A 42,941-nucleotide genomic window follows, 5' to 3' on the forward strand; every position below is an offset into this window, starting at 1 on the left:
GAGTTTCGCTGCCGCGCCCGCGAGGCCCAGTATCAGCGACGCGGCAAGCGACAGCACCGCGAGCTTCACGGTCTCGACCGTGCCGGCCCACAACAGCGGGCCAAATCCTTGGAAGATCATATAAGGGATCCAGAACGATGTGGCTGGATTGTCAATAGCCATTAACCGCGCATCAAACGAGTTCTGCGCACTACCTGATGCCGTCTGCTCATCAAGCCAGCGGCATCACGCGAAGCGGGCGGCGCGCGCCACGGCCGGTGCGCGCCGCGAAGGCGTCAGCCGCCGTACACGTCGAATGCGAAGTACTTCTTCTCGAGCTTCTTGTAGGTGCCGTCCTTGATCATGTCGGCGATCGCATGGTCGATCTTCGCCTTCAGGTCGGCGTCGTCCTTGCGCAGGCCGATGCCGGCGCCGTTGCCGAGCGTCTTCGGATCGTCGATGTCCTTGCCGGCGAATTCGAAGCTCGCGCCGCGCGGTGTCTTCAGGAAGCCGATATCGGCCTGCACCGCGTCCTGCAGCGCGGCGTCGAGGCGGCCGGACATCAGGTCCTGGTACACGCCGTCCTGGTTCTGGTAAGGCACGACCTGCACGCCCTTCGGCGCCCAGTAGGCCTTCGCGTAGGTTTCCTGGATCGTGCCCTGCTCGACGCCGACCGACTTGCCCTTCAGCGATTCGGCCGTCGGCTGCAGGTTCGCGCCCTTCTTCGCGACGAGGCGCGTCGGCGTGTTGAACAGCTTGTCGGAGAACGCGATCTGCTCGGCACGCGCCGACGTCATCGACATCGACGACAGCACGCCGTCGAACTTCTTCGCCTTCAGCGCCGGGATCATCCCGTCGAAGTCGTTCTCGATCCACACGCACTTCGCCTTCAGGCGCGCGCAGATCTCGTTGCCGAGATCGACGTCGAAGCCGACGACCTTGCCGCTTGCATCCTTCGATTCGAACGGCGGATAGCTGGCGTCGACGCCGAACCGGATCGTCGACCAATCCTTGGCGTGGGCACCGACCGCGAGGCAGGCAAGGGCAATACTGAGCGCGAGTTTCTTCATGGCGTTCCTGTCATAGGCGAACTGGGCACGGGTCCCGTCGGGCGTCGCCGCCGCGAACCCTTCCAACCGGGAGGTCATCCGTCAGACGACTCTCCAAGTTGTACATACAACTTTGCCTTTTTCAGGTCACTGCCAGCAATCCGTGTTTATCTCTAATTGTCGGCGGATTGTTTACCTGAGCGAATTTTCCTTATATTTCAATTCGCTACACCTTACATGAAGCTGAACCCCTGGTTTCGGTGCGGATTCGGCCCATCGTCGCCGCCCATGCATTTGTCTATACTTTTCGTTTGCCGGCTCGCCGGCGCGGCGGCCGCGGCCCGTACGGGCCCCGCGGGTCCTTGGCCGGCGCGCCGGACGCGGGCCGGAATAACCCGAATCCCGGGCCCACAGTCGGGCCCGCGCGGCGTCGAACCCGGTACACTCCGCCCGGACACCGCACGAAGGCCCGCGCGCGACGGCACGCGGCCGCCGTCTCTCGAACAGCAATGCAATGACCACACCGATCTATCAGGAAATCAAGGACTTCATCCTCGCGCGCATTCATGCGGGCGAGTGGGCGGAAGGCGACCAGGTGCCGTCGGAAAACGAGCTCGCGCGCGAATTCAACGTCGCGCGGATGACGGTCAACCGCGCGCTGCGCGAACTGACGGCCGAGCAGGTGCTCACGCGCACGCGCGGCTCGGGCACGTATGTCGCGTCGCCGAAATACGAATCGACGCTGGTGGCGATCCGCAGCATCTCGGACGAAGTCGCCGCGCGCGGCCATGGGTATCGCGCGCAGGTGCTGGAGGTCGGCGCGGCCATCGCCGACGCGAAGCTCGCCGACGAGCTGCGGCTCGACGCCGGCAGCCCGATCTTCCATTCACGCGTGCTGCACTTCGAGAACGACACGCCGGTGCAGCTCGAGGAACGCTGGGTCAATCCGTCCTGCGCGCCCGAATACGCACTGCAGGACTTCACGACGACGACGCCGAACCAGTACCTCACGCGCGTCGCGCCGCTGCAGCGGGTCGAATACCGGATCGAGGCCGCGATGCCCGATGCGCAAACGCGCCGCCACCTGACGATGGACGAACGCGAGCCCTGCCTGCTGCTGCATCGGCGCACGTGGTCGCAGGGGATGGTCGCGTCGGTGGCCAATCTGTGGCACCCGGGCAGCCGCTACCGGTTCACCGGGCATTTCTGAAGCGGCGCCGGCGCGTTCACCGCATGCCGGGCCGCCCCCAGCGCTCGATCGCGCCGACCGCCCGCCGCACCCCGTCCTCCCGTGCGATCCGCACACCGAGTTCGGCGGCGCGCGCCTGCGTGTCGGCATGCGCCGCGAACGCGATCGCGCGTGCGAGCGCGGCGGCGTCCATGCGCCGGCCCGACACCGGCGCACCGGCCACACCGAGCCGTTGCAGCCGGTTCGCCCAGAAGAACTGATCGCCCGCGAACGGCACGACGACCGACGGAATGCCCGCCCGCGCGGCCGAATGCGTGGTACCCGATCCGCCGTGGTGGATCGCCATCGATACATGCGGAAACAACCGGTCGTGCGGCGTCTCGCCGATCACGCACACGTGCGCCGGCAGCATCGACGCATCGATGCCGCTCCAGCCCGGATGGAACAGCGCGCGCCGGCCGTCGAGCGCCTGCAGCAGCGCGCCGACCATCGCGGCGCGATCGAACCCGGCCATGCTGCCGAAGCCGATGTACACGGGCGGATCGCCCGCGCCGAGAAAGGTCGCCAGCGCGGGCGGCGGCGTCCACGCCGGCGCGTCGGCGTGCCACTGACCGCAGGCCTGCACGTGCGACGGCCAGTCGGCCGGATCGGACAGCAGCACGGGCGACACGCCGTACAGCATCGGATGATCGGTCCAGACGTGCCGGCGCGCCGGCAGGCCGCACACGCTGGCGCGCGCTGCATTGGTCGCGTTCCTGAACGCGTGCCACAGCAGCGCGTTCACGAGCCGATGGCTCGCGCGATTCAGCCAGCGCGGCACCTTGCCGGGCGGCAGGAACGGCGACGCGAACGCCGCGGTCGGCGTGATCGGAATCATCCCCGTGCCGATCGCCGGCACGCCGCGATACTCGGCGACCGACAGCCCGACGAACGACGCCAGCCCCGACACCAGGATCGCATCGCAACCGGCCGACGCGGCCGCGACTTCGCGCATCCATGCCGCCGTGTTCGCATTCGCGATCGCCGCGAGCGCCTTCGACGTGTCGTTGAAGCCGCCGCGCCCGCGCACCGCGTCCGACAACGCGCCATCCGGCGCGATCGCCGCGCGGATATCGCCGGACAACGGCGCGCACGGCACCCCGAGCGCGGCGGCCGAACCGAGCGTCGCGGCGTCGGCCAGCAACCGGACCTCGTGGCCCGCATCCAGCAGCGCACGGCCGAGCGCCGCGAGCGGACGCGTGTCGCCTTCGGTGCCGTAAGTGACGATGACGAGCTTCATGCGTGGACTCCCCCTGCACGATGCAGGCGAGTGGATTCATAAAAATGCACGTCGTATACTAATGCAATTCGTGCACTTTCATTCGATACCGAACCATGCCGACGACGACCGACGATCCGGGCCGCCGCGCACGCAAGCGCATCCAGATGCTCGCGCATCTCGCCGACACCGGCGCCCGCCTGTTCGATGTGCATGGCTACGATGCCGTGACGATGGAGCAGATCGCCGCGCAGGCCGATGTCGCGAAACGAACGCTGTACAACCACTTTCCGACGAAGGAAGCCGTGCTCGCGCACTGGCTCGAAGGCAAACTCGCGCGCGACCTCGCGCACCTGCAGCGCGACGTCGCACGGCGGAAGACCTTCGCGTCGCGGATCGCCTGCGTGCTCGACGCGTCGGCCGCGTGGTGCGAGCAGCACCCGGTGTACCTGCTCGCGTACCTGCGGCATCGGTTCCTGAGCATCGGCGTGACGGAAGCGGAAAGCGGGAAGGACGGCGGCAGCGGCATCGCGCTCGTGTGGCAGCAGCTGATCGCGGCCGGACAGCAGGCGGGCGAACTGAGCCCGGCGCTGGCGGCCGACCAGCTCGCCACGTGGTTCCATCATCTGTATCTCGCGGCGATGCTGCGCTGGCTGACCGTGCCGGGGTTGTCGCTTAAGCGGGAATTCCGGTCGGTCGCGAAGCTGTTCGTCGAAGGCGCGCAAGCGAAAGGCTGAGCGGCCGCCGAGGCGACGCTCGGGCAGGAAGGTGCGTGCGCATCGAACGTTCACGGCGCTCACGCAATTCACGCGCACGCCGGGCGCGCTGCGCGCTGGCCTGCGATCTGGAACACCATCCGGAATCGCTGCTGCCCGGCAACGCGGGCGACACGCAACCGGCCGACGCGTCGCGCTCCGCGAGCGAAGACCGCTGCACGCTTCGCGCGATGCGCCGGGATTTTTACAACGCATGCACGCACGGGATGCCAAATCTTCCGCGCAGCAGTATGCTGATGTCGTACGGCCCCGCACGATGCCTCGGGCAATCCCTTAGTCCGCACGTCGTCGCGCCGCCGTCGCGACCGCAATCATGCGTTTGCAAGGAGGGCTTCGTGATGGCTACCATGCATCAGCACTTCCACCTCGAACTACGGCACGCCACGGCGCCGACGTATTTCATCAGCTACCTGTTTCCCGCCTTGCTGTTCGTCTACGAACTGCTGCGCGTCGGCCAATGGATCCGCGATCACGGGATGCAATTCGCCGCGTTCAAGCAGATGGGTTACGAGTACCTGCTGATGCTGCTGTTCGTCGGGCTGCAGATCGTCGTCGAGGCGATCTTCCTGCTCGGCGCCGCGATGCGCCGCGACAATCGCGACTTCGAACACCGGTTGCCGAACGTGGTCCTCGGCATCGGCTGCTCGATCGCGATTCTCGCGCTCGATCTCGCGATCCAGCTGTCGTTCTGAGCGCCGGCGGGCTCGGCCCGCCGGTCGCATTGCGCGCCTGCGCCCGGCCGTTCAGGCGAGCGCGCCGCGCAGGAACGTCGCCACGGCCGCGAGCACGTCGCCGCTCCGCTCGCGATGCGGCATGTGTCCGCATCCGTCGAGCAGCAGGAACGACGACGGCCCCGCGACGCGCGCGGCGATCCGCTTCGGATGCACGTCCGACCCGTATTCGTCCTGCTCGCCGTGAATCGCGAGCGTCGCGCAGCGCACGCGCGGCAGCGCGTCGTCGAGGCTCCAGCCGCGAAACGCCGGCGACAGCCACGTGCCGACCCACGCACGCAACACCCATTCGGCCTTGTCGCCGTGATAGCGCACGAGCCGCTCGAGCTGGCCGGGCGCGTCGAACTGCTGCCCCGCCTCGCGAATGCCGTCGAGCGTGCGATCCTCGACGAACGCCTGCGCGGCGACCGTCACCAGCGCGCGGCAACGCGCGGGATACGCAGCCGCGCAGCCGACCGCCATGCCGCCGCCGACGCTGTGCCCGAACGCCACGAACGCATCGATGCCGAACCGTTCGAGCAGCGCGCGGAAGCCCTGATCGGCCTCGTCGCGCACGAACGTCGTGCCGAGCTGTCCCGGATGGCGGTCGGACCGGCCAAAGCCCAGCCGGTCGTATGCAATCACGTCGCGTTGCGTGGCGCGCGCGAGTTGCGCGGGGAAGTCGCGCCAAAGTTCGACACAGCCGAGCGAATCGTGCAGCAGCACGATCGGCGCGGCCGGCATAGGCGCGGCCGGCATAGGTGCGGCCTGCACAGGCGCGGCCGGCCCGGTCGCGGCCGTCGCCTGCGCAGGCACACCGCGCCAGCGCTTCGCGAAGAGACGCCCTTGCGGCGTCTCGACCCAGGTCTCCTCGGTCACGATTTCAGTCATGTGCATGTCATCGTCTGCATGAAGGCTGCATGAAGGCGGCCGCACGCGGGCGGACCGCAGAATGCCGACTGGTGGCCCGCCGACGCGCGCGGCGTCAAGCAAGCCCCCACCGCCCGCGCGCTCATTCGGGCTGCGGCGGCAGATACTCCATCTGCGACTCGTCGTACAGCCGGTAGATCAGCGCCTGCATCGCGCGGATGTCCTCCGATTCGTCGAGCATCCGCATGCTCATGATGATCGGCGACACGAGTTTCGGATCGTCGAGCGGCTTGTAGCTGATGTCGTCGCGCTTCAGCCCGTACACGCTGTGCGGCACGACCGACACGCCTTCGCCCATCGCGACGAGCCCGAGCGCGATCTGCAGTTCGCGCGTCTCGTAGATCTTGCGCGGCTGCAGCGCGCGATCGTGGAATGCCGCGAGCACCTGGTCCGCATAGCTCGGCCGCGGCGCCTTCGGGAAGATGATCAGCGTGTCGTTCACGAGATCGTGCAGCGACAGCACGGGTTTCGCGCCGTCGAGCACGTGACCGACCGGCAGCGCGACGATCATCCGCTCCTCGCGCAGCACGACGCGCCGCACGCTCGGATCCTCGTGACGGATGCGCCCGAAGCCCACGTCGATGCGCCCTTCCTTCAGCGCCTTGATCTGGTCCATCGTCGACATCTCGTGCAGGCTCAGCTCGACGGCCGGATACTCGCTGCGAAAGCGCCGGATGATCTTCGGCAGCATCCCGTACAGCGTCGAGCCGACGAAGCCGACCGACATGCTGCGCTCGATCTTGCCGACCCGCTTCGTCATCGATTCGAGCTCGGTGGTCTGCGCGAGCAGCTGCACCGCGTGCGAATAGAAGAACCGCCCCGCGTCGGTCAGCTTCAGCGGCCGCGCGTTGCGCTCGAACAGCGGCACGCCGAGTGCGTCCTCGAGCTGCTGGATCTGCCGGCTGAGCGGCGGCTGCGCGATGTGCAGGCGCTCGGCCGCGCGCGTGAAATTCCGCTCCTCGGCAACCGCGACGAAGTAGCGGAGGTGTCTCAACTCCATGTTCGAACCCTCCCGGACAGGCCACGGACGTTCATTCGGCCCCGCGCACACACGTGCCGCGCCGGTCGTCCCGCGAGCGCCTGCTCCCGATGCCATGACGATACCTCAGCCCGCGCCGATACCGGCGCGAGCCGCGCCGCGCCCGCCCTCGCGGGCGGCGCACCGCGCAAAGCCGCAAAGCCTCAAAGCAAAACGGGAAGCCGCCAGGCTTCCCGTTGCTTCATCGACGCCGCGTCGCGGCAGCGTCCCGACCGCGCGTCATGCCTCGGTCGCGTACAGCGCATCGCGCTGCGCGTCGCTCAGCGAGTCGAGCGGCACGTCCGGCAGCCGATAGCAGATCATCGTGCCGTACAGCTCGGCCAGGCAGTTGCTGCCGGCGTCGAGCGCGTAGCCGTCCTCGCCGTCCGGCGCCGGCGGATACACTTCGCGCCACGCATTGATCGCGGCTTCGATTCGCACGATGGAAACGGGTCCGGCCTTCCGCTCGGCGGGTGATGCGCTCATGGATTCCTCTGGATTGCGCGCTCCGCGGGCCGGGCCGGCCGCGGCGGAACGATGGAAACGCCGGGCGCCGCCGGCCGCCGCAACGGGCGCGCGCCGGATGCCCGATCCGCGCCGCGCTCGTCGCGCCGACCGGGCCGTGGCCCGGTAGGGTCGGGAAATATAACCGGCTTTGACCCCGTGCAGCGCAAAGCCGACAAAAAAAGCGGGTTCGGCGCCGGCTGGAACGGCATCGGGGACCGACGCACGCGTCGGCTACCGACGTCGGCGGCACACCGCGTCGCCCCGGACGCCCCAACGAAAAACGGGAAGCCCGCGGGCTTCCCGTTTTCGTCGCGCACCACGCGGCCGGTGGCCGCACCGGCATCAGCCGACGGTTTCGCGGTTCTCCACGCGCTGCAGCTGCGCGCTGCGGTTCGCGGCCGCCCACGGCGCGATCTCCATGTCCTCGTAGCGCACGAAGCGGCTCTTGTTCAGGAGCCGGTAGCCGAGCCACACGACGAGGAACAGCGGAATGCCGACGTAGGTCGCGGCCACGCCCGCCCAGTCGATCCGGTTCGCGAGAAACGCCTGGTAGTCCTGGCCGAGCGCGATCACGAGACACAGCACGAACGCGAACAGCGGGCCGAACGGAAACCACTTCGACTGGTACGGCAGCTGGTCGACCGCGTAGCCCTGCTTCACGTAGCCCTTGCGGAACCGGTAGTGGCTGATCGCGATGCCGAGCCACGCAATGAAACCCGTCATCCCCGACGTGTTCAGCAGCCACAGGTACACCGTCTTGTCGCCGTACAGCGACGTGAAGAAGCACAGCGCGCCGACGGCGGTCGTCGCGTACAGCGCGTTGCGCGGCACGCCGCCCGGCGACAGCTTCGCGAACAGCCTCGGCGCACGGCCTTCCGTCGCGAGGTTGTAGAGCATCCGGGTCGACGCGTACATGCCCGAGTTGCCGGCCGACAGCACGGCCGTCAGGATCACCGCGTTCATCACGCCGGCCGCGAACGCGAGGCCCGCGTGGCGGAACACGAGCGTAAACGGGCTCACGCCGATGTCGGTCACGTCGCTCTTCAGCAGGTTCGGGTCGGTGTAGGGAATCAGCACGCCGATCACGAAGATCGCCAGCACGTAGAACAGCAGGATCCGCCAGAACACCTGACGCACCGCGCGCGGGATCGTCGTGCGCGGGTTCTCCGATTCGCCGGCCGCGACGCCGATCAACTCGGTGCCCTGGAACGAGAAGCCCGCGATCATCGCGACGCCCATCAGCGCCGGCAGGCCGCCCGCGAACGGCGCATCGCCGATCGTCAGGTTGCCCCAGCCGTTGCCCGGCGCACCCTTCAGAATGCCGAAGATCATCAGCAGGCCGACGCCGATGAACGCGACCACGGTGACGACCTTGATCAGCGCGAACCAGTATTCGGCTTCCCCGAAGCCGCGCACGGTCAGCGCGTTGAGCAGGAACATCACGCCGAGGAACGCGGCGCTCCACCAGACGCCCGGCACGTCCGGGAACCAGTAGTGCATCACGAGCTGCGCGGCGACCAGCTCGACCGCGATCGTCACGGCCCAGTTGTACCAGTAGTTCCAGCCGAGCGCGAAGCCGAAGCCTTCGTCGACGTATTTCGCGCCGTAGGTCGCGAACGAGCCCGACACCGGCATGAACGCCGCCATTTCGCCGAGGCTCGTCATCAGGAAATAGACCATCAGGCCGATCAGCATGTACGCGACCATCGCGCCGCCGGGGCCGGCCTGCGAGATCGACGCGCCGGACGCGACGAACAGGCCCGTGCCGATCGAGCCGCCGATGGCGATCATCGTCAGATGGCGCGCCTTCAGCGCGCGATGAAGCTTGGGTGGGTTCGCGGACGAACCGGGTTGGTCGGAATTCGGAATTGCGGACATAAACGAGACGAACGTTGAGCGGGCCGGCATCCGGGGCCGGCGCATGCGGGGTCGGGGCGCGTCGCGCCGCCTGCTGCGATGCATTCGATGCGGCCCCGATACGCGTTGCGCGCCGGGCGCCAGCGGCGAAGCGCGGATTCTACCTGATTCGCCGTCGGAACCGCTCGGGTCCGGACGCCCCGGCGCCGCATGCCGACGCGGGGTGAGCCGCGACGGTGCACCTCCCCGCCCAATACGCAATCGCGCCGGCGCAATAGCCCGATCCTGTATTAAAACGACAAAATCGCTCGATATACCCTAATAATCAGACAAAATACCGGCCACCCATAATCGCGATTCAAATCGACACGAACACCGCCGCTCACGGTAATGATGCGTAATCGTTCCGAATCGGATTGGCGCATGCATGTTTTGCATCGAGCGGCGAATTTCGGGAATTCGCGAGATAATGCCGACTAATGCGAATTAATCAGAGCGCGGAATCGTCGACGACGCACATATCCGCCGCCTGCCCCGAGGATGATGCCACCCACGCCGCTCGCTACGCTGCGCCGTCATACCGCGACGGCCGTGGCACGCATACTGTCGCCCCGCGGCGTGCTCGTCGCCGGCGTCGTGCTGCTGCTGTTCAGCTGGGGACTCTCGACGTCGCTTTTAATCGAGGCACGCCACGACGCGTATGACCATGCGGTCGAAAATGCGCGCAACCTGATGCTGCTGATCGAGCGCGATATTTCCCGCAATATCGAACTGTATGATCTTTCGCTGCAAAACGTCGTCGACGGGCTCGCCGATCCGGAACTGACGGCATTGCCGCCGCGCCAGCGTCACCGGCTGCTGTTCGACCGCGCCGCGACCGGCGCGTATCTCGGCGCCATTTTCGTGATGGATCCGCACGGCAATATCGTGATCGATTCGGCCGCATCGCCGCCGCGACAAGGCAATTTCGCCGACCGCGAGTATTTCACCGTGCATCGCGACCGGCTCGTGCAGGGCCTCTATATCAGCCGGCCCTATGCGTCCCGGCTGCGCGGCGGCGCGCTGACGATCGCGCTCAGCCGCCGGATCACGCTGGCCGACGGCCGCTTCGGCGGAATCGTCGTCGGCACGCTCAACATCGGCTACTTCCGCGCGCTGCTCGACGGGCTCGCGGTCGGCCAGCACGGCAGCGCGGCGATCGTCGAGGACAACGGCGCGCTCGTCTCGCGCCTGCCGTACGATCCGCGCGTGGTCGGCCTCGACCTCCACCACTCCCCGCTCTTCATCAAGGCGCAGCGCAGCAGCGAAGGCGTGCTGACGGGCGTGGGCGCGATCGACGACGTGCGGCGCATCTACGTCTACAAGCATCTCGCGCATCTGCCGCTGATCGTCGACGTCGCGCCCGCCGAGATCGACATCTACGCGCCGTGGCGCCATCGCGCGATCTGGACCGCCGTGCTGATGGGCCTGTTTACCGTGTTCATCCTGGGAGGCTCGCTCGCGCTGTCGCGCGAACTCGAGCGCCGGCAGGTCACCAAGTTGAATCTGTACCGGCTCGCGCATACCGATTCGCTGACCGGGCTCGACAACCGCGGCACGTTCGATGCCGTGCTCGCGAAGGAGGCGCAGCGCGCGTCGCGCAGCGGCCGGCCGCTGTCGGTGCTGTTCGTCGACGTCGATCATTTCAAGGCGTTCAACGACTACTACGGCCACCTCGCCGGCGACGACGTGCTGCGCCGCGTCGCGCAATCCGCGTCGCGCTGCCTGCGCCGCGACAGCGACCACGTCGCGCGCTACGGCGGCGAGGAATTCGTCGTCACGCTGCCCGACACCGACGCGCAGGGCGCGGCGACCGTCGCCGAAGCGATCCGCCGTGCGATCGCCGGGCTCGATATCGCGCACGTCCGCAGCCCGTACGGGCACGTGACGGCGAGCATCGGCGCCGCGACCAGCGCCGGCGGGCGCGTCAACGCCGCGACGCTGCTGCGGCAGGCCGACGCGGCGCTGTACCACGCGAAGTCAGGCGGCCGCAATCGCGTGTCGAACGCCGAGGTGAATACGGCCGACGCGTGACGCGGCAGCCGGCGGCACCCGCGCCGCGCCGCCGTGGACAGCCCGCGCACGTTCGGCTAGCGTTACGTCAGCTGCGCGTGCGCCGCCGCGCCGGCCCGCCCGCGCAGGCTGCCCGCGCATTCCGGCCACCCGCCGGCCACCCCCGCTCCGTCATGACCGCCCAGCTCCCTGCCCGATTCCCGCCGCTCCTGCGCCACGCGCTCCGTCCCCTGCTGGACCCGTACCGCCGCTACCGGCACGCGAAGCTGATCCATGCGGCGCGCGTCGCGCTCGCGATTCTCGTGTCGATCGCCTTGTCCACCGGGCTGCGCGTGCCGCACGGCGAATGGTCGACGATCACCGTGCTGATCGTCGTCGGCGGGCTGCAGCACCACGGCAACATCCGCAAGAAGGCGGCCGAGCGCGCGCTCGGCACGTCGATCGGCGCGCTCGCGGGGCTCGGGCTGATCCTGCTCTACTCCGTCCTGCACGCGCCGCTCGCGATCTACCTGCTGATGGCGATCGCGTGCGGGCTCTGCGCGTATCACGCGATCGGCAAGGCCGGCTACATCGCGCTGCTGTCGGCGATCACGATGGTGATCGTGGCCGGCCACGGCGACAACGAGATCGTCGACGGCCTGTGGCGCGCGGTGAACGTGCTGACCGGCATCGCGATCGCGCTGGCGTTCTCGTTCGCGCTGCCGCTCTATGCGACCTACTCGTGGCGCTACAAGCTCGCCGACGCGCTGCGCGCGTGCGCGGCCGTGCATGCGCGGCTCGCGGGCGACCGCCACGTGAGCGACGACGCGCACCTGAAGGAAATGGCCGCGCTGAGCACGCTGCTGGTGCAGCTGCGCTCGCTGATGCCGTCGGTGTCGAAGGAATGCGACATCCCGGTCACGCAGCTCGAGGCGATCCAGCGCGGCCTGCGCCTGTGCATCGGCTACCTGGAGATCCTGTCGAGCACGGTGCCGGCCCGCGACGACCTCGCCGCACGCGAATACATGCGCATCGAGATGAAGGCGATGAACCGGCGCATCCGCGACACGCTCGTCGGCGCGAGCCGCGCGCTCAAGTTCGGCACGCCGAGCCGGCTCGCACCGCGCCGCCGGCCGGCCGAGCCGCCGCACGACGCCCCGCCGGCGCAGTTGTCGGGCTACGTGTCGATCACGGCCAAGCTGGCCGGCGAAGTGGATCAGTTGCGCGAGAAACTGCTCGATACCGCGCAGGCGTGGAATATCTGAACCTGGAGCTTTGACGATTCGAAGGCCGGCGGACGCCGGGGTGCCTCAGGGCATCTTTCATTAGCCTTTCATAAAGGTGGCCCGGCATCCTGAGCGCGGATGCCGCACCGGCCGACCGATCTGGCCCCGGCAATCGGGCGTGCGCGCCGGCGCGCCTTCGCCAGTTTCGACCGCCGTCCGAGGCCGTTTCGCGCCGGATTCTCCGGCCGGTTAACCGCCCGTCAGGCCCGTCGCGACAGGCCCGAAGACGTATTGGCGCGAAAATCAGGTCTTGCCCCAACTTCCCGGACAGCCGATACTCGCATATTCCGCGAAATACGATCCCACCGGCTTCAATCCACGGTAATTCCTATGAGCACGATTCTCGAAAGCCTCCCGACCGGCCAGAAGGTCGGTATCGCCTTCTCCGGCGGCCTGGACACCAGCGCCGCGCTGCACTGGATGAAACTGAAGGGCGCCGTCCCGTACGCATACACGGCGAACCTCGGCCAGCCCGACGAAGACGATTACGACGCGATCCCGAAACGCGCGATCGAATACGGCGCAGCCGGCGCCCGCCTGATCGACTGCCGCGCGCAGCTCGTCGCCGAAGGCATCGCCGCGCTGCAAAGCGGCGCGTTCCACATCACGACCGCGGGCGTCACGTACTTCAACACGACGCCGATCGGCCGCGCCGTGACGGGCACGATGCTCGTCGCCGCGATGAAGGAAGACGGCGTCAACATCTGGGGCGACGGCAGCACGTACAAGGGCAACGACATCGAGCGTTTCTACCGCTACGGCCTGCTCGTGAACCCGGATCTGAAGATCTACAAGCCGTGGCTCGACCAGACGTTCATCGACGAACTCGGCGGCCGTGCCGAAATGTCCGAATTCATGAACCAGGCCGGCTTCGCATACAAGATGTCGGCCGAGAAGGCGTATTCGACCGACTCGAACCTGCTCGGCGCGACGCACGAAGCGAAGGACCTCGAAAGCCTCGAAAGCGGCATCAAGATCGTGAACCCGATCATGGGCGTCGCGTTCTGGCGTGACGACGTGAAGATCGCCGCCGAGGAAGTGACGGTGCGCTTCGAAGCCGGCCAGCCGGTCGCGCTGAACGGCGTCGAGTTCAAGGACCAGGTCGAGCTGCTGCTGGAAGCGAACCGCATCGGCGGCCGCCACGGCCTCGGCATGAGCGACCAGATCGAGAACCGCATCATCGAGGCGAAGAGCCGCGGCATCTACGAAGCCCCGGGCCTCGCGCTGCTGTACATCGCATACGAGCGTCTCGTCACCGGCATCCACAACGAAGACACGATCGAGCAGTACCGCGAGAACGGCCGCCGTCTCGGCCGCCTGCTGTACCAGGGCCGCTGGTTCGACCCGCAAGCGATCATGCTGCGCGAAACGGCGCAGCGCTGGGTCGCGCGCGCGATCACCGGCGAAGTGAAGATCGAACTGCGCCGCGGCAACGACTACTCGATCCTGAGCACGAAGTCGCCGAACCTCACGTATCAGCCGGAACGCCTGTCGATGGAAAAGGTGGCGTCGACGTTCTCGCCGCGCGACCGGATCGGCCAGCTGACGATGCGCAACCTCGACATCACCGATACGCGCGACAAGCTGCGCGTGTATTCGCAAGTCGGCCTGCTGACGCCGGGTGAAGCGTCGGCGCTGCCGCAGATCAAGGGCGACGACAAGTAAGTCGCTTCGTTCGACGCCGGGGCGCGTAGCCGATACGCGCTCCGGCCGGGCAGGCCGCATGTGCATCGGTGCATGCGCGGCCTGCTGCTTCTTTCTCCGCTTCTCCCCCTTCCTGCCCTACTCGCGCCACCGCGTCACGCGCGAACGGCGCTGCAACGCCGCCGCAATCGTGGCAAGCTGCCAGTCGTCCGATTTCCGGCCCGGCTCATGACTTCCCTCACCGTCATCCACCTGAACGGCCCGATCAACAGCGGCAAGACGACGATCGGTCGCGCACTCGCGCACCGGCTGCCCGATGCGCGCTTCGTCGACGGCGACGATCACGACGCGCCCGACGACGCCCCGTTCGACGTGCAGTGGGCGATCGCGCTGGCGCGCCTCGTCAAAGAGATCGCGCAGGCACGCGAACGTCATCTGGTGATCGCCTATCCGATCGGCGACGCGGAATTCGACCGGCTGCGCGCAGCCTGCGACGCACGCGACGCGCGCCTGTTCGTTGTGACACTCGCGCCACCGGAAGCGATCGCGGCGTCGGATCGCGGCACGCGCGCGCTGACGGACTGGGAGCGGCAACGTATCGCCGAGATGTATCGAGAAGGGTATGCGGCGCGCGCGTTCAGCGATTGCTTCGTCGACACGTCGAAAGCGTCGGCCGATGCGTGTGCGCAGGAGATCGCACGAAGCGTGCAGTCGCCGAACGTGTAGCGGGGAAACCGACGCGCGCGACGGGCGGAAGTCGCGTCACACCGCGTCGTGGGCAAAGGCCTCGCGCACGCGAGCGCCGGCCCCCTCCACACAGTCGCCACGTCCGGCAACACGCGCTGCCTGCAATTCAATGATGATGCCGCACGCCCGACACGACCTGTTCGCGTGCGCCCTTGCGGCTCAGCATCAGCGTGACGACCGCCGACACCGCGAGCGTGCCCGCCACCACGTACAGCCCGGCCGCGTAGCCGCCCGTCACGTTCTTCAGCCAGCCGATCGCGAACGGCCCGACGAAGCCGCCGAGGTTGCCGATCGAGTTGATCATCGCGATCCCCGCGGCCGCGCCGGCGCCTGACAGGAACGCGCTCGGCATCGCCCACAGCGGCGCCTTCGCGGCGCTGATCCCGATGTTGACGACGACCAGCGCGAGCACGGTCAGGAGCGCGGTGCTCGCCTGCCCCGCGAACACGAAGCCGATGCACGCGAGCACGCACGGAATCACGACATGCCACGTGCGTTCGCCGGTGCGATCCGAATGCCGTGCCCAGCCGATCATCGCGACGACCGCGGCGATGCTCGGGATGCCGGTCAGCAGGCCCGTCTGCCACGCGGTGAAGCCGAACTGCCTGACCATCAGCGGCGCCCACAGGCCGAGCGTATAGAGCCCCGCCGACGTGCCGAAGTAGATCAGCGCGAGCGCCAGCACGCGCGGGTCGCGCAGCGCCTGCCACGCGCCGGCCGTGTGGCCGGCATGCGCGTGCCGCGCGTCGGCCTCGGACTTCAGCTTCGCGACCAGCCAGTCGCGCTCGTCCGGCCGCAGCCACGCGGCCTTCGACGGCGCATCGGTCAGGCACTTCAGCACGACGAAGCCGAGCAGCACCGCGGGCAACGCCTCGACGATGTACAGCATCTGCCAGTCGGCAAGCCCGAACATCGGCGGCATCTGCATGATCGCGCCCGACAGCGGCGAGCCGATCGCGGTCGAGATCGGCGCGGCCGCCATGAACCACGCGGCGGCCACCGCGCGCTGCTTCGCGGGAAACCACAGGCTCAGGTACAGGATGATGCCGGGGAAGAAGCCGGCTTCCGCGATGCCGAGCAGGAAGCGCAGCACGTAGAAGCTCGTCGGCCCGGCTGCGAACGCGGACACCGCCGACACGATGCCCCACGTGATCATCACGCGCGCGATCCAGATGCGTGCGCCGACGCGATGGAGAATCAGGTTGCTCGGCACTTCGAACAGAAAGTAGCCGATGAAGAACAGTCCGCCGCCGAGTCCGAACGCGGTCGGCGACAGGCCGATCGCCTTGTTCATCGTCATCGCCGCGAAGCCGACGTTGACGCGATCGAGAAAGCTGACGAAGTAAAGCAGCATCACGAACGGAATGATGCGCCACATCAGTTTCCGCGCGACGCGGGTTTCCAGATCCGCTTGCATGTGTCTCCTCCTTCGAGGTCGAGCCGCGCGCTGTCCGCGCGGGCTCGGTGGGTACCGCCGGCATTACGACGAAGCGTGCGCGCCGGCACCCGGCTCGCGTCGAATGCGCGAGTCGCGGGCAAAAAATCCGGGGGGCGGCGAATGGAAGGCGACCGGCTGCGCTTGCGGCCGTCGCCGTTCTCGTTACTGTCAGGCGGCGACCGCCGCGTGCGCGACGCGCTCGCAGACGGCGGCCGTCACCTGCGCGGTCGTCGCGCTGCCGCCGAGGTCGCGCGTATGCAGCGACGGATCGGCCGTCACGGCCTCGATCGCCTGCATCACGCGCGCGGCCGCTGCCGTCTCGCCGAGATGCTCGAGCAGCATCACGGCCGACCAGAACGTGCCGACCGGATTCGCGAGGCCCCGGCCCATGATGTCGAACGCGGAGCCGTGGATCGGCTCGAACATCGACGGATAGCGGCGCTCGGGATCGATGTTGCCGGTCGGCGCGATGCCGAGGCTGCCCGCCAGCGCGGCCGCGAGATCGCTGAGGATGTCCGCGTGCAGGTTGGTCGCGACGATCGTGTCGAGCGACGCCGGGCGGTTGACCATGCGCGCGGTCGCGGCGTCGACGAGTTCCTTGTCCCACGTGACGTCGGGGAATTCCTGCGCGACCTGCTTCGCGATCTCGTCCCACATCACCATCGCGTGACGCTGCGCGTTGCTCTTCGTGATGACGGTCAGCAGCTTGCGCGGACGCGACTGCGCGAGCCGGAACGCGAAGCGCATGATGCGTTCGACGCCGGCACGCGTGAGGATCGACACGTCGGTCGCCGCCTCGATCGGATGCCCCTGGTGCACGCGGCCGCCGACGCCCGCGTATTCGCCCTCCGAGTTCTCGCGCACGATCACCCAGTTCAGGTCGGCCGGCCCGCAGCGCTTCAGCGGCGCGTCGATGCCGGGCAGGATGCGCGTCGGCCGCACGTTCGCGTACTGGTCGAAGCCCTGGCAGATCTTCAGGCGCAGGCCCCACAGCGTCACGTGGTCGGGCACGTCGGGGTCGCCCGCCGAGCCGAACAGGATCGCGTCCTTGCCGCGCAGCGCGTCGAGACCGTCGGCCGGCATCATCGCGCCGTGCAGGCGGTAGTAATCGGCGCCCCAGTCGAAATCCTCGAACTCGAACGCAAAGCGGTCGCTGCCGCGGGCCAGCGCTTCCAGCACCTGCTTGGCCGCAGGCACCACTTCCTTGCCGATGCCGTCGCCGGGAATGGTCGCGATACGGTAGGTCTTCATGCTGACATCCTCGATTGATCGTGAGCGTGAACGCACTTTACCGAACCGGAAGTGCAGAAACCGGGGCTATACTCAAAGCATCTTTAACTTCAATTCACGAATCACGTCATGGCGGATACCGTCCAGCCGGCCGATCTCGGCTTCTTCTCGACGCTGGCCGCGGCGGGCAGCCTGAGCGCGGCCGCGCGCGAGCTCGGGCTGACCGCGGCGGCCGTCAGCAAGCGGCTCACGCAGATGGAGCGGCGCGCGGGCGTGACGCTCGTCAACCGCACGACGCGGCGCATGATGCTGACGCCCGAGGGCGACGTGTATCTCGACTACGCGCGCCGGATCCTCGATCAGATGGACGAACTGGGCGAACTGCTCGGCAGCGCGCGGCAGCGGCCGAAGGGGCTGCTGCGCGTGAACGCGACGCTCGGTTTCGGGCGCAGCCACGTCGGCCCGGCGATCTCGCGCTTCGTCGCGCGTTTTCCGGAGGTGTCGGTGCAGTTGCAACTGTCGGTGATGCCGCCGCCGCTCACCGACGACGCGTTCGACGTGTGCATCCGCTTCGGCGAGCCGCCCGATACGCGCGTCGTCGCGAGACGGCTCGCGCCGAACCGCCGGCTGCTGTGCGCGGCGCCCGCGTATCTCGCGCGGCACGGCACGCCGGGCACGCCGCACGAGCTGACGCGGCACAACTGCATCGGCATCCGGCAAGGCGACGAAGGCTACGGGATCTGGCGGCTGGCGAGCGGACGCGGCGCGGCGCGCAACACGGAAGCCGTGCGGATCAACGGCAACCTGACGACGAACGACGGCGAGATCGCGGTGAAATGGGCGCTCGACGGGCACGGCATCCTGATGCGCGCCGAGTGGGATATCCGCGACTATCTGGCCGACGGGCGCCTCGTCGTCGTGCTGCCCGACTACGAAACGCCGAGCGCGGATATCTACGCGGTGTATGCGCAGCGGCATCAGATGTCGGCGCGGATACGGGCGTTCGTGGATTTTCTGGCGGGGGAGCTGGGTGGGTGACGGGAGGCGGGCGCCAATGCACGCGAACGTATCAGGATCGCGGCGCGACCGGTTCGACTGATTGAGTCTGACGATGCACCGGCTGGCGGAATGCCAGTATTTTGGCGAACCGGCCCACAAATCGCCAGAATATTGGCACATCCGGACGCGCGCCCCGCCGTCACGCCGCGGCCGCCAGCCTCCCGTCGGGCTCGCACGCGGCGATCGCCGTCGCTGCCATCTGCCGCAGCGCTGCCCCAGGCACGCTCACACCGGCCCGCTCCTGCGCGGCATCCTCGAAGCGCTCCGCGATCCAGTCGACGAACGCGCGCACGCCCGGCGACACGTGCCGGCGCTTCGCGTAGACGGCCGACACCGAAACCGCGCCCGGCCGCCACCGCGGCAGCACTTCCTGCAAATGTCCCGCGTCGATCAGCGGCTGCGCGACGACGCGCGGCGGCTGGATCAACCCGAGGCCATGCACGCCGCAAGCCAGGTACGCCTGCTCGTCGTCGACGCTGACGATGCCGTCGAGCCGGATCTTGCGCACCGCGCCATCGATCGCGAATTCGAGTTCGGCCGTGCGCTGGGCCGACGCGAACGCGCCGCTGACCGCGCGATGCCCGGCAAGCGCATCGAGCGAACGCGGCACGCCGCAGCGCTCGAGATACGCGGGGCTCGCGCAGGTCACGCGCTCGAGTGCACCGAGCGGGCGCGCAACCAGCGACGAATCGGGCAGCGCGCCCAGCCGGATGCTGCAGTCGACCGCATCGCCGATCAGGTCGGCCGCGCGTCCGGACACGCCCAGCATCAGCACGAGTTCCGGATGGCGCGCATGGAACGCGCCAAGCGCCGGCAGCACGATCGCGTCCGCCACCGCTCCCGGCAACTCGACGCGCAGCGGCCCGCTCGGATGCCGCGCCGCGTTGCGCAGGCTCGCTTCGAGTTCGTCGACGTCCGCGGTGATGCGCTGGCACCGCCGGTAATACGCGTCGCCTTCCGGCGTCGCCCGCAGCGCGCGCGTCGTGCGCACCAGCAACGGCATGCCGAGCGCCGCCTCGAGTTCCTGCACGGTGCGCGTCGCGGTCGCGCGCGAAATGCCGAGCGAGTGCGCCGCGCGCGTAAAGCTGTTCATCTCGACGATGCGCGTGAAGATGCGCATCGCGCGAATCGGATTGTCCACCGGAAACTCCCGCGGAATACGGCATCACGCATCGTGCGCGAACGCGACGCGGCGCATGCCTGTCAGTGAGCGAGCCGCGCCGCCGGCGCGGCGACCGGTTCAGTCGCGCGTGGCCGCGGCCGCGCGGGCCGGCGCGGCGAGCAGCTGCCGTGCCAGCGCGAGCGCCTCGTCACGATTCGCCGCCGCGTTCAACGGATAACCCCAGACCTTCTCGAACGCAGCCGAGAACGCATCGAGCGCAGCGCGCCGCTGCGCGTCGGGCTCGACCGCGATCATCGCGGGAATCCATTCGCGCGATTGCGCGCGATTCGCCTTGCTCCATTTCGCGAGCTGCTTGCGCATCTCGTGATCCTGCGCATCGCGATCGTCGCCGGACGGTGCATCGTCGGTCAGGAACACGAAACGTTCGCGGCGCGCGAGCAGCGCGTCGAGCTCGGCCAGCAAGTGCGCGGGATCGCTCGATGGCGAACGCGCGTAACGCAACCACACCAACGGGAATTCAGTCGTGACGATCTGCATGTCGGCCTCCAGATGAGAATGATTCTCATGTTAGAGATCGACGCCCGTCCCGTCATTTCTCGTGCCGGCCAACCGCTTGTTCGATCCGGCCAAGCGCGAGCGTGTGACGACCTGGCACGGCACGGCTCAGCACGGCACGGTCAACGCTGCCGGTCGGTCAGGTATTGGGTCGGCGACTTGCCGGTCGCCTTGCGGAACATCGTCACGAAGCTGCTCGCGCTCTCGTAGCCGAGGTCGATCGCGATCTGGTGCACGCGGCGGCCCGCCGTCAGCATCCGCAGCGACAGCGCGACGTGCAGCCGCCGGCGCCAGTCGCCGAGGCTCATGCCGAGTTCCTTCGCGGCGAGTCGCGTGAGGCTGCGCTCGCTGACGCCGGCGCGGCGCGCGAGTTCGGGCAGCGGCGACTTGTCGGCCGGATCGTCGAGCAGGTGATCGATCAGCCTGCGCAGCCGGCGGTCGGTCGGCATCGGCAGATACAGGTCCTCGACCGGCGCCGCGACGAGTTCGTCGAGCAGCGTCGCCATCAGCCGCCCCTGCGGACCGTCGACGTCGTACAGGCTCGGGAAGCTCGCGGCCTTCAGCAGCAGTTCGCGCAACAGCGGCGACATGCCCAGCGTGCAGCAGCGCGCCGGCAGGCCGGGCGCCGCATCGGGCTCGACCAGCACCGCGTAGAACGTCGCGCCGGCCGAACCGCGCGCCGAATGCGTGACGCCGCCCGGAATCCACACCGTGCATTGCGGCGGCGCGCTCCACACGCCGCCGTCGATCTCGCAATAGATGACGCCGCTCAGCGTGTACAGCAGTTGCGCCTGCGGATGGCTGTGCCGTTCGAGCCGCCATTCGGGCTCGACGACCGAGCCGCCGAACACGACGAGCGGACGCGGCACGTGATAGACGTCGGCGTCGGCAGCGGGGTCGGTAACGGGTGGCAGGTCGCGCATGGAGCGATGGTGTCGAAAGCGGCCGGACGGCGTGCCCGCGCGGCCTTTCGTGCTTATACCAGAAAGGCGCCGGCGCGGCTGCGCGGTTCCGGGCCGGCGTCGGCAGACGCGCGCCGATCCGAATACAATGCGTCGATCCCCCGCCGCCTCGCCAACCTTGCCGGAGCCGCCATGTTCGACCTGACCACGCTGGCCACCTTTACCGCCGTCGTCCTGGGCCTGTTCCTGATCCCGGGCCCCGCCGTGCTGCTCGTGCTGAGCCGCACCGTGCAGGGCGGCCGCAAGACCGGCATCCTGACCGGCCTCGGCGTCGCGAGCGGCGACTTCGTGCATACGCTGTTTGCCGCCGTCGGGCTGTCGGCGCTGCTGATGACGTCGGCGCTCGCGTTCAACGTCGTGAAGCTGGTCGGCGCGGCTTACCTCATCTACCTCGGCGTGCGCGCGCTGCTCGACGGGCCGTCCGATCCGTCGCTGCCGAAGGTGCCGCCCGTCACGCCGCTGACGGCGTACCTGCAGGCGATTCCCGCCGAAGTGCTGAACCCGAAGACCGCGCTGTTCTTCCTCGCGTTCATGCCGCAGTTCGTGCATCCGGAACGCGGCTCGACGTTCGTGCAGTTCGCGGTGCTCGGGCTGATCTTCGTCGTGCTCAGCTCGCTCTATACGACGCTGATCGCATGCTCGATCCGCCCGCTCGGCCGCGTCGTGAAGCGGCTTGCGTGGCTCACGCGCTGGCAGGGAAAGATCATCGGCTCGATCTTCATCGCGCTCGGGCTGCGCGTCGCGGTGCAGCAGCGCTGACGCGGGTTTCGCATGACGTCCGACGCGGCGGCTGCCGGCGAAATCCTCTATACCGATCCGCGTCTCGTCGCGGTCTACGACCGGTTCAACGCGGGGGACCGCGACTTCGCGTTCTACGCATCGCGCCTCGGCACCGCGCGGCAACGGATTCTCGATCTCGGCTGCGGCACCGGCACGTTCGCGCGCCGGCTTGCGGCGACCGGACACGACGTCGTCGCGATCGACCCCGCACCCGCGATGATCGACCATGCGCGACGCCAGCCGGGCGCCGGCGCGGTGCGCTGGCTCGCGTGCGATCTCGGCGGCCTGCCGCCCGGCGCGCCGTTCGATGCCGTCGTGATGACCGGGCACGCGTTCCAGTGCCTGCTGACCGACGCGGAGATCGATGCGACGCTGTGCGGCGCGCGGCGCGTGCTGGCCGACGGCGGGCGCTTCCTGTTCGAGACCCGCAATCCGCGTGTCGAGCCGTGGCTCGGCTGGACTCCGGCGGCGTCGGCCACCCGCATCGATTCACCCGAATTCGGCAGCGTCGAACTCCACCATGCGGTGACCGCGGTCGACGGTCCGATCGTGTCGTTCGACACGGTCTACCGGTTTCATCGCGACGATACGCAAGTGAAGAACGCGAGCCGGCTGCGCTTCATCGCGCAAGCCGACCTGCAGGCGCGTGTCGCGGCCGCCGGCTTCTCGTCCGCCGACTGGTGCGGAGACTGGAACGGTGCGCCGTTCGACGACGCGGCCAGCGCGGAGATCATCGCGATCTGCCGCGCATGAATGGTGAAACATCGTTCACGCGCGGCTACCGCGCAGCGAGCATCCGCGAATCGAGCCTGACCCGGTCGCGTCGTACCCCGATTCGGCCAACGCACGTCCGCCGGCAGCCAGTGAAGAAAACGACAAGAATAGATGGAAGCATCATGCTTTGAAGAGCTTGCGCCGCACGACTGAGGGGGCGATCGAAGGTGAAGCAAATGAGTAACGATGATTTTCAGGTGATGGAACTGGCGAACGGCAAGCCGGTGAAGATGTGGACACAAGGCGTCGCGGTCGAGGACGACGCGCGCACGCAATTGCGCAACACCGCGCAGATGCCGTTCATCTTCAAGCACGTCGCGGTGATGCCGGACGTCCACCTCGGCAAGGGCTCGACGATCGGCAGCGTGATCCCGACGAAGGGCGCGATCATCCCGGCCGCGGTCGGCGTCGACATCGGCTGCGGGATGATGGCCGCGCGCACGACGCTCACGGCGGCGGACCTGCCGGACGCACTCGGCGCGCTGCGCAGCGCGATCGAACGCGCGGTGCCGCACGGCCGCGCGCCGGGGCGCCGCGATCCCGGCGCATGGGGCGATCGCACGCCGGCCGCCGTGACCGAGTCGTGGAAGTCGCTGCTGCCGGGCTTTCAGCGGATCGTCGGCAAGTATCCGAAGCTGGAGAAGACGAACCACTACGCGCATCTGGGCACGCTCGGCACGGGCAACCACTTCATCGAGGTGTGCATCGACGAAGCGGATCGCGTGTGGTTCATGCTGCACAGCGGCTCGCGCGGCGTCGGCAACGCGATCGGCAGCCTGTTCATCGAACTCGCGCAGGCCGACATGCGGCAGCACATCGCGAACCTGCCGGATCGCAACCTCGCGTATTTCACCGAGGGCAGCCGGCACTTCGACGATTACGTCGAAGCGGTGGGCTGGGCGCAGGACTACGCGCGCCGCAACCGGCAGGCGATGATGGACGCGGTGATCGACGCGGCGCGCGGCGTGATCGCGAAACCGTTCGCGGTCGACGAGCACGCGGTGAACTGCCACCACAACTACGTGCAGCGCGAACGCCACTTCGGCGAGGACGTGCTCGTCACGCGCAAGGGAGCCGTATCCGCGCAGAAGGGACAGCTCGGCATCATTCCGGGTTCGATGGGCGCGAAGAGCTTCATCGTGCGCGGGCTCGGCAATCCGGAGAGCTTCTGTTCGTGCAGCCACGGCGCCGGCCGCGCGATGAGCCGGACCGAAGCGAAGCGCCGCTTCACGGTCGACGACCAGGTCAAGGCGACGCGCGGCGTCGAATGCCGGAAGGACGCGGGTGTCGTCGACGAGATCCCGATGGCCTACAAGGACATCGATGCGGTGATGGCGGCGCAGCGCAGCCTCGTCGAAGTGGTGCACACGCTGCGTCAGGTGGTGTGCGTGAAAGGATAGCGCGGCGCGCGGCCGAAGGCCGGGCGGCCGCGCTCGATGAAAGATCCGTGGCCGCGACCGTATCGCACGTCCGGTGCGGCCGACGACCGCGGTGATGCGCCACCTTCAAGTCACGCGCCGACGATCGAGATCGAAAACCCGTCCCAGCCCTTCAGCCCGACCGTCTGCAAGGCGGTCGTCGTGAGGTTCGGCTCGGCGACGATCCGCGCGAACCCGTCGCGCACGCCGACGACGTCCGGCTCACGGTTGTCCGGATCGGCCACGCGCCCGCCCCGCACGACGTTGTCGACGACGATCACCGTGCCGGGCCGCGACAGTTTCAGCGCGGCGTCCAGATAAGCGGCGTTGTTGTCCTTGTCCGCGTCGATGAAGATGAAGTCGAACGGCGCCTCGCCCGCATCGACGAGCCGCGCGAGACTGTCCTTCGCGCTGCCGACCACCACCGACACGACATCCGCGAACCCGGCGCGCGCGATGTTCCGCGTCGCGACCTTCGCGTGATCGGGGTTCAGTTCGAGCGTCACGAGCCGGCCGTCCGGCGGCAACGCGCGCGCGAGCCAGATCGTGCTGTAGCCGCCGAGCGTGCCGACTTCGAGGATGCGCCGTGCGCCGCGAATCGTCGCGAGCAGCTGCAGCAGCTTGCCCTGGTTCGGCGCGACGTTGATCGCGGGCAGCCCGGCCGCGTCGCTCGCCGCGAGCGCGGCGTCGAGCGCGTCGTCGGTCGGCACGAGCGTCGCGGAGAAATACGCATCCACCTTGTTCCACTGATCCTGGTCCATCGCGCACCCTTCATCCGAGGAAAAACCCATTCTATGCGCGGCGGCTCCATAAGCAACAAACCATTCGTTCTAAGGACGGCAGCGCACCTGCTCCTATAATCGCTCGACCACGACAACAACAGATGGAGCACTCATGACCGATCAGGCCTCTTCGAACTGGCGCCTCGAAACCATCGCCGTGCACGGCGGCTATCGACCCGACCCGACCACGCGCGCGGTCGCGGTGCCGATCTACCAGACCGTTGCGTACGCATTCGACGACACGCAGCACGGCGCAGACCTGTTCGACCTGAAGGTCCAGGGCAACATCTACACGCGGATCATGAACCCGACGACCGACGTGCTCGAACAGCGGATCGCCGCGCTCGAGGGCGGCATCGGCGCGCTGGCGCTGGCGTCGGGCCAGGCGGCCGTCACGTACGCGATCCAGACGATCGCGGAAGCCGGCGACAACATCGTGTCCGCCAGTTCGCTGTACGGCGGTACCTACAACCTGTTCGCGCATACGCTGCCGCAATACGGCATCACGACGCGCTTCGCCGATCCGCGCGACCCCGCGTCGTTCGAGCCGCTGATCGACGCGCGCACGAAGGCGATCTTCGCGGAATCGGTCGGCAATCCGCTCGGCAACGTGACCGACATCGCCGCGCTCGCGGAAATCGCGCATCGCCACGGTATCCCGCTGATCGTCGACAACACGGTGCCGTCGCCGTACCTGCTGCGTCCGTTCGAACACGGCGCGGACATCGTCGTGCACTCGCTGACGAAGTATCTCGGCGGCCACGGCACGAGCCTCGGCGGCGCGATCGTCGATTCGGGCAAGTTCCCGTGGGCGCAGCACGCGGACCGCTTCAAGCGGCTCAACGAGCCCGACGTCAGCTATCACGGTGTCGTCTACACCGAAGCGTTCGGGCCGGCCGCATATATCGGCCGCGCGCGCGTCGTGCCGCTGCGCAACATGGGCGCGGCGATCTCGCCGTTCAACGCGTTCCAGATCCTGCAAGGCATCGAGACGCTCGCGCTGCGCATCGAGCGCATCAGCGACAACGCGCTGAAGATCGCGCAGCATCTCGCGCGCCATGAACACGTCGAATGGGTGAACTACGCGGGGCTGCCCGATCACCCGGATCATGCGCTCGTCGCGCGCTACCTGTCGGGCCGCGCGCCCGGCATCCTGACGTTCGGCGTGAAGGGCGGACGCGACGGCGGCGCGAAGTTCCAGGATGCGCTGAAGCTGTTCACGCGGCTCGTCAACATCGGCGACACGAAGTCGCTCGCGACGCATCCAGCCTCGACGACGCACCGCCAGCTGTCGCCGGCCGAGCTCGCGAAGGCCGGCGTGAAGGAGGAAACGATGCGGCTGTCGATCGGCATCGAGCACATCGACGACCTGCTCGCCGACCTCGACCAGGCGCTCGCGCAGCTGTGAGCCGAAGCGGGCGTGCCGACACGCCCGCTTCACCGCGTTCAATCGCCGGTCGATGCCTGGGGCCACGTCCGGCATGCAACCATCGTGCGTCGCAGCACCCGCATCGGCGCCTACGGCTACGCAAGGGATCGTCAATCTCGCACTGCGCCATCGCTGCTGATCGGAATGTCGATCGCGCACCGATACGCGCGTGACGAAAATTTCATCTTCCGATCAGGTTCGCGATGGATCGCGTCGCATACCATCGAATGCGTGACGGGTGATGCCCGTTGCGAACCACGCAAGCGTATCGCTGTCGCACGGCACGATCACGCGTTGGCCCGGACACTGCGAGTGCCGGGCCTTTTTCTGCTCGTTTGCGGAATTCCGTGGACAGGGCTTGCCGATCCGGTTCGGCCAACCGCACGTTCGCGAAGCAGCCATCTATCCGGTGCGGGATCGTTCAAAGCGATACGAACCGCGACGACCCCCGTGCATCCATCGGATTGCTATGAGCGTCGCTTGGGGTTCCACGTCTTGTGTACGAACTCGAGACGGTTGCCGTCGAGGTCGGCGACGTTGGCGGCGTAGTAGCCGGGGGCGAAGTAGGTACGATCCGCCGGTCTTCCCTCATCGATGCCGCCAGCCTTGATTGCGGCTGCGTAGGCAGCATCGACGAGTTCGTTCGTATCGCAGACGATCCCCAGGTAAAGCCCGGTCTCGCCTGGCTGACGTTTGCGTAGCCAGATGCTTGATCCAACTCCCTCTCCCTTGCCGTACACATCGTCGCCGATGCCGTAGAGATCGGGGACGCTCGCCGGGCCATTCGCGGAGTCGTAGTTGCCGAATACGCTCCAGCCGAGTGGCTTCAAGGCTTCGGAGTAGAAGATCAGCGACTTCTCGATGTCGGTGACTGAGATGTAAACGTGATCGATCATTTGCCCGCCTTCGACGTGGATGGGTGCTGTTCGTGCATAACTATAGTCGACAGCCGCGCATGTGGCGCGGGGATATGACTGCATCAAGGCGTGACGTTGCGCTTCGGGAACAGGCACGGATGCGTGTTCACGCAGAAGTTCGGATTGCCGCATCGATGCCCCGCATGGTCGATCTGTTCGCCGGGCATCAGGCCGGTGGGCACCGCATCGCGCGCGGCCTTCGGCGCGGACCATCCGACGGTTCCGGCTTCGGGCGTCGGCAGGCGACATGCTCCGCTTCCCGCTCATCGCATGCATGACCCGTGACGATTACATCACGTCGGCCAGACCCGCACGTCACGCCCCTCGGCCCCGCAATCTGACGCATTTGTCATCTGCCGATCACGGTCACGCTCGGCGGCTTTCGCATACTGGGCTCATGGATCGCCACCCGGCGGCCTCATCAAGGAGAGCTTCATGAAAACGGCAAGACTCGCAGCCCTGTTCGTCACCGCCACGCTGTCGCTCGGCGTCGCCTCGCAAGCCGCCTTCGCGCAAACGCACACTCAAACGCAAGGCAAGACCCGCGCGGAAGTCATCGACGAACTCAAGCAGGCGCAGCACGACGGCGTCGTGCCGACGAGCAAGACGCAGTACCCGCCGACCGGCGAGATCATCGCGCGCAACAAGGAACTTCACAGGATGTCGGTGCATGCTGACGAGAAGTCGCCCCGGGCCGACAATCACGACAGGCTCGCGACCCGCTGATGCGAGTCAGGCGTGGGTGCTGCCCGGCGATCGCCGGCAGCGTGCCGCGCGCCGCCGGATCGCGGCGAACGTGCGGCCGCGCCGTGCGGTACGATCGCGGCACCGCAGAGCGTGAAGATCGGGCAGACGACACTGCCGGCTCGACAGTGTCCGCAACGCAGTTTTACAAGCTGCCCCGCTTCGCGCGCCGGCGTTGCACCAGCCAGTCGAGCAACTGCCGTCCGTCGCGTTCGCCGAACCATCGCGCATGCCCGATCAGATAACCGTCGTACGCAACATCGACGATATCCGGCGCATTGACGATGCAGCCGAAATACGCGACTTCCGACAGCGCGAATTCGGTATGCACGATCGGCAGCATCGCGACCAGCGCCGCATACGCGTCGTCGCTCAGCGGTTCGAGCGATTCGTAGCCGTCGAGCAGCGCGCCGATCTGTTCATGCTCGACGCGACGTGCATTGGCCGGCGCCAACCAGTCGATCGCATTGCGTTCGATCGCGAGCGCGAGATCCATGACGGCACACGTGCGATCCGACAGGCCGAAATCGAGCACGGTCCGCACCTGCGCGCCGGGCGCGGCGTCGGTCCACAGGAGATTCGACGCATGCCAGTCGCCGTGCGTCCACAGCGGCGCCAGCGCGGGCAGCAGCGGCACGAGGCGCGCGTGGTACGGGCCGATCGCGTCCGCGACATCGCCGCGCCAGTCGCGCGTGCCGAGCGCGCGCACCAGCAGCGGCTGCGCATCGACCCAGCGTTCGAGCGCATCGGGAAGATCGGCGGACGACAGCACCCGGAAACTCGACAGCAGCGTGCGCACGGGCCGCGCCGGCGCATCGTAGCCGGCCGACGCGCGATGCAGTTCGGCCAGCGCGCGGCCTGCCGCGTACGCATGCGAAGGATGCGTGAACGGCTGCCACGACATCACGCCGCGATACGCGTCCACACCTGGCGCCACCACGTGCACTTCATAGGTCCAGTCGCCGGATGCGAACGCGGTCGCGCCGTCGCGACCGGCGAGCACGTCGGCGACCGGCACACCGCGATCGCGCAGATGCGCGATGAAGCGATGCTCCTCCTCGAGCCCGGCGACGTCGCGCAGGCTCGCGTGATGACGCTTGACGAACAGCGCGCGCGCGTCGTTCGTGTGCACCAGCACCGCCGCCGAGAACGGCCGCGGGCTGTGCCACGTAAGCCGCGCCGGCGCGCCGACGCCATCGATCCGCGCAAGCACGCCCGCGACTTCGTCGTGCGTCATCAGCGGCCAGTCGCGTTCGGCCTGCTCGCCGTCGACGCCGAATTGCGGCGGCGCGACGTCCCGCATGTCGGCGACGTCACGCGATGCAGGCGCGTCCGGCTCGAGTGGAAATGACATGAACGACGTCGCTCCGTAGTTGAATCAGCCCGTGAATCGGCTCGTGAATCAGCCCTTGAATCAGCCCGCCGGGCTCGCCGTCGCGCGCAGCGCATTCGCCGTCCGGCTCCAGTCGCGCCAGCCGACGACGGCGAGCGCGATGAACAGCGCGTAGAGTCCGGCCGTCAGATACAGCGCCTTGAACACGAACATCCCGACGTACACGACGTTCACGACGATCCACAGCCCCCACGACGCGATGTAGCGCCGCGCGGTCCAGTATTGCGCGACGAGGCTGAACGCGGTCAGCGACGCATCGACGAACGGCAGCGCCGCATCGGTCCAGCGCGCCATCATCCCGCCGAGCAGCGCGCTGCCGACGACGGCCGCGATCAGGTCCGGCAGCATCTGCCGCGGCCGCACGCCGGTGACGGGCGCGACGTCGCCTTGCGGCGCCGCGCCGCCGCCCGCCTCGAGCGTACGCTGCGCGATCCAGCGGCGCCAGCCGTACACCTGCAGCACCGCGAACGCGCCCTGCAGCAGCATGTCGGAATACAGCTTCGCGTCGAAGAAGATCCAGCCGTACAGCGCGACCGACGCGAGCCCGACCGGCCAGCACAGCATGCGCCGCTTCGCGGTCAGCCAGATCGCGAGCGCGCTGACGATCACGCCGGCGATTTCGAGTGGGGACATCGTCTGTGCTCTCCTGGTTGGCTGCCGGGGCCGCGCATCACGCGGCCGGGTCCGGACGATCAGAAATCATAGGTCAACGACACGCGCGCGGTGCGCGGCGCGCCGGGGAACAGGTACGCGTCGCCCTGCTGCTCACCCGCGTCGCGCCAGTAGAACTTGTTGAACAGGTTGTCCACCGACACGCGCAGCACCGTGCGATGACCCGCGATCTTCGTCGTATAGCGCGCGCCGAGATTGAACACGAACCACGACGGCACGCGCGCAGTGCCCTCTTCGTTCGCGTTGCGCGCCGCGCTGTACTCGACGCCGCCGAGCATGTTCAGGCCGGCGACGCCCGGCATCGCGTAATCCGCATACAGCGATGCGCGCAGCGCCGGCACGTTGATGATCTGGTGCCCCTCGTACGCCGGCGAACCCGAGTCGTACGCGCGCGCGCGAATCGCCGCGACGCTGGCCGTCAGCCCGAGCCGCTCGGTCACGCGCCCGGCCGCGCCGAGCTCGATCCCCTGGTGGCGCTGCGTGCCGCGCTGCACGAACGTATAGCTCGTGCCCGACGCATCGGGGTCGGCGAACTGGAACGGCTTGCTGATCGAGAACACGGCGGCCGTGAGGCTCAGCCGGTCGAGCCAGTCGTATTTCGCGCCGAGCTCGAACTGGTGCGATTCGACCGGCGGCAGGAACGCATACGCGTTGGTCGCGCGCACCGGCGCCTGGTCGCCGAGCGACAGCGCCTTGCTGTACGACGCGTACAGCGACAGCACGTTCACCGGCTTGTAGACGAGCGCGACCTGCGGCAAGAACACCGAGCGGTCGGTGTGCGTCGCGTCGCCGTCGAAGCTGCTCCAGCTGCGCTGGCGCAGCAGCACTTCCTTGCCGCCCGCGAGCACCTGCCAGTGCTCGCCGATGCTGATGCGGTCGAGCCCGAACACGCCGTACTGCCACGCGTCGAGCTGCGGATACGACGGCCCGGCCGTGTTCGGCGACGGTGCGAACGCGACGTCGGGCCCATAGATGTTCTCGCTGCCCACGTAGTCGTACACGGCATTCGCCATGTGCACGACGCGGCGCTGCACGCTCACGCCGAGCGTCAGCTCGTGCCGCAGCGGGCCTGTCGCGAACTTGCCGGTCGTGACCGCGCGCAGGTCGTCGTTGCGGCGGTATTCGCCCGGGCTGCGGAAGTCGTACACGTCGTAGTCGCCGTTCGCGCCGAAGAAGAACGGCGACGTCGTGCCGGCCGCGCAGCTCGCCGCGTAATAGCAGCCGTACGCGAACGCGCTGTTGTCGTCGATCATCGTGCGGCTGCGGCCGGCCGCGACGTAGGCCTTCCAGTCGTCGTTGAACTGGTAGTCGAAGCGCGCGTTCAGGTTCAGCGCATCGGTCGTCACCGGCTTCGCCCACGGCTGCGTGCCGAGCGCCTTCGACGTCGTCTTGACCGACGGCACGACGGTGCCGCCGAGCAGCTGGTAGCCGGGCGCGGAACGCTGGATCCACTGCTGGAATTCCGCGTTGAACTGTAGGCTCGCGCGCGGGCTGATGTCCCAGTCGGCGGCGATCGAGCCGAACGTGCGCCGTCCGTTGGTGCCGTCGATGTACGAGTGCATGTTCTCCTTCGCGGCGTTGATCCGGAAACCGAACTGATTGTCGGGGCCGAAGCGGCGGCCGAGATCGACGGCCGCCGACGTCGAGCCGCGGCTGTCGACGCCGCCCGTCACGCTCGCGACGTTCGCGGAGCGCTTCGTCACGAAGTTGATCACGCCGCCCGGCGCGACCACGCCGCTGTCGATGCCCGCCAGCCCCTTCAGGATCTCGACGCGCTCCTTGTTCTCGAGCGGCACGTTCTGCTCGCCGGACACCGTCAGCCCGTCGATCCGGATCGCGCTCGCGAGATCGACCGGAAAGCCGCGGATCGCGAAGCCTTCGAAGTAGCCGACCGGCGCATAGTCGTTGACGACCGATGCGTCGTTGCGCACCACGTCGCTCAAGCGCTTTGCCTGCTGGTCGTCGATCAGCGCCCGCGTGACGACGTTGACCGAGGCCGGCGTGTCGCGCAGCGGCGCATCGTCGAGCCCCGCGACCGACGCCGTGCGCGCGCGCAGCGTGTTGCCGCGCTCGCCGCTCACCGTGATCGCCGGCAGCGTCGTGCTGCCGGTCGCACCGGCGTCCGGCGCCGGCGCGTCGCCCTGCGCCACGGCGGCCTGCGCCGCGAAAAGCGTGATGCCGAGACCGACGCCAAGCCCGGCCTTCGCGCGCCGCCGCCGTGCGGGCGACGCTGTTGTTCTATTCACCGTCATTGTTCTGGATGGAAAACTCGCCACTCGACCCTGTTGAAACCTTCGAAACGCTTTGCGCCGCTGCGAAGCGCGACCTCATGCAAGAATCCGCGACGGTCCGGCGGACGCCGGGCACGAACGTCGACACGACATTCATCAGACGAATCTGACGATCGCGCAGCATGCGTGCCGATCGATCGGGAAAGCGCAGGATGGGACATCGGATGACGGTGACGCGCCGGGCACCGACGCAGCCGTCGATCCTGGATCGCGAGCATGTCGGGCGGCCGGCTGCGTCGCGCGGTCTTGTCATGCGGGGGACGCTTCGAACGCCCCGGTTGCGGGCGCCGGGCAGTTGCGTACGCCGTTTGTCGGAACGGCGGCATGCCCGTCGCGCGCGACATCGCGGCGTGGCGCGCATTTTACCCCGGGCGGGGCTGAAGGCCGGTGAATCGGGTCGAAGGGGAGACGGGAACGGCGGGATGGGGGAAATACGCTTCGAATGGTGCGACAGCGGCGGCGATGCGATCGCGATGCACATCGCGCGCGGCGACCTCGACAACCGCTGCAGTCACGCGCCGGTCGAATGAGCGAAAACCGGAGCGGGAATGACGGCCCGCTGCCGGTTCACCCAACGTTCAGAACCCCTGCATCGTCGCGGTCGGATCGACAACCAGATGCACGACGCCGTAGATGACCGCGCCGACCAGCAGCGCGAGCACAATCGCCACGAACGGCAGCAACGTATAGTTGACGTTCGCGAGATCGGCCGCGTGCGCCTTGCTGTTGCGTACGCCGAAGAAACTCCACAGGACCAGCTTGATCATGCCGAGCAGTTTCATGGTTGTGCTCCTTTCATCGAATCGATTGACGCTATCGTCGATCCGGCCGGCATTCGAAAAAAGAAGCAGTTGCGCGTGCTTTTCGCGCAGCAGGCCGTCTGCGGCGGCATGTCGCAGGGTCCGTCAGCGGTCGAGCACGAGCGCCTCCGTGGTGCCCGTCGCGGGCCGCGCGACGCACAGCAGCGCACAGCCCGGTTCGACCGGCGCGTCGGGCGCTTGCACGTAATCGACCGCACCGGACAGCACGCGCGTCGAGCATGTGCCGCACGACCCCGACCGGCATTCGGACGGCACCGCGACGCTCCGGCCTTCGGCGAATTCGAGCAGCGTGCCGTCGGCGGGCGTCCATGCGGCGTCGCGTGCCGAGCGGCGGAACACGACCGGCACGCTTGCCGCCGGCGGCGCCCCGGCCGCGCGGGTCGCGCTACGCACGACGCTCGACGGCCCGAACGCCTCGAAGCGGATACGCTCGTCCGGCACGTTCAGCGCGCGCAATCCGTCGTACATATCGCGCATGAACGCGGCGGGTCCGCACAGGTAGAAATCGTAGTCGTCGAACGGCAGGATGCGCTTCAGTTGCGCGATGTCGACACGGCCCGGTCGCGCCGCGCCGTCGCGCTGCGGCCGGCTGTCGAACCAGTGCAGCGATACGCGCGGGTCCGCGTCCGCGATGCGCGTCAGTTCCGCTGAAAACGGCCGGTCGGCCGTATCGCGCGCGCCGTGCACGAACACCACGCGGCGCGACGGTGCGTCGGCGGCCAGCGCGCGGCGCAGCATCGCGATCATCGGCGTGATGCCGATGCCGGCCGACACCAGCACCGCCGGACGCGGGCTCGCGACGTCGAACGTGAAGCGGCCGCGCGGCATCTGCGCATCGAGCGTCATGCCGGCACGCGCGTGGTCGTGCAGCCAGGCCGATACGCGTCCTTCGCGCTTCACGGTGATCCGGTAATGCGATGCGCCGGGTGCATCGGACAGCGTGTAGCTGCGGATCGTCGGCGCATCTTCGTCCGGCAGCGCGACGCGCAGTGTCAGATGCTGCCCGGCTTCGTAGGCCGGCAACGCGTCGCCGTCCGCCGCTTCGAAATGAAACGAGCGGATCGCGCGCGCTTCGTCGACGATCTTCGCGATGCGCAGCGGGCGCCAGCTGGAGGGGGATGCCGATGTGGGCACCGACGTCGACGTCGATGCAGACGCCGAAGGCAATGCAAACCCCAAAGTCGATGCTGACTCAGATGCGGGCGCGGCTGCCTGTGCCTGTGCAAATTCCGATGCCGATACCGCCGGCGAGATAGACACCCCCGCCCCACCCACGCTCGCCGCCCCCACCTTCCCCGCAAACTGCGGCGCCCGCTCAACCGCCGACCACCGAAACGGCAGCACACCCCGCGTGCGCCGCACTTCGCGCACGTGAAACCGCACGACCCGCTGCGCGCCGTCGAACGACGCGACGAGCGGCCCGTCCCACACGATCTCCGCGTGCGCAGCGACATACAGCAGGTCACCGCTGTCGAAATCGACGAACAGCAGCCCCGCGCGCGGATCGTGCTGCAAGTTGCCGAGCGTATTGAAGAAGCGGTTGCCGCTGAAATCCGGCGTCGTCAGCGTGTGCGCGTCGTCGACGCGCACGAAGCCGGGCATGCCGCCGCGATGCGACACATCCGCACCGCGCGCGGCACCCGCACCGGCCGACGTGTTCGCACTCGCGACGAAGAACGTATCGGCCTGCGCGAGCAGCGCGCGATCCGCGTCGCTCAGCCGGTCCGACACGTCGGCCGCGATGGACGCATCGCCTTCGCGCGGCACGAACGTCGGCGTGCGGCCCTGAATGTACTTCGCACAGTTGCCGAAGCTCTGCTCGACCGCGATCGTCAGCGCGCCGCCGTCGACCGCGCGCACGACGCCGTTCACGCGATTGCGCCGGCGCGTGTCGAACTCGATCCCGAGCCCGCCGAGCGGCACGCCGGGCTGCCATGCACCGGCCAGCGGATCGCCGGGCAGCGCGTCGCCGTCGATGCGCAGCGTACGCGCGTCCGGCGTCGTCACGAAGCCGGGCATCCCGACCCGCAGCGTCGGCCACGACTGGCCGTTCGGATCGACGCCGCCGAGCACGAAGAACGGCAACTGCGCGAAGAACGTGCGGTGCTGGTCCGGCATGAAGCGCCGGATGCCGCGCCGGCCGGCCGCGTCCGCGGCCTGCGTCACGCCCGCGCGCTGCTGCATGGCCAGCTCGCCCGCATGAAACGGCGCAACATCCAGTTCCCAGCCCGGTACGGCGGCAGTCGGCGCGGTCATCGTGTTCTCCCGGTGAAATCGCGGCTTCGCCGTCAGGCGGCGAGCAGGCCGGCGCGGGTCGGCGGCATCGCGACGAAGCCCGGCAGCGCCTCGACGCGCGCGAGCCACGCGCGCACATGCGGATACGGTTCGAGCGACACGCCGCCTTCCGGCGCGTGCGCGATGTACGTGTAGGCAGCGATGTCGGCGATCGTCGGTTGCGCGCCCGCGGCGAACGGCTTGCCGGCGAGCTCCTGGTCGATCACGGCGAGCACCTTCGCGGCCGTGCGCTTGGCCGCGTCATGATCGAGCGGCGCGCCGAACACGGTGACGAGCCGCGCGGCCGCCGGCCCCGTTGCGATGGGCCCGGCCGCGTACGACAGCCAGCGCTGCACGGTCGCCGCGCCGGCGGCATCGTCGGGCAGCCAGTGCGCGTCGCCGTAGCGCTTCGCGAGATACACGAGGATCGCGTTCGAATCGGCGAGCACGGTGCCGTCGTCGTCGATCACCGGCACCTGGCCGAGCGGATTGAGCGTGAGGAACGCAGGTTCGCGCTGCGCGCCGGCCGCGAGGTCGACGTCGACGGTCTCGAACGGCAGCCCGAGCAGCGACAGGAACAGCCGGACGCGATGCGCGTGCCCGGACAGCGGGAACGAATAGACACGAACCGGGCGGGTGGGCTTGCTGGCGGCTGGCATGGAAAGGCTCCTGGATCTCGCGCCGCCGGAAATCGGCGACGAACGGCCCCAGCGTAGCGCTCGCCGTTCGCGGCCAGAAGACGGATAATCGCTGAAACATTATCCGCTTCCATAGGACAATCGACGATGGCCGATCTGCGCGACGTGAACCTGAACCGGCTGGCGATCTTCGTCGCGGTGGTCGACGCCGGTTCGCTGACGGCCGCGGCCGAGCGGCTCGGCCTCGCGAAGACGGTCGTCAGCACGCACATGCAGCGCCTCGAATCCGAAGTCGGCGCGAACCTGCTGGTGCGCACCACGCGACGGCTGAGCGTGACCGATGCGGGGCGCGCGTTCTACGACGCGTGCCGCGACATCGTGCGCGCGACCGAAAGCGCGCTCGACGCGGTGTCGTCCGACGCCGGTCCGCTGCGCGGCACGCTGCGCGTGAGCGTGCCGATCGACTACGGCGCACTGGTCGTCGCGCCGGCAATCGTCGCGCTGCGCGACGCGCATCCGCGGCTCGACGTCGAGCTGATCGCGAACGACCGCATCGCCGATCTCGTCGCGGACAATCTCGACGTCGCGATCCGCATCGGCCGCCTCGCGGATTCGAACTATCGCGCGGTGCAACTCGGCGAGTACGAAAAATGGCTGGTCGCGAGCCCCGCGTTCGTCGCGCGGCACGGGCTGCCGCGCGACCCGGACGCGCTCGCCGCGCTGCCGTTCGTGATGCTGTCGACGCTGTCGCGCCCGCATACGCTCGAACTCGACCACGCGCGCGGCGGCCATGCGTCGGTGCGTTGCGTTGCGCCGGTCGTGTCGAACACCGCGACGGCCTGTCGCGCGATCGCGCTCGCGGGCGGAGGCTTCGGGCTCCTGACGGATTTCTCGATCGCGGAGGATGTCGCGGCCGGCCGGCTCGTGCGGCTGCTGCCCGCGTGGTGCTCGGCGCGGGCCGGGATCCATGCGGTGTATCCGTCGACGCGGTTGCCGTCGCCGAAGGTGCGCGCGTTCATCGACGCGATGAAAGCAAGGATCGCGGCAACGGCCGCCGTGCCGCGTGCGCGCGCGACACGGGTGCGACGCGCCGACGATTGAAAAGGCAACCGTCTGTCACATGAACTTCACGTAGCGTCGCCTTTTGGCGGCCGCTTCGCGTTTCGAGTCTCTTCGGGTTCGTACACAACGCGAGTTCGTATTCCTGCGCGAAGGCCTTGCAGCTACGCACGGCGTTCGCGCGACGGCACGCGACATACACACGCCCGACCGCCTACCCCGCTTCCCGCAACGTCCCCAGCAGCACCTTCCTGCAACTCGCGACCATCTGCGCCTCCGGGTCGCGATACCCGGTGAGCAGCCACGCCGCGCCGACGTTCGTCATCGCGCCGACCAGCGCGAGCCCGACGAGCCGCTGCTCGGTGCGCTCGGCGGGTGTCGTGGCCTCGCGGGCCGCGCCGATCGCCATGATCAGCTTGCCGAAGTCGAGCAGCATCCGCTGGTACGTCATGTCGGTATCGGCGCTCACGCCCATCACCTCGAGCAGCAGCACGCGCGCCGCGCATGGATCGCGCAGGAAGCCGAAGAACGCGGCGAGCCCCGCGTCGACGCTTTCGCGCAGATCGCCGCCGCGCTCGGCCACCGCGCGTGCGACCGCGTCGTGCAGCTGCTGCGCGTGATGCAGGTAGGTGCAGCGCAGCAGATCCTCGGTGCTGTCGAACGCCGCATAGAAATAACGGTCGTTGAGCTTCGCTTCCTGGCAGATCGACCGCACGGTCGCCTTGCGGAAGCCGACCGTGCCGAACACGCGCGTCGCCGCGCGGATCAACGCATCGCGCCGCTCGGCGGCCCGCACCTCGGGCGCCACGCCGCCGTACGCCCGGCCCCGTTTTTCCGTTTCGAGTGCTTTCTCCATTTCGCTATTTGACATCAGGACACCCGAAAACTAAAGTGGTGACGAATAACACCACAATAGGCACGCCGCCGATGCAGCGCAAGCGGAACGGGAGGAACGACGCATGAAGGGGTTTTCCGGCAAGGTCGCCGCGATCACGGGTGCCGGTTCGGGCATGGGCCGCAGCCTCGCGGTCGAACTCGCGCGGCGCGGCTGCGAGGTGGCGCTCGCCGACGTCAACGATGTCGGGCTCGCCGCCACCGCGGCCGCGTGCGCGAAGCACGGCGTGCGCACGAGCACGCGGCGGCTCGACGTCGCCGACCGCGACGCGGTGTTCGCGTGGGCCGATTTCGTGCGCGCCGAACACGGCAAGGTCAACCTGGTCTTCAACAACGCGGGCGTGTCGCTGGCCGCGAGCGCCGAGACTGCGCGCATCGCCGATCTCGAATGGATCGTCGGCATCAACTTCTGGGGCGTCGTGCATGGCACGCAGGCGTTCCTGCCGCACCTGCGCGCGTCGGGCGACGGGCACGTGATCAACACGTCGAGCCTGTTCGGGCTCGTCGCGATGCCGACGCAGAGCGCGTACAACGCGACCAAGTTCGCGGTGCGCGGCTTCACCGAGGCGCTGCGGATGGAACTCGAACTCGACGGCGCGCCGGTCAGCGCGACCTGCGTGCATCCGGGCGGCGTCGCGACCAGCATCGTCGACGCGAGCCGCGTCGACACCAGCATCCACGCGCTCACGGGCCAGGACGAAGCGACCCACCGCCGCCAGGCGAACCGCCTGATCAACGCGACGACGGCCGACGACGCCGCGCGGCAGATTCTCGCCGGCGTCGAGCGCAATGCGCGCCGCGTGCTGATCGGCGCCGACGCGCGCCGCCTCGACAAGCTCGCGCGCCTGCTCGGCGCCGGCTACCAGCGGCTGGTGCTGCGCCACGTGCGCCGCGCCCGCGCACGCAATCTCGACCGCGCGTCGGCGCCCGCCGCGCTCTCGCCCCACCCGACCAAGGATCCCGCATGACCTCGACGACGACGACCGACCGGCGCGACGCGCCGTCCGCCTCGGGCGACGCCCGTGACCTCGACGTGCTGATCGTCGGCGCCGGCCTGTCCGGCATCGGCGCCGCCTATCACCTGAAAAAGCGCTGCCCGCATGCGAGCGTCGCGATCGTCGAGGCGCGCGACGCGATCGGCGGCACCTGGGACCTGTTCCGCTATCCCGGCGTCCGTTCGGATTCCGACATGTTCACGCTCGGCTACAGCTTCCGCCCGTGGCACAGCGACAAGGCGATTTCGGACGGCCAGACGATCCTCGACTACATCCGCGACACCGCGCGCGCGTACGGCATCGACAAGACGATCCGCTACGGCCAGAAAGTGGTCGCGGCCGACTGGGATTCGAACCGCGCGCGCTGGACGGTGCGCATCGAGCGCACGCGGGACGGCGCGCTCGACACGCTGGTCTACACGTGCCGCTTCCTCTACATGTGCAGCGGCTATTACGACTACGACGGCGGCTACCTGCCCGACTGGGCCGGCATGGAATCGTTCGAAGGCCGGATCGTGCATCCGCAGCAATGGCCGAAGGACCTGTCGTACGCGAACCGGCGCGTCGTCGTGATCGGCAGCGGCGCGACGGCCGTCACGCTGGTGCCGTCGATGGCGGCCGATGCGAAGCACGTGACGATGCTGCAGCGCTCGCCGACCTACATCGTGTCGCTGCCCGCCCGCGACAGGATCGCGAACGCGTTGCGCCGCGTGCTGCCGTCGCGGCTCGCGCACCGGATCGTGCGCATGAAGAACGTACTGCTGACGATGTACCTGTACAACGTGTCGCGCCGCAAGCCCGAGCGGACGAAGCGGTTCATCATCCGCGCGGCCGGCAGGCAGCTCGGCCCCGATTTCGACGTCGCGAAGCACCTGACGCCGCGCTACATGCCGTGGGACCAGCGCGTGTGCCTCGTGCCGAACGGCGACCTGTTCAAGTCGATCCGCGCGGGCCGCGCATCGATCGTCACCGACGAGATCGAGCGCTTCACGCCGACCGGCCTGAAGCTGAAAAGCGGCCAGCAGCTCGACGCGGACGTGATCGTCACCGCGACCGGGCTGAAGGTGAAGCTGCTCGGCGGCGCGCGCGTCACGGTCGACGGCCGCGCGGTCGATTTGCCGCAGACCGTGTCCTATAAAGGAATGATGCACAGCGACGTGCCGAACCTAGCGTCGTCGTTCGGTTACACGAACGCGTCGTGGACGCTGAAAGCCGAGCTGATCGCGCGCTACGTGTGCCGGCTGCTCAACCACATGCGCGCGAACGGCTACGACACCTGCGTGCCGCGGCTCGGCGCCGGTGACCTCGGCGACGTGCCGGCAGTGAACCTGAGCTCGGGCTACATCCAGCGCGCGGCCGGCATCCTGCCGAAGCAGGGGCACCGCAAGCCGTGGAAGTTCCACCAGAACTACGTGCTCGATCTCGCGTCGCTGAAGTTCAGCGGGCTCGCCGATTCGGCCATGCAGTTCGAACGCCGCGCGAAAGCCGGCCCGGCCGCCGCGCCGGTCGCCGAACCCGTACTCGAAACCCGTTGAGGCCGACATGAGCCATACGCTTCACCTGATCCAGAACGTGCTGCTCGGCGTCGTCGCGATGTTCGCCGCGCTCGCGCTGTTTTCCGGCTACGTCGCGCGCCGCGTGACGCGCACGTTTCCGCCCGAAGGCCGCTTCGTCGACATCGGCGGCGACCACATCCACTACGTCGAGTACGGCAGCGGGCCGCCGCTCGTGTTCGTGCACGGGCTCGCCGGGCAGATGCGCAACTTCGCGTACCTGCCGCTCACGCGGCTCGCGCAGCACCATCGCGTGATCCTCGTCGACCGGCCCGGCGCCGGCCGCTCGCTGCGCGGCGCCGGCTCGCAGGCGAATGTGTTCGCGCAGGCCCGCACGATCGCCGCGTTCATCGACGCGCTGAAGCTCGACCGGCCCGTGCTCGTCGGCCATTCGCTCGGCGGCGCGATCGCGCTCGCGGTCGGGCTCGACCATCCGGAGCGCGTGAGCCGGCTTGCGCTGATCGCGCCGCTGTCGCACGAGCAGACCGAGCCGCCGGCACCGTTCAAGCCGCTGATGCTGCCGTCGCCGCTGGTGCGCCGCTTCGTGTCGTGGACGTTCGCGATCCCGCTGACGATCCTGACCGGCCGCAAGGCAGTCGATCAGGTGTTCGCGCCGGAAGCCGTGCCGCGCGACTTCCCGGTGAAGGGCGGCGGGCTGCTCGGGCTGCGGCCGCACGTGTTCTACGCGACGGCGACCGACCTGCTGTCGGCCCCCGTCGACCTGCCCGCGATGGTGCGCCGCTACGCGGACCTCGCGCTGCCGGTCGACGTGCTGTATGGCCGCGCCGATCCGATCCTGAACTGGCGCACGCACGGCGAAGCGCTCGCGCAGAAGTCGGCGCGCGTGCGGTTGAAGGTCGTCGAAGGCGGCCACATGCTGCCGGTCACGATTCCCGACGCAACGGCGGACTGGCTGCTCGAAGTCGCCGCCGCGCCGGTCGAGGCGCCGGTGCAGGGCGCGCACGTCGAGCATTGAGCGTCGGCGGGCCTGCCGGCCGCGCCGCGGCGCGCGCCGGTCAGGCTTCGTCGTCGGGCAGCGGCAGCCCGAGCTCCGCGATGACCTCGCGCGCGCTGCGGAACGCCTCGACCGCCGCCGGCGCGCCCGCGTACAGCGCGCTGTGCAGCAGCACCTCGCGGATCTCGACGAGGCTCGCGCCGTTGTTGAGCGCGCCACGCACGTGGCCCTTCAGTTCCGTGCCGCGGCCGAGCGCCGCCAGCATCGCGCACGTACAGAGGCTGCGCGTCTTCAGGTCGATGCCGCCGCGCTGCCACGTGCTGCCCCACGCGTGCTCGTTCAGCCAGTTCTGCAGCGGCCGCGAAAAACCGTCGAGGTCGCGCATCGCGCGCTCGACGAATGCCTCGCCCATGACTTCGGTGCGGCGCGCCTTGCCCTGTTCCCTGTCCTGTTCGCTCATGTCGTGTCCTGTCTGAAGTCTTGGCCGCTTCGGCGTCGCCCGCGGCCGGGTGGGTTCGCGTCATGTTCGCGGCGCGCGGGCGTTTCGTCAAAGACCGTGCCCTCGGGGCGCGGCCGGCTGCGTCACACGCGGAACACCGGGCCGAACGCTACGTAACATCCAGCCCGGCGTTACGGCACCTTACGGGAACATCACGGCGCGCACAGCGGCGCAACCGGCGCGCCCGTCACGCGAAAGCCCCATTCCTCCGTTTAAATCGCGCCGATATTCCCGATTCCCGCAACAAAGCGCCGGCGCATTGCGCGGAAGATGTCATGGCGCGGAATTTGCAGTAATGGCCCGGACACAACTTCCAATGTCGAGGCCACCATGCACCATTACTTAAAGAAGACGACGGTATCGCTGGCCGTCCTGTCGCTGCTCTCGCTGTATGGCTGCGGCTCGGTCGACGGGCCGGTCACGCCGTCGATCAAGCCGAGCACGTCGGGGACTTCGGGGACTTCGGGGACTTCCGGAACTTCCGGCGGCGGCTCGTCGGGTACGTCCGGCGGCGGTAGTTCCGGGACGTCGGGTTCGTCGGGGACTTCGGGTACGTCGGGCACCTCCGGTACGTCGGGTACTTCGGGTACTTCGGGTACTTCGGGTACTTCGGGTACTTCGGGTACTTCCGGTACTTCGGGTACTTCCGGCACGTCGGGTACTTCCGGCACGTCGGGCACTTCCGGTACGTCGGGCACCTCCGGC

The 42,941-nt window shown here is 68.5% G+C and carries 38 protein-coding genes and 2 pseudogenes; 17 read left to right on the forward strand and 23 right to left on the reverse strand.

The window, feature by feature from the left end; translation table 11 throughout:
• Nucleotides 1-120 (reverse strand): annotated as a pseudogene (locus tag U4Z31_RS33505) (histidine ABC transporter permease); the annotation flags it as partial.
• Between the two features lie 155 nt (nt 121-275).
• The gene (locus U4Z31_RS33510; RefSeq protein WP_321812627.1) at nt 276-1,049 is read right to left on the reverse strand and encodes an ABC transporter substrate-binding protein; all 774 of its coding nucleotides are present in this window, start codon (nt 1,047-1,049) and stop codon (nt 276-278) included.
• A gap of 493 nt (nt 1,050-1,542) precedes the next feature.
• Here U4Z31_RS33510 and hutC point away from each other — a divergent pair, with 493 nt between their 5' ends.
• A complete protein-coding gene (hutC, locus tag U4Z31_RS33515; protein WP_257770787.1) occupies nt 1,543-2,238 on the forward strand; it encodes a histidine utilization repressor in 696 nt (231 codons plus the stop codon).
• Between the two features lie 16 nt (nt 2,239-2,254).
• On the opposite strand, the gene U4Z31_RS33520 is transcribed toward hutC, so the two are convergent.
• Nucleotides 2,255-3,496, reverse strand: coding sequence for a glycosyltransferase (locus U4Z31_RS33520; RefSeq protein ID WP_321812628.1), 1,242 nt, complete (start codon nt 3,494-3,496; stop codon nt 2,255-2,257).
• A gap of 95 nt (nt 3,497-3,591) precedes the next feature.
• Here U4Z31_RS33520 and U4Z31_RS33525 point away from each other — a divergent pair, with 95 nt between their 5' ends.
• Nucleotides 3,592-4,212 (forward strand): TetR/AcrR family transcriptional regulator, encoded by a 621-nt coding sequence (locus U4Z31_RS33525; protein WP_321812629.1) that lies wholly within the window; start codon nt 3,592-3,594, stop codon nt 4,210-4,212.
• Between the two features lie 377 nt (nt 4,213-4,589).
• On the forward strand, nt 4,590-4,943 hold the full coding sequence (locus U4Z31_RS33530; protein WP_044848115.1) for a hypothetical protein: 354 nt from the start codon (nt 4,590-4,592) through the stop codon (nt 4,941-4,943).
• 51 nt (nt 4,944-4,994) lie between these two features.
• On the opposite strand, the gene U4Z31_RS33535 is transcribed toward U4Z31_RS33530, so the two are convergent.
• The 4 genes from U4Z31_RS33535 to U4Z31_RS33550 all read right to left on the reverse strand — a co-directional run bounded on the left by U4Z31_RS33535 (nt 4,995) and on the right by U4Z31_RS33550 (nt 9,294).
• The gene (locus tag U4Z31_RS33535; RefSeq protein ID WP_321812630.1) at nt 4,995-5,852 is read right to left on the reverse strand and encodes an alpha/beta hydrolase; all 858 of its coding nucleotides are present in this window, start codon (nt 5,850-5,852) and stop codon (nt 4,995-4,997) included.
• 121 nt (nt 5,853-5,973) lie between these two features.
• On the reverse strand, nt 5,974-6,891 hold the full coding sequence (locus U4Z31_RS33540; protein ID WP_044848082.1) for a LysR family transcriptional regulator: 918 nt from the start codon (nt 6,889-6,891) through the stop codon (nt 5,974-5,976).
• A 258-nt stretch (nt 6,892-7,149) separates the two neighbouring features.
• On the reverse strand, nt 7,150-7,395 hold the full coding sequence (locus U4Z31_RS33545; RefSeq protein ID WP_044848083.1) for a DUF3717 domain-containing protein: 246 nt from the start codon (nt 7,393-7,395) through the stop codon (nt 7,150-7,152).
• A gap of 363 nt (nt 7,396-7,758) precedes the next feature.
• A complete protein-coding gene (locus U4Z31_RS33550; protein WP_124488802.1) occupies nt 7,759-9,294 on the reverse strand; it encodes an amino acid permease in 1,536 nt (511 codons plus the stop codon).
• Nucleotides 9,295-9,813: 519 nt separating this feature from the next.
• On the opposite strand from U4Z31_RS33550, the gene U4Z31_RS33555 reads away from it, so the two are divergent.
• The 4 genes from U4Z31_RS33555 (at nt 9,814) to U4Z31_RS33570 (ending at nt 14,960) form a co-directional block, all read left to right on the forward strand.
• Complete coding sequence (locus tag U4Z31_RS33555; RefSeq protein ID WP_415750323.1) at nt 9,814-11,346, forward strand: diguanylate cyclase; 1,533 nt, start codon at nt 9,814-9,816, stop codon at nt 11,344-11,346.
• Nucleotides 11,347-11,498: 152 nt separating this feature from the next.
• A complete protein-coding gene (locus U4Z31_RS33560) occupies nt 11,499-12,569 on the forward strand; it encodes an FUSC family protein (protein WP_321812632.1) in 1,071 nt (356 codons plus the stop codon).
• 351 nt (nt 12,570-12,920) lie between these two features.
• On the forward strand, nt 12,921-14,255 hold the full coding sequence (gene argG, locus U4Z31_RS33565; protein ID WP_044848086.1) for an argininosuccinate synthase: 1,335 nt from the start codon (nt 12,921-12,923) through the stop codon (nt 14,253-14,255).
• Between the two features lie 207 nt (nt 14,256-14,462).
• The gene (locus U4Z31_RS33570; RefSeq protein ID WP_321812633.1) at nt 14,463-14,960 is read left to right on the forward strand and encodes a shikimate kinase; all 498 of its coding nucleotides are present in this window, start codon (nt 14,463-14,465) and stop codon (nt 14,958-14,960) included.
• Between the two features lie 127 nt (nt 14,961-15,087).
• Here U4Z31_RS33570 and U4Z31_RS33575 read toward each other — a convergent pair whose 3' ends face one another.
• Nucleotides 15,088-16,398 carry an MFS transporter gene (locus U4Z31_RS33575; RefSeq protein WP_321812634.1) on the reverse strand — a complete coding sequence of 437 codons (1,311 nt, stop codon included), beginning with the start codon at nt 16,396-16,398 and terminating at the stop codon, nt 15,088-15,090.
• A 189-nt stretch (nt 16,399-16,587) separates the two neighbouring features.
• The gene (locus U4Z31_RS33580) at nt 16,588-17,670 is read right to left on the reverse strand and encodes a tartrate dehydrogenase (protein ID WP_321803151.1); all 1,083 of its coding nucleotides are present in this window, start codon (nt 17,668-17,670) and stop codon (nt 16,588-16,590) included.
• Between the two features lie 108 nt (nt 17,671-17,778).
• Here U4Z31_RS33580 and U4Z31_RS33585 point away from each other — a divergent pair, with 108 nt between their 5' ends.
• A complete protein-coding gene (locus U4Z31_RS33585; RefSeq protein ID WP_124488808.1) occupies nt 17,779-18,687 on the forward strand; it encodes a LysR substrate-binding domain-containing protein in 909 nt (302 codons plus the stop codon).
• 160 nt (nt 18,688-18,847) lie between these two features.
• Here U4Z31_RS33585 and U4Z31_RS33590 read toward each other — a convergent pair whose 3' ends face one another.
• The 3 genes from U4Z31_RS33590 to U4Z31_RS33600 all read right to left on the reverse strand — a co-directional run bounded on the left by U4Z31_RS33590 (nt 18,848) and on the right by U4Z31_RS33600 (nt 21,309).
• Nucleotides 18,848-19,849, reverse strand: coding sequence for a LysR family transcriptional regulator (locus tag U4Z31_RS33590; RefSeq protein ID WP_321812635.1), 1,002 nt, complete (start codon nt 19,847-19,849; stop codon nt 18,848-18,850).
• 99 nt (nt 19,850-19,948) lie between these two features.
• Nucleotides 19,949-20,368 carry an ATP--cob(I)alamin adenosyltransferase gene (locus U4Z31_RS33595; protein WP_124528896.1) on the reverse strand — a complete coding sequence of 140 codons (420 nt, stop codon included), beginning with the start codon at nt 20,366-20,368 and terminating at the stop codon, nt 19,949-19,951.
• Nucleotides 20,369-20,508: 140 nt separating this feature from the next.
• Nucleotides 20,509-21,309, reverse strand: a complete 801-nt coding sequence (locus U4Z31_RS33600; RefSeq protein ID WP_321812636.1) for a helix-turn-helix transcriptional regulator — start codon at nt 21,307-21,309, stop codon at nt 20,509-20,511.
• Nucleotides 21,310-21,480: 171 nt separating this feature from the next.
• On the opposite strand from U4Z31_RS33600, the gene U4Z31_RS33605 reads away from it, so the two are divergent.
• The 3 genes from U4Z31_RS33605 to U4Z31_RS33615 all read left to right on the forward strand — a co-directional run bounded on the left by U4Z31_RS33605 (nt 21,481) and on the right by U4Z31_RS33615 (nt 24,302).
• Complete coding sequence (locus tag U4Z31_RS33605; protein WP_044848096.1) at nt 21,481-22,107, forward strand: LysE family translocator; 627 nt, start codon at nt 21,481-21,483, stop codon at nt 22,105-22,107.
• 12 nt (nt 22,108-22,119) lie between these two features.
• Nucleotides 22,120-22,881 carry a class I SAM-dependent methyltransferase gene (locus tag U4Z31_RS33610; protein ID WP_321812637.1) on the forward strand — a complete coding sequence of 254 codons (762 nt, stop codon included), beginning with the start codon at nt 22,120-22,122 and terminating at the stop codon, nt 22,879-22,881.
• Nucleotides 22,882-23,078: 197 nt separating this feature from the next.
• Nucleotides 23,079-24,302 (forward strand): RtcB family protein, encoded by a 1,224-nt coding sequence (locus tag U4Z31_RS33615; protein ID WP_321812638.1) that lies wholly within the window; start codon nt 23,079-23,081, stop codon nt 24,300-24,302.
• 110 nt (nt 24,303-24,412) lie between these two features.
• Here U4Z31_RS33615 and U4Z31_RS33620 read toward each other — a convergent pair whose 3' ends face one another.
• On the reverse strand, nt 24,413-25,081 hold the full coding sequence (locus U4Z31_RS33620) for an O-methyltransferase (RefSeq protein WP_044848099.1): 669 nt from the start codon (nt 25,079-25,081) through the stop codon (nt 24,413-24,415).
• 133 nt (nt 25,082-25,214) lie between these two features.
• On the opposite strand from U4Z31_RS33620, the gene U4Z31_RS33625 reads away from it, so the two are divergent.
• Complete coding sequence (locus U4Z31_RS33625; protein ID WP_321812639.1) at nt 25,215-26,510, forward strand: O-acetylhomoserine aminocarboxypropyltransferase/cysteine synthase family protein; 1,296 nt, start codon at nt 25,215-25,217, stop codon at nt 26,508-26,510.
• 488 nt (nt 26,511-26,998) lie between these two features.
• Here U4Z31_RS33625 and U4Z31_RS33630 read toward each other — a convergent pair whose 3' ends face one another.
• On the reverse strand, nt 26,999-27,427 hold the full coding sequence (locus tag U4Z31_RS33630) for a VOC family protein (protein WP_321812640.1): 429 nt from the start codon (nt 27,425-27,427) through the stop codon (nt 26,999-27,001).
• Between the two features lie 456 nt (nt 27,428-27,883).
• Between U4Z31_RS33630 and U4Z31_RS33635 the strand changes: the two genes are divergently transcribed.
• Nucleotides 27,884-28,174, forward strand: a complete 291-nt coding sequence (locus U4Z31_RS33635; RefSeq protein ID WP_321812641.1) for a DUF4148 domain-containing protein — start codon at nt 27,884-27,886, stop codon at nt 28,172-28,174.
• Between the two features lie 163 nt (nt 28,175-28,337).
• Here the strand turns inward: U4Z31_RS33635 and U4Z31_RS33640 are convergent, their stop codons facing one another.
• From U4Z31_RS33640 to U4Z31_RS33665, 6 genes are all read right to left on the reverse strand, one after another.
• Nucleotides 28,338-29,546, reverse strand: coding sequence for a phosphotransferase enzyme family protein (locus tag U4Z31_RS33640; RefSeq protein WP_321812642.1), 1,209 nt, complete (start codon nt 29,544-29,546; stop codon nt 28,338-28,340).
• 60 nt (nt 29,547-29,606) lie between these two features.
• Complete coding sequence (pnuC, locus tag U4Z31_RS33645) at nt 29,607-30,218, reverse strand: nicotinamide riboside transporter PnuC (RefSeq protein WP_044848104.1); 612 nt, start codon at nt 30,216-30,218, stop codon at nt 29,607-29,609.
• Between the two features lie 59 nt (nt 30,219-30,277).
• Nucleotides 30,278-32,509, reverse strand: coding sequence for a TonB-dependent siderophore receptor (locus U4Z31_RS33650; RefSeq protein WP_321812643.1), 2,232 nt, complete (start codon nt 32,507-32,509; stop codon nt 30,278-30,280).
• 617 nt (nt 32,510-33,126) lie between these two features.
• Nucleotides 33,127-33,330, reverse strand: a complete 204-nt coding sequence (locus tag U4Z31_RS33655) for a DUF2970 domain-containing protein (RefSeq protein WP_021164122.1) — start codon at nt 33,328-33,330, stop codon at nt 33,127-33,129.
• Nucleotides 33,331-33,453: 123 nt separating this feature from the next.
• Nucleotides 33,454-35,625 carry a pyridoxamine 5'-phosphate oxidase family protein gene (locus tag U4Z31_RS33660; protein WP_321812644.1) on the reverse strand — a complete coding sequence of 724 codons (2,172 nt, stop codon included), beginning with the start codon at nt 35,623-35,625 and terminating at the stop codon, nt 33,454-33,456.
• A gap of 32 nt (nt 35,626-35,657) precedes the next feature.
• Nucleotides 35,658-36,302: a glutathione S-transferase gene (locus U4Z31_RS33665; RefSeq protein ID WP_321812645.1), complete on the reverse strand. Its 645-nt coding sequence runs from the start codon at nt 36,300-36,302 to the stop codon at nt 35,658-35,660.
• Nucleotides 36,303-36,428: 126 nt separating this feature from the next.
• On the opposite strand from U4Z31_RS33665, the gene U4Z31_RS33670 reads away from it, so the two are divergent.
• The gene (locus U4Z31_RS33670; protein ID WP_321812646.1) at nt 36,429-37,382 is read left to right on the forward strand and encodes a LysR family transcriptional regulator; all 954 of its coding nucleotides are present in this window, start codon (nt 36,429-36,431) and stop codon (nt 37,380-37,382) included.
• A 172-nt stretch (nt 37,383-37,554) separates the two neighbouring features.
• Here the strand turns inward: U4Z31_RS33670 and U4Z31_RS33675 are convergent, their stop codons facing one another.
• Nucleotides 37,555-38,211 carry a TetR/AcrR family transcriptional regulator gene (locus U4Z31_RS33675; RefSeq protein WP_321812647.1) on the reverse strand — a complete coding sequence of 219 codons (657 nt, stop codon included), beginning with the start codon at nt 38,209-38,211 and terminating at the stop codon, nt 37,555-37,557.
• A gap of 88 nt (nt 38,212-38,299) precedes the next feature.
• On the opposite strand from U4Z31_RS33675, the gene U4Z31_RS33680 reads away from it, so the two are divergent.
• From U4Z31_RS33680 to U4Z31_RS33690, 3 genes are read left to right on the forward strand one after another with little or no spacing between them, the layout of a single operon-like run.
• On the forward strand, nt 38,300-39,202 hold the full coding sequence (locus U4Z31_RS33680; RefSeq protein ID WP_321812648.1) for an SDR family NAD(P)-dependent oxidoreductase: 903 nt from the start codon (nt 38,300-38,302) through the stop codon (nt 39,200-39,202).
• Nucleotides 39,199-40,764, forward strand: coding sequence for an NAD(P)/FAD-dependent oxidoreductase (locus U4Z31_RS33685; protein ID WP_321812649.1), 1,566 nt, complete (start codon nt 39,199-39,201; stop codon nt 40,762-40,764). Before U4Z31_RS33680 ends, U4Z31_RS33685 begins: the two co-directional genes overlap by 4 nt.
• Nucleotides 40,765-40,771: 7 nt before the next feature.
• Complete coding sequence (locus U4Z31_RS33690; RefSeq protein WP_321812650.1) at nt 40,772-41,758, forward strand: alpha/beta fold hydrolase; 987 nt, start codon at nt 40,772-40,774, stop codon at nt 41,756-41,758.
• 40 nt (nt 41,759-41,798) lie between these two features.
• Here U4Z31_RS33690 and U4Z31_RS33695 read toward each other — a convergent pair whose 3' ends face one another.
• Both U4Z31_RS33695 and U4Z31_RS33700 read right to left on the reverse strand, forming a co-directional pair.
• Nucleotides 41,799-42,197 (reverse strand): carboxymuconolactone decarboxylase family protein, encoded by a 399-nt coding sequence (locus tag U4Z31_RS33695; protein ID WP_321812651.1) that lies wholly within the window; start codon nt 42,195-42,197, stop codon nt 41,799-41,801.
• Between the two features lie 377 nt (nt 42,198-42,574).
• A pseudogene (locus U4Z31_RS33700) lies at nt 42,575-42,941 on the reverse strand (highly repetitive protein); the annotation flags it as partial.

The organism is Burkholderia sp. BCC1985, assembly GCF_905339915.1.
Classification (GTDB): Bacteria; Pseudomonadota; Gammaproteobacteria; order Burkholderiales; family Burkholderiaceae; genus Burkholderia.

Bases quoted from the DNA above. Each gene is read 5' to 3' on its own strand.
- U4Z31_RS33650 (WP_321812643.1), bottom strand. From the start codon at position 32,509: ATGACGGTGAATAGAACAACAGCGTCGCCCGCACGGCGGCGGCGCGCG.
- U4Z31_RS33545 (WP_044848083.1), bottom strand. From the start codon at position 7,395: ATGAGCGCATCACCCGCCGAGCGGAAGGCCGGACCCGTTTCCATCGTG.
- U4Z31_RS33660 (WP_321812644.1), bottom strand. From the start codon at position 35,625: ATGACCGCGCCGACTGCCGCCGTACCGGGCTGGGAACTGGATGTTGCG.
- U4Z31_RS33535 (WP_321812630.1), bottom strand. From the start codon at position 5,852: ATGACTGAAATCGTGACCGAGGAGACCTGGGTCGAGACGCCGCAAGGG.
- U4Z31_RS33675 (WP_321812647.1), bottom strand. From the start codon at position 38,211: ATGTCAAATAGCGAAATGGAGAAAGCACTCGAAACGGAAAAACGGGGC.
- U4Z31_RS33550 (WP_124488802.1), bottom strand. From the start codon at position 9,294: ATGTCCGCAATTCCGAATTCCGACCAACCCGGTTCGTCCGCGAACCCA.
- U4Z31_RS33520 (WP_321812628.1), bottom strand. From the start codon at position 3,496: ATGAAGCTCGTCATCGTCACTTACGGCACCGAAGGCGACACGCGTCCG.
- U4Z31_RS33665 (WP_321812645.1), bottom strand. From the start codon at position 36,302: ATGCCAGCCGCCAGCAAGCCCACCCGCCCGGTTCGTGTCTATTCGTTC.
- U4Z31_RS33540 (WP_044848082.1), bottom strand. From the start codon at position 6,891: ATGGAGTTGAGACACCTCCGCTACTTCGTCGCGGTTGCCGAGGAGCGG.
- U4Z31_RS33640 (WP_321812642.1), bottom strand. From the start codon at position 29,546: ATGTCATTTCCACTCGAGCCGGACGCGCCTGCATCGCGTGACGTCGCC.
- U4Z31_RS33670 (WP_321812646.1), top strand. From the start codon at position 36,429: ATGGCCGATCTGCGCGACGTGAACCTGAACCGGCTGGCGATCTTCGTC.
- U4Z31_RS33510 (WP_321812627.1), bottom strand. From the start codon at position 1,049: ATGAAGAAACTCGCGCTCAGTATTGCCCTTGCCTGCCTCGCGGTCGGT.
- U4Z31_RS33615 (WP_321812638.1), top strand. From the start codon at position 23,079: ATGAGTAACGATGATTTTCAGGTGATGGAACTGGCGAACGGCAAGCCG.
- U4Z31_RS33530 (WP_044848115.1), top strand. From the start codon at position 4,590: ATGGCTACCATGCATCAGCACTTCCACCTCGAACTACGGCACGCCACG.
- U4Z31_RS33610 (WP_321812637.1), top strand. From the start codon at position 22,120: ATGACGTCCGACGCGGCGGCTGCCGGCGAAATCCTCTATACCGATCCG.
- pnuC (WP_044848104.1), bottom strand. From the start codon at position 30,218: ATGTCCCCACTCGAAATCGCCGGCGTGATCGTCAGCGCGCTCGCGATC.
- U4Z31_RS33575 (WP_321812634.1), bottom strand. From the start codon at position 16,398: ATGCAAGCGGATCTGGAAACCCGCGTCGCGCGGAAACTGATGTGGCGC.
- U4Z31_RS33630 (WP_321812640.1), bottom strand. From the start codon at position 27,427: ATGATCGATCACGTTTACATCTCAGTCACCGACATCGAGAAGTCGCTG.
- U4Z31_RS33655 (WP_021164122.1), bottom strand. From the start codon at position 33,330: ATGAAACTGCTCGGCATGATCAAGCTGGTCCTGTGGAGTTTCTTCGGC.
- U4Z31_RS33635 (WP_321812641.1), top strand. From the start codon at position 27,884: ATGAAAACGGCAAGACTCGCAGCCCTGTTCGTCACCGCCACGCTGTCG.
- hutC (WP_257770787.1), top strand. From the start codon at position 1,543: ATGACCACACCGATCTATCAGGAAATCAAGGACTTCATCCTCGCGCGC.
- U4Z31_RS33690 (WP_321812650.1), top strand. From the start codon at position 40,772: ATGAGCCATACGCTTCACCTGATCCAGAACGTGCTGCTCGGCGTCGTC.
- U4Z31_RS33680 (WP_321812648.1), top strand. From the start codon at position 38,300: ATGAAGGGGTTTTCCGGCAAGGTCGCCGCGATCACGGGTGCCGGTTCG.
- U4Z31_RS33625 (WP_321812639.1), top strand. From the start codon at position 25,215: ATGACCGATCAGGCCTCTTCGAACTGGCGCCTCGAAACCATCGCCGTG.
- U4Z31_RS33605 (WP_044848096.1), top strand. From the start codon at position 21,481: ATGTTCGACCTGACCACGCTGGCCACCTTTACCGCCGTCGTCCTGGGC.
- argG (WP_044848086.1), top strand. From the start codon at position 12,921: ATGAGCACGATTCTCGAAAGCCTCCCGACCGGCCAGAAGGTCGGTATC.
- U4Z31_RS33570 (WP_321812633.1), top strand. From the start codon at position 14,463: ATGACTTCCCTCACCGTCATCCACCTGAACGGCCCGATCAACAGCGGC.
- U4Z31_RS33555 (WP_415750323.1), top strand. From the start codon at position 9,814: ATGATGCCACCCACGCCGCTCGCTACGCTGCGCCGTCATACCGCGACG.
- U4Z31_RS33600 (WP_321812636.1), bottom strand. From the start codon at position 21,309: ATGCGCGACCTGCCACCCGTTACCGACCCCGCTGCCGACGCCGACGTC.
- U4Z31_RS33585 (WP_124488808.1), top strand. From the start codon at position 17,779: ATGGCGGATACCGTCCAGCCGGCCGATCTCGGCTTCTTCTCGACGCTG.
- U4Z31_RS33525 (WP_321812629.1), top strand. From the start codon at position 3,592: ATGCCGACGACGACCGACGATCCGGGCCGCCGCGCACGCAAGCGCATC.
- U4Z31_RS33580 (WP_321803151.1), bottom strand. From the start codon at position 17,670: ATGAAGACCTACCGTATCGCGACCATTCCCGGCGACGGCATCGGCAAG.
- U4Z31_RS33620 (WP_044848099.1), bottom strand. From the start codon at position 25,081: ATGGACCAGGATCAGTGGAACAAGGTGGATGCGTATTTCTCCGCGACG.
- U4Z31_RS33595 (WP_124528896.1), bottom strand. From the start codon at position 20,368: ATGCAGATCGTCACGACTGAATTCCCGTTGGTGTGGTTGCGTTACGCG.
- U4Z31_RS33560 (WP_321812632.1), top strand. From the start codon at position 11,499: ATGACCGCCCAGCTCCCTGCCCGATTCCCGCCGCTCCTGCGCCACGCG.
- U4Z31_RS33685 (WP_321812649.1), top strand. From the start codon at position 39,199: ATGACCTCGACGACGACGACCGACCGGCGCGACGCGCCGTCCGCCTCG.
- U4Z31_RS33695 (WP_321812651.1), bottom strand. From the start codon at position 42,197: ATGAGCGAACAGGACAGGGAACAGGGCAAGGCGCGCCGCACCGAAGTC.